This window comes from Vibrio sp. TRT 2004 (assembly GCF_050113735.1).
Classification (GTDB): Bacteria; Pseudomonadota; Gammaproteobacteria; order Enterobacterales; family Vibrionaceae; genus Vibrio.
Genome location: NZ_JBNJOH010000026.1, coordinates 1 through 57671 on the forward strand (window position 1 = coordinate 1; position 57671 = coordinate 57671).

Below are 57671 nucleotides of genomic sequence, written 5' to 3' on the forward strand. Positions count from 1 at the left end.
ACATACTACCAATCATTGAGATAATCCTTTTCTACCAAACGCTCCATGTTGCTCATAACGCTTATTAGACGACAAATCGTCGTCTTTCATATTTCGACGTTGCAGTCATTTTCATATTAACTCAACTGACAATCAATAAGTTATGACACATGAAGGGAAGTTAGATTGCAATATGTCGCCTAGTAACGGGAATGATGAGTTATCAACTCAATCGAATAAGTTTTAGTAGAGTAAACGCACGCCCTCTGAATTGTGTAGAATATTTAGTCTAAGTGATTTTGGGGCACACCTGAGTTACGAAGTGCCATTCGTAACGGTTCTGGACAAAACCTTGTTACGAACTTCAGAAAGCCAAAAGGCTTCGGATAACAGGCTCGTAGCTTTTAGCAATGATATATAAGGGAAGAATTGCTCATTCTTTGACCAACGCTGATAACCTAAGACAGCGATTACCGCTGAAAACAAAGCTAGTACTACCAATATGATAAGCTTTAGTTATGGGTAAGCAAACTGATTAACCATTTGATCTAAAGCGATCGAACCAGCTAATAGCGCTAATGCAGTTCTTCTCCAAGTTAAATACATCCTTTCATTCCCCCATTTGGTCATCGAAATAGTAACACTCAGTGCATAAAGATGAGTAAGACATAATAAACAAAGTCGCGATTAATCACATTAAGCTACTTTTATATTGCCGTGCTATAAAATGAGGATGTAAAAAGTCTCTACCTAAGTAGAGACTTTATTAGCAGATGACACTTTTTACTGCGAAAGAGTAAAAGTGGCAGATTAAGTGTATTAATAACTTGAGGTGCTTAACGAAGGCGCCGTAAAGTCACTGTCTTTACTATAAAAAGTGGCGTATTTTTGCCCTCCAGAATCACCACTGTACAATCGCAATGAGATCTGTTGTTTACCCTGCTCTAATGCAGATTTCACTAATCCAGTCACGTCAATCGCTACCGTCTGATCCGTAGTATTTACTGCAACCGTAATCGGCGTGCTATTTCCTCTCGAGAGTGAATTAAAGGTCACATTACTTTCAGTCCAATTGGAGTCAATTTCTGCAATATTGAACGTCATGGCTTGGCCAATTGATTTCACCTCAAGTAAAACTTCAGCACGATTTAACGCATCCGCTCTTAAATACCCAATCGGGAACTTAAGCACACTTTCACGTGTTAAACTTGATGAATTGGGATCCAGCTTTACGATCAAGCGTGAATCATAACCAAAATTCCCATCAGCAGAAGTGCCACCTTGAACAAATGCATCTTCAACAGCATTAATCTGCTCTTCTATCGGGTTATAATCGATGTTAATCACAGGGCCGGCAGCTGCATTTTCTTTACTGTTAAACGTCACCCAGTTATTTGAACCATTATTGGCAACTTCAAGTTTCAGGCTAATCGCATTTAAGCCTTGTTGGACAGCAGTTCGTACAGCATCCGTGATATCCCATTGGAATACACCATTGTTATTCGTTGCCGTAGCCACTTGCACGCCGGTAGCAGGTGCAGTATTCGCAGTTATTGCAGACTCATCCCACGAGTTATCATTCACCAAATAGGCAACAACGGGCTGAGCTTCGCCGACATTAAAAACAGATAACTCAAGCTTAGCGGTGTTTAATGCAGAGGCATTTACCTGATCGATTGGAAATTGAAGGTAAGCATGACGTCGATATGCGGAATTAGAATCTGCTTTAACCGCGATTTTTTCAGAGGTACCGTAGTTGTCATCAGAGTAGCCTCCGTAACGCACAAAGGTATCTGATGCGGCTTGCAACACGAGATCGGGAGTGAGCTGAATGTCACCCATAGCCAAGGAGTCCGATGAAACATTGGTTTGCTGGTAATTCGGCGCACTCAATTGGGATGATGCTCCACCGTGCGTATTGTATAAGCTCACCGTTGCGGTGGTATACGCCTGATCCGGATCAGCAAAATACAGTGTTGGTTGCTGCGAACTGCCCCCCGTGACCACAAACATGCCAGCTTGGTCAGACACCAGCGTCAGCTCTGTATTACTCCATTGACCCGCTTCTCGCAGTACAAGTTGCAAAACGTCATCACGCTTATCATATACCGCCAATGTGTTCCCTTCTTGATAGGTCACAAACCGGTTACGAGGATTTAAGTTTGATACTGAATTAGCACTGACTCCCGGATAGATAGCGTAACTAAAGGTTGCGTTTGCAGGATAAGCACCATGATCAATCCAGCTAGTAAACACCGTGCCCGTAATGTCACGGTCACTTTCTGAGTTGTTTACTCGCGTCCACTTGCCAATACGCTCTTCAACACTGACCTTATAGGTATTGTTGTCGAGCGGCATATAAGCCGTGCCATTATGCAGCAGGTAGGCCAGCTCTTCGCCGCTATAGCTATTTTCACCCAAAGTTAAAGAGTCTGTACTCCCATTACTAAGCCCAATGGTCACATTATCGCGAAACCAATTTTGCTCAAGAGATGTGGTAACCAGACCTGCTTGACTGGAAGTGACCTCTGAGGCCATCGCAACAATAGCGTCGGAGAAAACGAAGTTCGCCTTCTTAACTGTGACCCCAAATTTATTTTGGCTATGTACCATGATGGCGTTGTTTGCAGCCGACATAACACCAGAAAATGCAATACCTTTGCTATTCCAGCCTACGTTCATCGACTGGCCTTCTCTTCCAGTCACGCCGGGGATTTTCAACCAGTCCCACAAAGGAAATATGTTGTAGTACTCATCTCCTGACAAACGGATGGAATGCGATCCCATAGACATCAAAGCGCCTAGTAAGTTTTCACCATTGCCCTGTTCAATCGCCATGGTTCGATTAGAATGAGTGAGTGCAGAATATTGATAAGCCTGTTCATTTTTAAGCAAATAATCGCCATTCCAATACCCTTTCACGCCCCGGTACGGCATTTGAGCTGCAGATACTTGTCCACTGGTCACTTTATTAACCAGTTCAAAGTGTTCAGCTCTATCAGGATTGAGTCGTTGTAATGCATCCGTAGAGAACCCGCGACCAAGGTTGTTTTCTCTTGAAACACCACCTCGTCCACCCGTTAGATAGTCATGATAGCGACCACGGAATGTGGGATACATGCCTTGATCCATAAAACCTTCTAACGAGTTTTGGCTATTGGTGCTCATCGAGTAATAACCGCGCGTAAACGCTTCAACCTGAAGTGTCCGCATGACCAAAACCCAACCATAAGAGTTAGTATTAAGCATCGGACCATGAGCAAAGAAACTCTTATCTGCATTGATCCCAATATCATTACGACCAACTTCATTCAGTGCTTCATTACTGTAATAGCTCAACCTTTCTGAGTTGTCTCTTACCACGCCGCTATACATGTTCGCTATGGCAATATCAATCGCATTGGCTCCTCGACCATAACTCCAGTGGCTTCGAGCATTCAGGTATTTCGCGTCAACTAACGCTTGGTAATCTACCGCATTGACCGGGATTTGATTCGCTCTGACATACACCACCAATTCACCTACCTTGTGGGGAATACCAATGTAATTGAACCACCAGCCTGTATGAGTATATTGAGCTTCTGCAAAGTGTTTCATTCCCGCTGAAATGGTTGTAAGCAGTGTCGGAGATGTACTTTCGTTACATTGAGTATTGGTGTAACAACGCGCTAAAGCCAGTAAGCGATCTAAATGTTCGGTCACAGGAAAAGCTGCTGCGGTTGAGGATACATAGTCAATATCCGACCATTGACCGGTCTCTGGATTAAACTCTCCGCCTTCCGATATCGGAGCAATCCAATTGCCTACGTCAGTCACACTAGGCTTTGTAGCATCGATATACGCTGCCATTTGCTGCGCTACACCATCGCGAATATCTGCGTCACTCTGAACCGAGGCAGTAACGGCAGACGTTGTATCTACAGGCATCGCGATTGCTATCGGCGTCGCTAAAAGCCCCATACTCATCGTAAGAGCGCTTAACTTAAGTACTGTCATTTTTTTCATGTTTGTCACCAATTCCTTCTATCAAGTAAGGATTAAATGGTTGAACACTATTCTCGAACACGAACCCTAAATAGCCCCCTACCTGTTACCTGCGAGAATCTAAATGCTGACTACAAAAACCCCCTTTCCCATAATCAACAGCATCAGTATGTAACATTAATACATAAATGCATTTAATAATTGTACTCTTACGACATAACTCACACTTCTATTTATAAAATCACAAATGTACTTTCATTACACACTAAAAAGAAGCTACGGTAATGAAACTCCAGATAAGTTTATAAATAAGGATTTGAATTTATGCGAGACACCAAGATTGATGCATTGATTGAAAATGAAATGAATTCAAAAACATTAGGGCTTTCAAAAATGAGTACGTTTGAAATCCTACAAACCATCAATACACACGATAAAACGGTCGCTAGAGCCATTGAAAAACAACTTCCTGCTGTAGAAAAAGCCGTGGATGCGATTTGCATGCAACTACTCAACGGTGGTCGGATATTTTATGTCGGCGCCGGAACGAGTGGTCGTCTGGCCGTTCTGGATAGTGCTGAATGTCCCCCTACCTTCGGTACCGATCCAGAACTGGTTCAGTCGATCATCGCTGGCGGGTTAGATGCCATGCTAGCCGCTGTCGAAGATGTGGAAGACAGCGATACCTTATCGATCAGCGCATTAGAATATCGAAACCTCAAGCCTGTCGACGTGGTCATCGGTATTTCTGCCAGTGGACGAACCCCGTTTGCACTTTCAGCGCTGAAATACGCCAATGAAATGGGTTGCTTAACTATTGCCATTTGTACTCGTGGCACATCCCCAATGGAACAAGAAGCTAAAATTGCAATCGCACCTGACGTTGGCCCTGAAGTGCTAAGCGGCTCTTCGAGAATGAAAAGTGGTACTGCACAAAAAATGCTGCTGGGCATGATCAGTACCACCGTTATGACCCGTTTAGGCAAAGTTTATAACAACCAGATGATCGATCTTGTTGCTAACAACGAAAAGCTGATTTATCGCGCAGAGAATATGGTCGCCTCCATCTGCCAAATCCCAGTGGAGAAAGCCAAACAATTTCTCGAAAAGGCTCAATATAAACCTCGAATTGCAGCGCTTATGTGCCTAGGAAAAGTCTCCTATGAGCAAGCACTTAAGTGCATTGAGAACGAATTCCAAACACTAGAAGAACAACTTATTACCGCTAAACAGCGCCACACCAGTAACTAAAATAACATTAGAAAGAGAGAACACTATGGGTATCAACCTAACTCGAGTTGACAATCGTTTGCTCCACGGTCAAGTTGCAGTGGCATGGAGCCATCACTCCGGTGCCAATCTGATCGTCATCGCCAATGATGATGTTGCACAAGATTCAGTACAACAAAACCTGATGACTATGTCAGCAGGAAACATGGGCGTACGATTTTTCTCCATTCAAAAAACCATCGATGTCATCCACAACGCCTCACCAGAGCAGCATATTATTCTTATCGTAAGAACGCCTCAAGACGTGGTTCGCTTAGTTGAAGGTGGGGTGCCACTCAATGACATCAACATTGGCAACATGCACTTCTCCGAGGGAAAAAAACAGATTCATGTCACCGTATCGGTTGATGACAACGACATGCAAGCGTTCAAGCGCCTTAAAGAACTCGGAGTACGTTTTGCCATCCAGCGTATGCCTGAAGAAGACAAGCTGGATATTTTTGAACTCTACGACGCATATAAGGGATAGATATGTTTGAAATACTATTAATCGGACTGTGGGCGGCCTTTGCAGGCGTCGACTTTTATAGCGGGCAGTTTTATTTTGGACGCCCTATCGTAACCGGCCCTGTTGTTGGTTTGATCTTAGGTGATTACCAAACGGGCCTTGCAGTAGGTGCGGCACTTGAGCTTGCATGGCTTGGCTTAGTGCCCATTGCTGGTGCGCAGCCACCCAATGTCACCATCGGTGCTGTGGTAGGTACAGCATTCGCAATTCAAGGCGGTTTTGCTCCAGAAGTCGTGGTGGGTATTGCACTACCGTTCGCTATCTTGATGCAACAACTGATCGTACTTCAATTTACCGTGTTCTCAGGCTTAATGCACAAAGCTGACGACTTAGCACAACAAGGTGATGATAAAGGGATCGCCCGTATCAATCATTTAGGCATGCTCTCTTTAGGGTGTCTTTATTTTATCACCGCTGTACTGCCTGTTTACTTTGGCGAAGAAGTTGCTAACACCATTATTACCTACGTTCCTGAAGGCATCATCACTGGTCTTAAAATAGCGGGGGGTTTAATGCCAGCACTTGGCTTTGCGATGCTACTTAAGATCATGTTTAAAAAGGCATTCATCCCCTACTTTGTTGCCGGGTTTGCAGCCATGACATATTTGAATCTTCCGGTACTTGCTATCGCTATTTTCGCTACATGTATCGCCGTCATTGACTACATGACGCGACAACGAATAGAAGAAAATAAGCCAGCTGTTACATCAAACCAAAACCAAGGCGGAGGTATTTAAGATGTCAGAACAACTAACTCAACAAGCATCTGTTGCCGAACAAAATAAGACAAGCTCAAATGCACTGCCCAAGAGTGTGGTTAGGAAAATATTGTGGCGACAACTCTTTATTCAGGCTTCATTTAACTACGAGCGGATGCAAGCGTGTGGCTTTCTCTGGGCGATTTCGCCGGGTTTAAAGCATATCCACAAGCAAAAAGAACGTTTAGGCGAGTCAATGCGGGCTCACATGGACTTCTTTAACTCACACACTTATTTGGTGACGTTTATTCTGGGCCTTGTCCTTGCAATGGAGCAGAGTAAACAAAAAGTAGAAACCATTCGTGCGTTTAAAGTGGCGGCAATGGGCCCCATTGCAGGAATTGGCGATGCAATGTTTAACCTTACGCTAAAACCAATTAGTGCAGCCATTGCGGCTTCTTTAGCACTGGATAATGTGGCATTAGCGCCCATTTTCTATCTGTTGCTACTGAACGTCACCCGACTAAGCATACAAATTCCGTTGTTCAAGTATGGATACGAGTCCGGCTTGAAAGCACTGGACAAGCTGAAAGACCACACCGTTGCGATGGCTCGCTCTGCAACCATCGTCGGTATTATGGTAATTGGTGCTATGTCTGCCCAGTTTGTAAAACTAAAGACTACAGCCACCATTGGTTATGCGGACACGACCTTTAATATCCAAACCGACTTACTGGATAAAATTGTCCCGAACATTCTACCAGTACTGTTCGTACTCCTGACTTACCGCCTACTTATGAAAGGCCTCTCTCCAACGAAGATCATATTCCTGATGATTTTGTTCGGTATCGGTGGTCATTACATCGGCATTTTATAACGGCTCTTGTGGCCTCTAATGCGGGCTTTGCCCGCATTCTTAACCTAATTCATTCATAGGACGAAATATGATAGCTGTAATTCTCGTTGGTCACGGTCATTTTGGCTCAGGTTTAGGCCAAGCAATTCACCAAATTATTGGTGCCCAACCTAATTTCTCAACCATTGATTTTGTTGAAGGCATTTCTGTTCCTGAACTCGAAACCCTGATGCTGAAAGAAGTCGACAAACTAGACACCACAGACGGCGTAGTTTTCTTCACCGACTTATTAGGTGGCAGCCCATTCCGAGTGGCCTCACAAATCGCCCTGCAGAGAGATGATGTCGAAGTGATTTCAGGCACCAACTTACAACTGTGTGTCGAGATGTTGTTAGAACGAGAAGATTTAGATCTAATTGAATTTGCCAAGACAGCAGTAGTCAGTGGGCATAACGGACTGACACGATTAGCCGACGCACTAGAAGCCTCACGCCAAGATAATTCATCAGAAGATGGTATCTAACGACTGAGGTTGGACGCATGGAATTCATTTCACTCTTACTCAGTAACGCCACCAGCTATAGCATATTACTTCAGCTTGCGATGGGATTGGTGCTTGGGCTAGCAATGGGGTTAACCGGTGTGGGCGGTGGAATTCTTATCATCCCACTTCTTCAGTTCGTATTTCATATGGAACCAGTGCTTGCGGTCGGAACCGCAAGCCTGATCGCATCATTAGTAAAAGTGAATGCGAGTTTTTGCCATATCAAAGCCGCCAATGTTGACTGGCGCAGTGTTAAAGGCATTCTGCTTGGGGCGATTCCTATTGGAATGTTAAGTGCTTCAACGGTCGTGTATTTGCATCAACATGAAGACTATAACCAACTGATTTCCACCATCACACAAGTTCTCATTGTGTTGATGATGTTTTATGCCCTTTTTTCACTCATGCGCAAATATATGAAAAGCCAACACCCTCAGCAGCAAACAATGGCGTTATCCGCTACATCAAATTGGTCTTATCGTCGCGCTTCAAGTTTGGGGGCTTTTTGTGGGCTTATCATAGGAACGACTGGCATTGGTGGTGGCGTATTGCTTCTTCCAGTACTTAATTCTTACTTAGGTATTGGGATAAAAAAAGCCGTTGGCTCGTCTATTGTTATTGCATTGGCTTTATCGGCCAGTACCTCTTTCATTTACGCGAAAGGAGGCCAAAGTGATATCCCTACTGCGTTTACCTTGGTTGTTGGGTCTTTGCTTGGTGTTCCACTTTCAACATTGTTGCTTAAACAACTCTCTGAAACCAAGTTGTATTTAACGACGTTAAGCGTGATATGTGTAAGCATATTGATTATGATGTTAAGAAACATTCTTTAAACTTCAACATATATTTCAGGCGTCTATATGTCAGATCTTATTCCTAGGTTGGAAACACTATCGGTACATGGTAGTGAAGCAGAAAAGAAAATTTCTGGATTTCTTCTGAACGATAAAAAAAACAACATCTCTACACTTAGCGCCATCGCTCTAGGGAAACAGTGTGGTGTGAGTAATGCGTCTGTCATCCGCTTCGCACAACATCTTGGATACAAAGGATACTCCGAATTCAAGCTGGAATATTTAGCGATTCAAAAACACGATGTAGGAGAAATTCTATACAGCGACGTCCGCTTAGATGACTCCCCTTCTGAGGTGATCCAAAAAGCAGGATATCTATTTAGCAAGAATGTTGAAAACTCCATTAAAGTTGTTGAACCTGAAGTGTTAGACCAGCTTGCAAATGCTATCGTCAACGCTGAAAAAATTGCGCTATTTGGCGTCGGCTCATCCGGTGTCGTGGCATCTGATGCTTGTCAAAAGCTCATTCGAATTAATAAAAACGTACTTTTTAACTCAGACACGCATGTTCAACGTGCCTACGCGAGTATGTTGACGGAAAACGATCTTGCTCTGGCTTTTACCACCCGAGGGCAAACTAAAGAAGTCCTTCAGTCACTCGAAATTGCTCAACAATCAGGTTGCACGGTGTCTGCGATTACTCGTTATGGAAAAACACCGACAACCAAAATGGCGGATCTTGTGCTGCCATTTGCTTACCAAGAGCGCCACCACGAATTAGGCATGATCACTCCTCAATTATCTCAAATGATGCTGTTTGATATTTTGTTCTTTAGAGTCACCGCCTTGATGGGTGACAGTGCAACCTCTTCCTTAAAACGTATCCGTAACACCTTTTCAAATCTCAATCAAAATAATTAAAAAAACGGAAGGTGATTAGCCTTCCGTTTCTTTACTATTTAGCTGATTTTAAGCCTTTGATGTTCCATGGCACCAACACTTCTAGGTTATCGGGGCTACCGCCAGTCGTTCAAAGCAATATGTTAGATACTCTACCGATACCAAACCATTCGCTTTGACCATCTCAACTAAATTATACAAGATGCAACTACTGCACTTTTTGTAAATAACCACGCCTTCAGTCCAACCACAAATGGACGAATAGCTCGCTGAGAAGTTGCTTGAAATTGAAGCTATGAAAAAAGTGAACGCCATCTTCTCGAAAACTTATTGTCCGATACCTTACCTTATTGATGCTCACCGTGGTGGCTCATCACTAGAGTTTTTGTGATAAGAAAAAGTAAGCCGAATACCAAAGTGAGCACGGCGCGGAAAATCTAATGTAAAACACTATGGGGCAATTTCGTGTCACATGCCCCGCCAACACACATCTGGACAAAAATGCGTTAGGGAAAAGCGAGCATTAGCAATTCATGAATAACCAGTGGTATGGCAAAGTTTGCTAAGCGTTTGCCGAGCTTCAATCAACTTAGTCAGTAATAACATGCATCCTGCCGACTGAGTATTCTGTAGGGTGCACCTCTCGATATAAATCCTTTTTCTCCCCTACGGTCATCAATCTAAAAAGATCATTATGCTCTTGTGAGGGGGGGGGTAATACTTGAATCGTTCCATAAAGCTTTGATGAAAGCAGTTAAGTAGTTTTGTATTCGCTATAGCAAAGTTTTTTGGAAAGCGACTCGAGGCTCAACTTTTCTAGTGTTTCTTTGAAAGGCGAAGCTTGTAAGGCAGTAATGACGATGTCGCTCTCCTTCTCTGAAAGAAGGCTAGTATGCCTGAACAGAACGTAATCCAATGCAACATGTAGGTACAAGGTCGAGAAATCGGGTTTTAGCAAATCATGAGCGTCACTTAGCTGCTCGATAATTGCTTGAATACATCTTTGTATCCCGTTTTTTCCTCTTTCCGCGAGCACATTTTGCTCAGCGTCGAAACGGCTCAACGCAGCGCAGCGAAATGACACTTCCATTAGAGTTTTACTTAACCCTAATAACGACATACGTTTGGGATCGTTAGCCTTGGTCATTGAGAGTGTCTCTATTGGGTGAGTTTGTAATAAGAACTCGCAAATCGTCAAACTCTCGCTAAGTGCAACCCCATCAGCGGTTTCTAGAACTGGTATGGTACTAAACGGGTTGATTGTGACCAATACCTGTGGGGTTTGCCATGGATCGACCCATTCAAGATCTAATGGTGCATGGCACATATATGCGGTAGCTAACACCACCCTAGAGAATGGAGAAGTATCATTTAAATACAATTTCATGAGCGATTCCTTTGCTACGAACTTATTTGAGCAGCATTCAACATCTGCTGTTTAGGTGATGTAAATGCAATGCAGAGTATGGATAAAATGAGTGCACTCGCACTTATCATAAACAGGGCGTTATAACTGGTGAGCTGCGGAGCGTAGTGAGCCATGACAAAACCCACAACACCTTGAGATATTGCAAAAGCCATTGTCATTGCCCCCCAAGATTTCGTATGGAGCTGCGGCCCAACGATTTCTAAGGTATAAGTGGATACCAGTGTAACGGTGCCAGGTGTGAACATACCAACCAGTAGAGATGAAGCAAAAAGTGCCATTTCACTGGTGCTTAATAGTGGGAGTGCTACCCCTAATGCTTTGCAACAAAAAGCGGCTAATAGTGCTTTTTTAAGCCCAAATTTGTCTCCAAGTACACCGGTAACTATTGGCCCTGTAGCTGCTCCTATCCCAAAGACTGCCCAATAAAACCCGCCGCTTGAAAAGCTCATTTCCAGCTCCCGAACAATATAGTCAACCCAAAAGAGCGTATGAGGTAAATAACCAATAGCGTTAAAGGTATAGGCTAAAAGTACGCAGCCTATGCTGACACGCTCGTTTCTAGATAAAGCATCAAAAGTAGATGGGCTTTTAGTACAATGCTTTGGTTTTATCTCAGTAGACCATGCGTTCCAAGTAAGAACAGTTGCAAGAAACGCTATCACTCCCATACCTAACCACGCACTTTCGACACTTTGGTAGATAAGTAAAGGTATGATGGTTCCTGAAATCATGGCACCAAGACCAATCCCCGAAAAAACAACACCACTGATTCGTGCTTTTATCTCTTGTGGGTGAAGGCTTGCGATCACAGGTGGCGCGAGCACCATAAGAACAGCTCCTGATACACCAGCAATGGTTCTCAGTGTTAAAAACCATTCAAAGGGGGCTGACTTCAATGCGCAGCCAAGATAGCTAAAGCTGCTCAGTAAGAGAGAGGCCCGTATAAGTGTTCCGGTAGAGCAATATCGCTGTAAAAAGCTTGAAGCTGGTGCACCGAAGATATAGCCAATCAGCGTTGCTGCCCCCAGAATAGAGGCATCTTCGCTTGAGAACCATCCGCTCTGTATGAGCACTGGCATCAATGCTATGTAGGCAAATCGGCCTATACCATTCCCAACTAATGTCGCCGCTAGTCCTGCGAGGGTAAAGCGGTTTAGTAGTTTAACTTGTGACATGTTGTCTACCTTCCGCTGGGGTGCAAGATAACTGTTTGAACAAGGTATTTACCGCTCGACCCGCATCGACAATTGCCGTGGAGTTAACACCAGGCCTAGGTACGATGAAGGTGTAAAACTTATTACCTTCTGTCGGAATACCCAATGCCCAGATGTTGCTTTGCTCTATGCCATTAGCATCTATTACATTCATGTTCTGTGTTACATCAATACCGCCTGGATGGTAATTACCATTGAAATAAAGCCTTGTATATTTTTTCGCTAAAAGATTTTGCCAGAGTTTAGTCCCGTCATCTTTTGGACTATGCATTGAGATCTTTGCATGAATTTTTATGTCGGCTTGTTCTTCTAGCTCAGGCCATACCGTAGATTTGAGAGTGATTGAATTAGTACTCGAACAAGTCATTACCTCGGGCGAGGGGCCAAGATTTAACTTGAGGACACCACTTTTTAGTAAGGCGACCATCTCTTCAATTCTTTCTTTTGGTGGACCTACCGCGATTCGATTCATCAAAGGAATAAACACAGAGTCAACCCAGCGATGCGACTCTTCGGTAAGGCCTTTAAAGTCGATAACATCCCGAATAATGTCTCTTAAGTCACGTAATACATCACTAGCAGATTTTATTGGGCTACTAATGTTTCCTTTTTTTGCTTCTTTAATATCTGCTTCAAGATAATCAATCAGCCAAGCAATAAATACTTCTGGAGACTTTAGAGCGTAGTTTGGGACTGGATCTGCAAGTTTATCCCAGCTAAACCTATCTTCAATTGGAATTGTTTTCGCAACTAAAGTTTCCTGCTCGTTCGGATAAGAATATAGGAACTGGTTACAGAATTTTTGTGCAGCGATTAGCCCTTTCTTTTGGCTTAGGTAGCTTTCGTAGTAGGCATATTCCATGTCTTTGATAAGCAAAGGGAGTATATCAATGACAAAATTGATGGCTCCCTGTTTTCTAAACCTTGCGACCTTTGAAAGTGTTAGAAACTTTGCATGATATTGTTCAGATGTGCCTTTTTGGTTTTCAGCCCTACCCGACAAAGGCAGGCCAGTACGAGAATATGCGATGATCCGGGGCTCGTTTCCAGAAGGAGAGTATTCAAGGCAACCCTTTTGAGTACGGATGAACTTACCGCCTCGCCCAATAGACAGTTCAGCCAGAATGTCGCACGCCGTTAGGCCAAGACCTTGGAGCGCAACAGTTTGATCCGAAGAGATATATTTGAGCTTTTCTTTAATTGGGTATGGATTGGTAATTTCTAGCGCGCTATCGGGTTTGATGTAATTGACTTTAGTATGTCCTGTAGTTAAGTAAAGGTATTCAACATTGGTGACAATATTTCGGTCATCTCGTAAACTCCAGGACTGATTATCTAACTTATCGATATCAATCACTTCACAAGGTAAATAGTCTATCGTGATGTGAGGCGCCGCAATATCAACAAGATAGTGAAATACCCAGTTCAGATATTCTCCAAATAGCGAGCGCGAATAGTATTCGTTGGGTAATACTGTTTTAGGGCTCAGTTCATCCTTTGGCCTCTCACACAACCATTGATAAAAAGTAGGCCCTGAAATAACATTCCTAGCTTCACTAACACTCTCGTCGGCGAACATAGTGATTTGAGAGCTCACTGTATTTACGAGTAAATGGTTCGGTTGCTTTACATCATGACATCCAGAGCCTGGCAGGTTTGGGTCAAAGATTTTTATATTTAATGCTTGATGTGGAGTATCTATTGAGAGGGCGATTATACGCTCTAACACGCTTAGTCCACGTGGGCCAATACCAATAATGCCAACTGTACGGTTTTTCATAGCGAACCTTTATAGTTTTTAATTGATTTGTTAGCGCTTTCCATTAACCATTGCGCAACATTTCTATCATTAAGTTAACACTTTACGATAAGTGATCCAATTTAATTATCACGCCAATCTAAAGTATTTGATGATGATTTATATTCTTTGTAAGTATTGGATTTATTATTTACATCTTCGATAGGCTTTGTTGCGTAAAAGAATAATCCACTTCATCTATTATTCTTCAAGCGGTAACAAGCCCTTAAAGCCTTATCGCTTGGTAGATAACTGGAATCATCGAAAGTTTTGTTATGAATTTTGGCTCCGATTTTTCGTAAATTCACTATTACGCGACAAAGCTTCTTCAAGCTTTTCTTAATTATGGGAAGGAGGATGTAATAAAAAATGATCGTTACAAGTACCGCAGGATGTTCAGCGACAAAATATCCTTTGTTGAAAATCTACTGGCAACCTTACTAGTACCGTTTGTTTAATAACTTTGCGTCCCGCAAAACCAATGCGCGCTTTAGGTTCATCCATGTTGGCATCACCCATAATGACTAAGCTTACCGAGAAACCGCCAAAGGTTTGATCGGTTGACACTGAAATATAAGACATAAATTAAATCTTCCACTATCATCTTCTTAAAAACCAAACGGTAAATAATTTAACTCATTGATTAAATTACTATTACATTGAAAGCTATATAAGGTTAATTACTAGGAGTCGTACGGTTAAAGCGCATCAATAAGTAGAGTGGAAGGCAAGTGATTTTTGGCAAGTCGACTTTACCCCGTGAAACATCACAGGAATTCACAGCGAATAGCAGCAAAATAATGGATAAGTTTTAGTAGGGTAAACGCACATTAACAGCACGTGATGGAGTAAAAGGCCTAGCTCATAAAGGGGCATTTTCGTGTTACGTCACCCCGTAGCAAGGATCTGAACAAAAGCTTGTCAGCGCTTTTGCTAATTTAGAGGAATTGACGAGTAAACCAACTCAATGCGTTGCTTTAATGTACATCAAATGAATACCTGTCGGTGTTATCTTGGTTAACCATTCCATTACAGCCCTTCAATAAAATTTGAGGATTTAGAAAGGAATACCTAATATCCCAAATTGATATTCTATCCCCATAAATACAAACACAAAAAAAATACTCAGGAAACTAAACCTCAAGCATTCTGTATTCAACCGATACAACCAATAAACACTTCCAAGCTCTTTTTTTATACCGTTACGCCAGTATTGAATTTCTTCCTTTGAATGACGATGAAACCAACTAAATGCCTGCTGGCTCGAGCGGATCCATGAAAACGATGGGAAATGAGCCCATCCCTGTATTTTTTTTGGAGCATAGATATCAAGTTTATCGATCAAATAGTCTCTTCTGTTTCTAAGAAGAAATATAATTATTGGTAATGTTATTAAGTTGCCAAGTACAGATACAATCATAACCACAATACTTATTACCATCCCTCCCCAGAAAGGAAGCCAAAGCAAAGCTGAAACACCATTAATCATAATAGGCTCTCAATATAATCTACGGTTGAACTCATAGATTCAACAGTATCATCATACAAGTCAAAAACAGCGTATTCGGCCATACCTATCCCAGTTAACTTGTTGAGGGCTTTGATCATGGCGTAAGTTTCCCCAACTTTTGCATAGTAATTACGAAGAGTGAGTGAGGATTCAAGTAACTTTTTCACGCGATACATAGCGGTTTCAGACAGTAAATGTCTGTGGTAACCATACTTCTGTTTTCACTTTTTGTTCGACCCATAGAGTTTCTGGCCGCCAACCGCCAGATTGCGTGGATGCCCCTTTCCCCAGAAGGCAGCTCCCTCACGCGATGGGATTATAGGTATCGCTTTCTTAACCTTAATCGCCCTGTGGCACTCCCTTGTATCGTATATGCAATCTCGCGAAATTTCCTTAATGGCTAGGTGCTGAATAGTGTCTCGTGAAGAGGTTTTAAAGCAAACCTCGACATCCTTTGCTCGGCGATTTATACAGGTATATTGGGGACAAACCAATGGAACATTCGCCAATCTAAAAACGGAGTCGATTAAGCCTTGTTAAGATTCAATATCAATTTTTGCATTTAATTCATATCTCTTTTTTAATCTGGTTAACGTTTCAATAAATACAAAACCAACAAACAAGCACAATATAATCAATATGTGTTTGTACGGGAACAAATCGCCAATTGAAAAATGAATGTAACAAACAATAACGACAGACAGCAACATTGATGCTATTTTCAATCGCTTATATTGATACGTGTAATACACTGGAAGATACATAAAAACAAAATAAAAAAGGATATAGCCAATGTCTTGATCTTTTATTGTGTTGTATTGACCGTAGATGCCATATGAAGCATCATAAAACAACATACATACAATAACTGCCACCATAGCAACAATTAATTTATAAATCACAGGTATGTATCCCTTTCCATTTTAGTTATCGGTTTTGATAAATTATTAACGTCATAATTAGTTATCACCTCATTAAATAAAGTCTTAGGGTAAAGCTTACCCGTAGGGAGTACTTTATATGTAAATTTCTTTTCGGCAAACAGCACACCTCTCAATACAAAATAATTATCCCATGAATTGGTCTTGTCTAACTCTCCTGTTATTAGTGATTTGATTGCAGCACTAAATTCCCCCTCAGCAAACACCCCGCCCAAAAACTGTACTGACTGTTTATTTTTTAACAATCTATACGTATCTATTGCAAATGGGATTTGTCCTACAGCATCTGACCAATATGGAACACCATCAATTAGAGATAAAAGGTATCCATTAGCGCCATCATCTACATACTTCCAGTCACCAGAGCCTCGTTTTCGATAAGCGAATGAACTTCTATCAATCAATGAAAACTCGTAAATATCATTCCATGTGAATAGTTTATAAGCGGCTTTAACGTAATTATTATTATTTACATATAGCAACTTTCTGTAATTATCAGCTAACGGCTCAAACCATTGTATTTTTCGCTCATACAAACTTAACGCTGGTAAAATTTCAAAACTTTCTCCTTCCGAACATTCCAATATAAACAGTATTTCGCCAGAACTCCTTGTTACAACTAAAATACTGGGTATTAAAAGGTTGGCTGAATCGTCATTTTTTGAATCAGTCAACTCAATGTCGTAAACCAATTCAGTTTTATTTTCTCTTGTTTCAAACTGGTATGCCACTCCATTTATGATAATATTTTCTTTTATCATAATCATCTCACATACACTTTAACTGTTTGATTTGATTTTAGCTTACCAGAATAACCAACACTAGAACAACCTTGATTTATAACGTGTCCATCCATTGTTTCAATGCGATATTTCACTATTGTTGAAAAAATAACTCGCCTATCAAATGATAATATTCCTTGATATTTTGATTCGATCTTATTTATTCCAATAGGTACGCCAGCACCAAAAGTAACACCCACCCCCATATTGATTGCCCTATATTAACGCCTGAACCCATATCAATTGAGCCAGACATTTGAGCACCAAGGCTCACAGCGTCACCACTCGAAAGCACAAAACAATTGCCACATCCGGTATCAACCGGATCGTCTTTCATCGCTATCAGCTTACCACCAATCTTAATATTTCGCGGGCTGCCCTGCATGATTGGACCTACTCCACGACAGTTTTCATCCCCACAAGTACAGGTAGCTTGGTCTCCCAAGAGACTCACATCCAAATTGTTAATTTTTACGCCAGCACTGCCTGTTAAGACTTTTCCGCCTGTACTGGTTGGCGTTCCAACGGTGACGGCATTATTAAACATGATGCTTACCAACTTGAAGAAACGTTCGACATGCTCGCAAGCATAAGCAATTGATCTGTTATCAACAAACTCAACGGACAAACCCTAGGCAAAAGGTCACATAATCGACAATTGAGGAAAATTCGACTATTTACCCAATGAGAGCGACTGAATCGCTTCTGCAACAGATGAAAACTGAATTTTTGTAAGACACATTTCCGCTTTCGAAAATTCATGCTCTTGAACCAATTTGGTAACTTCCGGCAAAGTTAGCGGAGCTCCTTGAGCTTCGAACACATAACCATCACCTTCTACGCTGAGCACGAAGCACTGTCCACTACTATCTATCAGAAGGTCTGAAGCATCCCAGATTAACCCCTCCAACTCAGCGACTAAATACGGCTCAGAGTCCAAATATATTAGTTCCGAATCACCCTCTAACTTGAACAAACAAGGCCAAATAACCATTTTTTATCCCTTAAACATAACCAATGATATGAATTCCCTCTCCTCTCCCTGACACTCCGCGTGCCATACTGACTCAGTACACCGCGAAGAACTGGAGGTTATCACGCCCAACATTCAAACTATTAGCGTCGCTCTCTGAGCGTAAAGCTCATTAATCTTCTTTCCATATAAAAGTGCTTTAGGGGTCATAACCAAAAGTACGCGAAGTAGCTAAGGTTAATGCCCCGTTTTGTTAGTGCGAGTCACGTCTATTGCCACCAATGATGATGTTCAACTTTATCACCAATTTTGCTGTTAACGAATAGAACGGACGCTGGTCGTCATTAACCAAAATGCTGTTAATAGTTGTGTGGCAAAGCATCCGACGAACAACCACTCAATACCAATCAATGATGTTATATAGCCAGAACCAGCAAGGCCAAACGGCATTAGAAGTTTGAAGAGCGAGCCCGTTATACCGTTTACTCGGCCGAGAACGCTGATATCAAAGGCTTCTTGGCGGTAACTCCAAACACAGATGCTGCTATATAAACCCACAGCGGATACCCAAAAGAACCCAGCAATAAGCGCTGTTTGATTCTCCATTACCAGTGGAATAACAAACCCGATCGATTCAAGTACAATCGAGATAATGAGAAGCCATCCCAGCCCCCATTTTTTACGTAGTTTATCGGCACTGAATGCACCAATGAGACCACCAAGACCAGAAGCAACGATCAGATAACTCACTCCTACAGCATTCAACCCTAAATCTGCCTTGGCATAATAGATAGCTTGAATCCAAAATACCGCGCCTGTTGTGTTAATGACCATTACAGCAAGAGTGATCAGCCACATATTCTGTTCATTACGTAGTGCTTGCCAACCTTCTTTTATGGCGCTGAAAGTGCTTTGTTGGTATTTGTTGATGGGTGTTTTTACCTCGAGTCTTTTGACCTGCCAAAAAGCCAGTAACATCAAAAGTGCTACGCCGATGAAGACGTTATGAATGGCCGCCAATAACATGATGGCTCCCGAGAGTACAGGCCCTACGGTTTCCATAAAACTGCCCAAGGAGCTCATTCGAGCTGTTGCTACATTCTGAGTGTCATGTGAAAGCGCGCTTTTCTGAATCGACATCCGCGCATTATGGTAGCCGTAGTTAAATGCCATCATTAAGAACGCGCACGGGAACAGAACCCATAATGGATCTTCAAGGAACTCAACTGCGAAGAAGGACGTGAGCACCGTTACCGCTTGACCGAGTAACATCGCCAGCGACCACTGCTTTTTATCACAGCGATCGACCCACACGCCAATAAAAAGAGCCAGTAATAGATTGGGTAGAAACTCAACGGCTCTCATCCAACCCATCCACTCGGAAGATTGGGTCAGTTCATACACCAACAACGGTAATGCAAGTGCGTAGATTTGGCTCGCAAAGCTTACAAACAGAGCACTGCTAAACAGTGTAACAAAGGTTTTATTCTTCCAGATGGAGCCATGAGACTCAGCTAACGTATTCATCTAAATGTCCTTTTTATTTTCGGTAACGCGGCTATTATTTGAAAATAAAAGATGAAGAAAAATAGAAATATAATTTTAGGATTTCACCTTTATGCGTTATTGGTTAGCTTTAGTATTTTTGCGAGACTTTGGGTTTGAGATAGGTCGATGGACACCGATTTCATTAAATGACGTAACGAAAGCGTTGAACTGCACACGTCGCAATGCTCAGTTGGTCATCAAAAGGCTGGTGGAAGAGTCGGTCATTGATTGGAAGTCGGGTGTTGGAAGAGGTAATTTGCCTCAGCTTCTCCTTAAAGAGCCGGTACACACAACATTAAGCGTACAAGCTAAGTTTTGGATGAATGAGGGAAAAACCGAACAGGCGTTGAAGCTAATCAGAAGCAAAGATCGTGATCAGTTTATTGCCGATTACGTTAGTCAATATCAACAGCAAGATAACGATCAGGACATTCTCCAAATCCCTTTTTATCGAGCGACACATAGTTTGATCCCCTATGAAATATCAAGGCGTACTGAGCAACATATCGCGAATTACCTCTATGCCAATCTGCTACGTTTCAATAAGGACACTGGCCAGTTGGAGGGGGATCTAGCGCAAACTTGGGAGCATACAGGAGATACGCTGAGAGTCCGACTGCGTAAATCACTTAAGTTCTGGGACGGCTCAGCACTTACTGCATTTGATGTGAAGGAATCCTTTGAGTGGATCATCTCGTCAAACTCGGTGAGTCGAGGTCTGTTCAAGCTCATTGATGAGTTTTCTGTGGTCGACGAGTACACCTTACGAATTCGTTCCAAACGTTTGTCTCACTATCTGCCAAAGTTGATGGCGAATAGTGCGTTGTCGGTTTCCAAATTGAATAGCGACGGCTCGATAGTCGGAAGTGGAGCGTTTCGATTAGCAGAGCAAACCAACTACCGAACGCTACTGACTGCTTCCACTCATTATCATGGTTATCGACCTTGGTTAGATGGCGTAGAAATCTGGAACATGGGCTTATCTGCAAAGGACTTCCAAATGAATTGCGATATTGTGCATGGCAGTTCAGCTGCGGATATTTCCGATGCATTCACACAGGTACAACAGTGGGAAGAGGGCTGTATCTACGTCTGTTTAAACAGTGCAAACAACGCATGGATGAGGTTAACAAAACATCGTCGATACATCCAAAAGTTGCTGCAATCTTTACCAATGAACGGTGTGAGAGACACTGTAATTTATCGCCGAGCCTCAGGCATGACAAGCCTTGAGCCCTTTAAATTAGGCAAAAAAGTGGACTTATCTTCCGTAAATCAGGTGCCGCTTGAGGTGTTAACTTATCAGTTGCCTGGGCATATTGAAGCTGCTGAAAACATCACTGAGCTGCTGTGTCAGCATGGTTTAGATTCAAACCTTACCGTGCTGCCATACCCTGAATTTGACCAAGTAGAGCGACAATCGAAAGCGGATATTATTGTTTCTGGTGAGGTGTTTGGTGAACATAAAGAGAGTTCTTGGCTTGGATGGCTGTTGTGCACAAACACCTTGACGGCGAGCCTGAATAAGCAATCAAAGCCTTGGTTCGAACAACAAGTATTTGATAATTTGGCTCAATCAGATGAAAGTAAGCGTGTTCAAGGTTATCAGCGAATTGAACGCGAGTTGATTCGAAAAGCGATTTATATGCCCCTGTTTCAATGCGCACAAGACATGAGAATCTCTGATAAAGTGAATGCGATGGATCTTCTTACTAATGGCTGGATCGACTTCAATCAGGTTGTTTTTAGGGGCGAACAACGCAACGACCTTACCTAACGCACTTCTTTTGGATAGCCAAAGTTAACCCATTGAGAGGGAAAGTAAAAACGAGAATAGTAGGTAGAATTACGATTTCGAAAAATGTACATCGTGACACCTTGTCGTATCAGTGCCTATTAGCTCTTTCTAATATTAGATGTAAATAATTGAATTTATTGGAGAATATCGAGTGAGATTGGAGCGTACTGCGGGAATCGAACCCGCATCATCAGCTTGGAAGGCTGAGGTAATAGCCATTATACGAAGTACGCTTTGCGTCGAAGACCTAGTTAATATGCCACATCTGACTGAAAAGAAAACCTTTTTTTTGGAGTTTGCGTTCAAGTGGACAGTTAAGCATCAATGTGAGTGGTTTTTCCGCGAATTCTCTCTCTGACGGCAACAAATTAGCCGCCAGATTCAGCCGTTATTCGGGAAGAAATCTCATTGTGAATACTAGGGATAGCAGATCGCGGTGACTCTATCCTTCCCTTCTAACTTTGATTGATACATCAGGTGGTCAGCGTCTGATAGCGTGATGTCACCGTTATTAGACAAATAATGTGCACAGCCTAAACTGACTGAAACTTTGATGCTTGGGTTATCGAGAATAGATAAGTGTCGAATTCTGGCACATAGGCTTTCTGCAATATCCACGACTTTGCCAAACTCCACACCACACATGACTATTGCAAACTCTTCCCCGCCTATACGACCAATCAAATGTTGCTCAGGGACGATATCGGCGGCGGCATGCGCCACACTTTTAATCACTTCATCACCAGTTTGGTGACCGTAGGTATCATTGATGCTCTTAAAATCATCAATGTCAAAGATCATTACTGAAATTGCCGCTTCACTGGAAAGACGTTGCTTTAACTCTGCAACAAAGTGGCGTCGATTACTTAGCCCTGTCAGTTGGTCTGTTTCAGAAAGTACTTTAAGCTCTCGGTTGGCCTGCTCCAGCGCCTTAGTTTTAACTTTAACCGTAATATTAAGTGTTACGATATAGCCAAAAGTAACTAAACCAATCGCAAGTGCAGATAGCGGTATTAGGTAATCAGGATACACAGTATTGATGTACATCCAGCGATTGAAGATCTTCTGTTTATCTTCAACATCAAATGAGTTGATACCTCGTGAAATTCGTTGTTGTAGTGCTATATTCCCTTCAGCCACCGCCGCCCTTAACTCGCCAGAATAGAGATGGCGAACCCCAATAAATTTCGGGGCTTTTTGAGATGTGTGGATATAGAAGTTGGCCACTTGTAGGTCTGCAACAAACGCATCAAGATCACCCGCAAACGCAGATTCGATCATCTGTTTGTTATTGGCAAAGCTAACCAGATTGAGATTCGGAAAATGCAGTTTGGTGAACTCTTCCTCATAACCGCCCGCAACAACCCCTACCTTATTGTCGTGCTTAGAGAGCATGAATTCATCTAGACTAGAGCCTATATGCTCTTGACTGATAAAAAGCTGAGTGTCGATAGACATAATGCCAGCGGTAAAGTCTAGGTAGCTGTCTCGTCCTTCGGACCATAGCAAACCCGCATGTACATCTGCACGGCCATCTTTTACGGCTTCGAGTGATGATTGCCAATCCAACAAAAGAAACTCAACGTCTATATTGTTCTTATGACCAAACTCCTGCCAATACTCAATCAATATACCGTCAGGCTGACCTTCTTGATTAATAAATGAGAAGGGTTTCCATGCTTTTGAGTTAGCCACAACAAGCTTTTGCGGCGATTCAGCTTGCCCCCAAGAAGTAAAACTCACTAGAACCAATACACTAATAAAAAATCGAAGCACTTCCACCCTTATCATTAAGCTGACTGTTACGACTATTAAGCTATAGACCATATATCGAGGTTGGTATAGATAGTACTTCGATCAATTTCATCAATTATGATTATTGTTAAGTAATTCGCGTCAAATCTCACTAATTCAACAAATTAGCTTATTTTAAACTGTCCCATCTCATTGTTGAGTTCGTTCACTTGAGTCCGAACCTGACTCGATATATCAGAAGAAGAATTGGATATCTTCGCGACGTCCTCAACGGATAAGATGACCTCTTCCATTAAGCTCTGTATTTCGTCGGTCGCTAACGACTGTTGCTGAGCGGAACTCAATAACTCTTTCATCTGTTGGTTAAGCACTTCAATTTGATCCGTGGTTGAGTTGAGTGTCCCATACGCCAGTTCGGTATGTTCCGCACCTTCGCGAGCTAAATCCTTACTTTTGTCAATTTCGTTGACAACGGCTCTCGTCGAAGTTTGGATCGCGTTAACGATGTTGTTGATTTCTGTAGTCGATTCTGTGGTGCGCATAGCGAGTAATCGAACTTCGTCGGCAACCACAGCAAAACCTCGACCATATTCCCCTGCCCTTGCAGCTTCAATCGCCGCATTTAGCGCGAGCAAATTCGTTTGTTCCGCTAAACCTTCAATCACCTCGGTAACCCGGCCAATCGCTTCACTTTCTTTGCTGAGCTCATCCACCTGGTCACTCGCTTTTTCTATTGTTGTGTGCAGCAAACCTACAGTATGTTTATTGAGATCCAACGCTTGTGAACCACGTTCGATCTGTTGTTTCGATTCAAGCAAATTAGTCACTGACTGCTCTGCTTGTATTGCAGTGTCGTTGGCAGACTGGCTCACTTCACTCACTTGCTGGCCAACTAGTGCCATAGTCGCCTTCTGACGTTCGACCTGAGAAACCGTCGCTTCGTTGGCGTCGAGCAACGACTTCATACTATCGCTGACAGTGTTCGCTTTAGTCGTGACACCTTTTACTATACTGGCGAGCTCATCATTCATTCGATTGATCGAATGCATCAAACTGGCCAGCTCGTCGCTACCTTCAATTTCTAGCGAGGCTTGAGATACATCACCATCAGCGATGGACTCGGCACGTTTGGGCACAATCGATACACGACGACCGATGTTTTTGCCCATGAGGTGGGCAGTCGTTACCGATACGATCACGACCAGAGCAATCGAGCCAACCAGCAAACGAATGACATTCGTGACTGAGCTAAAGATCCCTTGCCCACTCGCATCAGCTTGAGCTTGCTGCTGGTTGATCACCGCCTCGAGGCTAGCATCAAGTTGCTGTACAGCAGGAACCAGTTCGTTTGCCATCTTCTGATTTGCGATGTTCCAATCGTTCGATTTACGAAGATTCACTACCTGATCCGCTAAGGGAAAATAGAGCTGTTGCATCTCTTTGAACAGTGACCATAGTCCTTGGTCACTGCTTGATAGCAAATCGGTCTTAGACTCGATTTCATCTACAGATTTGGCGTGGATGTTTAGAAATTCTTGGTACTTGTCGAGATGGTCTTGGCTACCGTATTGAAGAAAATCTCGCATTGATGAAAGGGCGTTTGCTAACGAGGTATAGCTATCTGCATAGAGCCTGAATAGACGCTTACGCTCTCCACCCTCTTTATTCCCTGCTTCGTCATTGATTAAACCTTGCAGTTGATCAAGTGCGACCTCTGCGATAGGGGCGGCTTCAAAGATAAATAGTGAGTGAGCAGGAAGGTTTTCATCGCTATGGCTGAGCTCGGCGATTTCATTCAATGATTTGGTTACCACTGTCCATTGTGACAAAACTCTTTGGTAGCTCTCTGCAACTAACAGCGTTTCTAATTGGGGGAGCGCTTCATCAACCTTGAGTAACGCTTGGGCTAAGTTGTCTCTCTGCTCAGCCCCCGTCATTTCATCCCCTCCAAGCAGCATGTACGCTCGTAGAGAAGAGACTGTAGCTTGAATAGATTGCTGAATGGAACGACCGGCATCTACGGTCGGCAGATCACTCTCTAGTAACGAACGAGTCTGCGTATCGACAGTATTAATGCTGCGGAAGATTAAAAATGCGGAAACGATAAAAAGTACTGCAAGTGACAGAAAACTTAGCTGTAACTTCCCTGATATCGTGAGTTTCATCCATTAACTCCTATAGTAAGTTCAATGCTTACTATAGCGTCTTGCTCAATGTTGTTAAATAAATGTGTATCAATAAATTAAACTTTTGTATGAGCCAGTCGGTAAGTGCAAAAAAAAGTCCCCGCTAAGCGAGGACTTGGAAACACGATATAACAGGGCTATTAAATATTTGCCGCTGCTACGTAATTCGTTAGCTCATCATTAGAGACTGTCGTAATGTACTGGTCATCTAGGTAGAAGGCTACGCTATCTTGCGACTTTTCACCACGAAGTACTTGTTGAGTACCATCAATGTATGAAATATCCATCTGCATTGTGTTTTCGTCGATTTGCTGCATCGTTGCTTTTTCGATGTTTGCGTTGTTCGACAAAGGAACATCTTTAAGTGAGCTGTCTAAATGGCCATTCACTTTGATGTAGTTTTTGGTCGGAGTGTCTACTACCGCTGGTGATTTACCAGAAATTGGGTTGGTACCTGTCCAAAACTCAATCGCGTTGAAGACGAATAGATCGACAGTACCGGCGATACCATAGATAGGTGAAAGAAGCAGGAACATACCTTCACGACCGTAGCGGTTATCTACCACTTCTAGGTTGAATTTTGACACAAGACCTGTGGTCGCCATTTGTCCCATACAACCAGTAAGAGAAGAAACACCTAAGCCTACTACAATAGCCATTTTTAATACGTTAGTTTTCATGTATACCACCACTTAATCAAGAAGGCGCGCATCGTACTCTTGTTATCGGCTAAATCAATCCATCACAATAGACATTTGACACAAAATTTACTATGTTAACCTTTTGTTTTAAATAGGTTATTTCCTACAACACAATCTATATATAGTGTTTTGGCAATACCCAATCCGCCCTCTATAGTGATCGCGCTGCTCAGATTTAGGCTCGATAACATTTTGTTTCAGAATCCAGTACAAATAATCTGCAAAATCGGGGGTTAGCCTCATCTACCACTGTTCGAATAGTAATCAGACAGTTTTATATATTCGCCCAAACCGCAAAATATCCGACCAAAATAGTCAATTATATCTTTATAGAAAATCCAGATTTTTCACCAAAAGCAGTGAATAAGTTCAAAATCAGCCTAACTGGTTAGTAAAAATCAGAATTGTTTGCTAGATCAACTTTTCCGTCAAAGATGTTGCGTGCTTATTTATTAAATGAATAATAGGCAACGTTACACAAATGTAACAAAACACAACACAATATAAGTATTATTTATAAAAACACCCATTTCACAGGCAGGAAAAGCATGACAAAGCGTATTTCGCTAGCCATATTGGCGAGTATATTTGCAGGTAGCGCTGCAGCATCCAACTTGGATGACAAGATCAACGAAGTCGTTGCACCTATCGTTAACCCTTTTGTAGGAATGATCTTCTCGACTATTCCGTTCCCTTTTAGTGACGTACAGGTGCCGTGGATTGTTCTTTGGTTAGTTGTTGCAGCAACTTTCTTCACAGTCTACTTAGGCTTCATTAACGTGCGTGGTTTTAAACACGCTATCGAACTGGTATCTGGTAAGTTCTCAGATCCAAAATCAAAACAAGATGGTGAGGTTTCTCACTTCCAAGCACTGACAACAGCTCTTTCGGGCACTGTAGGTTTAGGTAACATCGCTGGTGTTGCTGTGGCGGTGTCTATCGGTGGCGCTGGTGCGACATTCTGGATGATCCTTGCAGGCCTACTTGGTATGTCGAGTAAGTTTGTAGAGTGTGCACTTGGTGTTAAATACCGTAACACAAACCCAGACGGTTCTGTTTCTGGTGGTCCAATGTACTACCTAAGCAAAGGTCTGGCTAAACGTGGCAATGCCGCATTCGGTCGTACTCTTGCCGTTCTGTTCTCTGTGTTCGCTATCGGCGGTTCACTTGGTGGCGGTAACATGTTCCAAGCAAACCAAGCGTTCAAACAGGTTGTAAGTGTTACTGGTGGCGATGCTTCATTCTTTGCAGATAAAGGTTGGTTGTTTGGCCTGATCCTAGCAGTGATCGTTGGTATCGTAATCATCGGTGGTATTAAGTCTATCGCTAAAGTGACTGAGAAGGTTGTTCCATTCATGGCAACTATCTACGTTGGTGCCGCAATCATCATTATCTTGATGAACTTTGATCGCATCGATGACGCATTCTCAGCAATCTTTAACGGCGCATTCACTGGTGAAGGTGTTGCTGGTGGTGTAATCGGTGTTCTAATTCAAGGCTTCAAACGTGCGGCGTTCTCGAACGAAGCGGGTGTTGGTTCGGCGGCTATCGCTCACTCAGCGGTAAAAACAAAAGAACCAATGTCAGAAGGCTTTGTGTCGTTACTAGAACCTTTCATTGATACGGTTGTTATCTGTACTATGACTGCACTAGTTATCATCATCACAGGTTACCTAGACACTGATACAGGTCTAGCGGGTGTTGAACTAACGTCTGCCGCATTTGGTAGCGCAATTAGCTGGTTCCCTTACCTACTTGCTGTAGCAGTAATCCTATTTGCTTTCTCTACGATGATCTCTTGGTCATACTACGGTCTAAAAGCTTGGACTTACTTGTTCGGTGAGAGCAAAACTGCAGAAATCATCTTCAAAGTTAAGTTCTGTATCTTTGTTGTCATTGGTGCGGCAATGAACCTTGGTCCAGTTATCGACTTCTCAGATGCTATGATCTTTGCAATGGCTCTAGTGAACATTGTTGGTCTTTACATCCTAGTACCAGAAGTGAAACGTGACCTAGCGGATTACCTAGAACGTTTCAACGCAGGTAAAGTGTACAAAGCACAGCAACCAAAACAAAACCTAGCAGAGCAACCAGAATAATCTGACATTTCGCTCTAACTCGTTAAACAGCAGGCTTCGGTCTGCTGTTTTCGTTTAGATACACGGCTAACAAACAGATATTTTGTATCTAAACTTGCAAACCAATCCTCTAGATCAAGCTCAATCACAAGTATAAATAACTAACTATTCATCCCGTCTTTGTTAATAAACGCGATTTTTCGCCACAACTCACGCAAGTGTAAGCTCAGCTTTACTACACAATAATCATTCTCAACACGCAACTTTTAACATCTTTGTTACACTTACCTTAAAGTGTGATGATTGAAATTGATCGCTGTTTTCATCTTTGTTTACAGGTGAAAAATACGCAGGTGGCGAATTCATCAGCAGGTTGTTTTAGTCACTAACTTAGAGATGTATGAAACTTAAGTATCTATCTGGGCTTTGATGTGCCGAAACATGGTCACTGAGTCAGACACCGTTGCTCCAAGTGCGATCCACTAATGAGTAACATAAAGGAGATAGTAATGAATGTTCAGACACTACCCATGTTACGCTTCATCGATCACGAAGGTAACGCGGTCAACCAACTTCCCGCATGGGCAGACTTAGCGACCCTAACCGATTTTTATAAAGATATGCTGCTCACCCGAACTTATGACAATAAAGCGGTGGCGCTGCAACGGACGGGGAAACTGGGGACTTACCCTTCCCATCTGGGTTCTGAGGCTTATGGTGTGGCAATTGGCCATGCGATGCATCCAAGAGATGTCTTTATTCCCTATTATCGCGATATGCCCGCAATGTGGGCACGAGGCATCGCGATGGAAAAGAACCTTCAATATTGGGGAGGCGATGAACGAGGCAGTGACTTTCATGTTGCGCCCCAAAGTGATACCCCAGAACCATGCCATGACTTACCTTTCTGCGTACCTATTGCGACTCAATGCACCCACGCTGTTGGTGTTGCGGCAGCGCTGAAAATAGACAATCAACACCACGCAGCCCTCGTCACCTGTGGCGATGGCGCGACTTCGAAAGGTGATTTTCTTGAAAGCATCAATTGCGCCGGTGCTTGGAACCTGCCACTTGTGTTCGTCGTGAACAATAATCAATGGGCGATATCGGTACCCCGTGCGCTGCAATGTGCCGCTGATTTTCTCTCAGATAAAGCGCAAGGAGCTGGGATCCGTGGAATTACCGTCGATGGGAACGATGTTGTTGCTGTGCATGACACGGTTCTAGCGGCGTTAGATCGCGCTCGCAAAGGTAAAGGGCCGACACTAATCGAAGCCGTCAGTTACCGACTTAGTGATCATACCACCGCCGATGATGCGACGCGTTACCGGAGCGGTGACGAACTGAACCAAGCCTGGCTATATGAACCCGTTAAACGTCTCAAGACCTATCTGATCAACCACGGCGCATGGAACGATAACCTTGAACAGGAGTGGCTCGTCTCGTGCAAACAACAAGTCGAATTAGCAGTCGAACATTACCTATCTCTGCCACCTCAAGCGCCTGAAACTGCGTTTGATTTTCTTTATGAGCAAGCCCCCGTCGAACTGAATCAACAACGCGATGAGCTAATAAATAAAGCAATGCGCATGCAAGGAGGTAAACATGGCTGAACTCACTCTAGTCGAAGCAGTTAACCTTGCACTGCACTATGAAATGAGTCACGACTCTAGCGTAGTGGTTCTGGGCGAAGACGTCGGCGATAACGGCGGTGTATTCCGTGCCACCGTTGGCTTAAAAGAAAAATTCGGTCTTCGTCGTGTGATTGATTCCCCGCTTGCTGAAGCGCTTATTGGAGGTGTCGCAGTTGGCATGGCGAGTCAGGGCTTGCGGCCCGTTGCAGAATTCCAGTTCCAAGGGTTTGTCTTTCCTGCGTTGGAGCACCTTATGTGTCACGCGGCTCGCATGAGAAATCGAACACGTGGTCGCCTAACCTGTCCCGCCGTATTTAGGGCACCGTTTGGCGGTGGTATTCACGCTCCGGAACATCACTCTGAAAGTGTTGAAGCCCTGTTTGCTCACACTGCTGGGTTTAAAGTTGTCATCCCTTCTTCCCCACAACGCGCATATGGATTGTTATTAGCGGCGATTAGAAGCAACGATCCCGTTATGTTTTTCGAGCCAAAACGCATCTATCGCACTGTCAAATCTGATGTGATTGATAATGGAGAAGCGCTTCCCCTAGATACTTGCTTTACTCTGCGTAGAGGCAGAGACATTACTTTAGTGACATGGGGCGCTTGCGTTGTTGAGTCATTGCAAGCGGCGCAAACCTTATCCTCGCAAGGAATTGAAGCGGAAGTCATTGATCTCGCCTCCATCAAACCTATTGATATGGATACCATACTATCATCGTTAGAAAAAACTGGCCGATTGCTCGTTGTGCATGAGGCCAGCAAAACGTGTGGCGTTGGAGCGGAGATTCTTGCTCGCACCGCGGAAAAAGCAATGTGTCTACTAAAAGCACCACCTAAACGTGTCACGGGATTCGATACCATAATGCCTTACTACCGTAACGAAGACTATTTTATGATTCATGAGCAAGACATCGTCTTAGCTGCACGTGAGCTTGTGGAGGGTTGGAAATGAAAACGTTTTTATTACCAGATCTGGGCGAAGGTCTAGCAGAATCCGAAATAGTCGAATGGCACATTAATGTTGGCGATTCGGTCGAGCTAGATCAAGTGCTGCTTACCGTTGAAACAGCAAAGGCGGTGGTGGAAGTACCGGCCCCCTACTCAGGCGTTGTGGTCAGTCGCCATGGTGAAGCGGGTGATGTGATAAACATCGGTGCACTGTTGCTCGAAATTGAAGAGCAACCTGAGTTAGTTGGCACCGTTGCGTCAAAACAGAAGCAACAAGACGCGGCCACTGTGGTTGGTAATGTATCGCAAACTACACACCATGTAGACGTTGACGATTTTTGGATCGGCAGCACTCACAGCCCTTCCACAGACGGACTGGTTACGGCGCTACCTTCAACACGCCTGCTGGCTAAAAAGCTCGGCGTAGACTTAAACACCGTTAGCGGTACCGGGCCGAACGGAATAATCACCGACAATGACATTTATGCCGAAGCGCGTAAGCAGAGTCCTGGCACTGAAGTGTTAAAAGGTGCACGTAGAACCATGGTGTCAACCATGTCTGAGTCGCATCACAGTGTCGCGGCAGTGACGATTACCGAAGAAGCGTCTCTGGCAAATTGGACAGCAGCGGAGGATATATCAGGGCGATTGATTCGTGCCGTTGTCTATGCCTGTCAGGAAGAACCGGCTCTGAATGCGTGGTTCGACGCAGAAACCATGACCCGCTGTGTCCATAGCCGAGTCAATATCGGTATTGCGGTTGACAGCAGTCACGGGCTCTACGTCCCCGTGTTGAAACACGCTGAGAGTTATGACGATAACGACATCCGAACATGGTTAAACGAAACCGTCCAAGGAATTAGAGAACGTAAAATTGGCCGAGACAGTTTACAGCATGCAACCATCACCCTCTCTAATTTTGGTGCCATTGCTGGCATTTTCGCCACGCCCGTTGTCTCACCACCTCAGGTCGCGATTGTTGGTGCTGGGCGTATCATCGAACGAGTGGTGATAAAAGATGGCGTTCCAGTTGCGGTTAAAGTCATGCCGCTATCGATTACTTTTGACCACCGTGCATGTACAGGCGGCGAAGCAGCAAGATTCACCAAGAAACTGGTCGAGCATCTTCAACGTTAACGGTTAGCCAACGTCGCATCTATCATGAGCGACGTTGGCTTGTTAAGCATTACACTTTGAAGTTACTCACCAGTCCATCCAACTGTCGAGATAGTCCCATTAGCTGGTCACTACTTACATTCAATTGCTGTGCAACTTGCGCCGTTTCAACAGTAAACTGATTGATCTCTTCGACATTGCGATTAATTTCACCCACCACGCTGGATTGCTGCTCTGTGGCCGTTGCAACTTGGATATTCTGATCACTGATATGAGTAATATGTTGCTCGATTCTGTTCAGTGACTGATTAGCATTGACGGCACTTTCTACCACCAATACACTTTTTTCTTTGCCATTAACCATTGCATTAACGGCTCGGTTTGACTCTCCTTGCAAACGGTTAATGACCCCTTGGATCTCTTCCGTCGAGTCAGCAGACAGGCTGGCAAGTTTACGCACTTCATCAGCCACTACGGCAAAGCCTCGACCTTGCTCTCCCGCGCGTGCAGCTTCAATCGCAGCATTGAGCGCTAACAGGTTTGTCTGCTCCGAGATACCACGAATGGTATCAAGTATCGAACTAATATCATCAACTTGGCTCGCTAATGAAGTCACAATTTCGCTGGCTTGCTCTAGTTCTTGAGTCAACTGGTTAATCTGGGTTCCTGCATCATCGACGATTTGAGAGCCCGATTGGGCTTGGCTGGTTGCGTCTTTGGCAACTTCGGCTGCCTGCGCGGCGTTGGTAGCAATCTCACTCACCGTGGCACCGAGTTGATGAATCGCTGTCGCGACCTGTGTGGTACGGTCTCTTTGGTTAGTACAATGGTTCTGCGTTAACTCTGCATGTTGGGAGACTTGTTGAGCGGTTAGTGCTAGCTGTTTGGAGGTTGTCGCCACCTCTTTAATCGAATCATGAACACGGCTTACAAAGGTGTTAAAGCTATCTGCAATGGAGGATAGCTCATCGATTCCCGCCAGTGCTAAGCGGCTGTCTAATGCCATTTGCTGTGCAGCAAGTGAAATAGAGTCTTGCAGATAAGCGACGCGTCGTTTGAGACTGATGACCGTTACCAGCGCGGTTACAACAGACAAAAATAAGCCAATCGCAATAATGACAAACAACTGCTGTTTGCCTGCAAGATAGTCGCTATTGCTCTGCTGGTGCTGTTGCTGTGCCTGTTCAAGTAAGGTATCAAGAATGGCGTTTGCATGATTTTTTAACACACCATACGTCTTAGCATATTGTTGTTTATAAATCTGTCGTGCACTTTCCAAGTCATTGTTTTCTAGAACCGCCAACATAGGATTCAGTTCTTGAGCGACCATGCGCTCAAATTCCTTGAGTAACTTGGTGACCTCTTGCTTGAGTTCAGTGGTTGCCTGCGCTTGTACAGCATTTTCGATTGCCTGACGCATCTCAGGAATATCCTCTTCTCGGGTCTCTTTTACCCGAGTGAGCACCCCTTTTTGATCACGTAAGGAGGTGTCTTGCAGCAGCATCATATCGATACCGACTCGCATTCGAGGGATTCTTGAGGCGACTTCGGCCATTGAGCGCATCGGCGCAGACGTGTTTGAATACAGTTTCTCAGACTGTTGATTGAGATTACTGATACTCTTGTATCCCGCAACACCAACAGCAATTAATGCGATGCATGGCAGTAGCACCGCAAAAATTAAGCGACTTTGTAAGGTGAATTTATTGGCAATCATTGTCATTCCTTGAATCAAATTTATTATTATTTGGTTTACTTATAAACTTGATAATAGCGACAACAATCTTGCTCAGATACCTTTCTTAATGACCCTTTTGTTCATTAATGATGTTAATGAACTTTATGAACAAATCACTCTATTTATCTATGAGTTAGACAGAAATCCTATCTGTCATTTCGTCCGACTTGTCCTATTAATTCTGGGAGTAATGTAAACAAATCCCCCACCAGCCCATAGTCGGCAATTTCGAAAATAGGCGCATCAGGGTCGCTGTTAATCGCAACAATCACCTTGGAGTCTTTCATACCTGCTAAATGCTGTATCGCCCCCGAAATGCCCACTGCGATATAGAGACGCGGTGCGACAATTTTGCCCGTCTGACCGACCTGTAAATCGTTGGTAACAAAACCCGCATCAACAGCCGCTCGTGAGGCTCCTATCGCCCCACCAAGCTTATCAGCCAAAGCTTCTACCATGGCAAAATTTTCCTTGCTGCCGACACCACGCCCACCAGAAACCACCACATCCGCATTGGATAATTCTGGGCGTTCACTTTGAATGTTGTCTCGGCTGATAAGCTCTGTTCCCTGACAATCTATCGTTAGGTCTAGATGCACAATTTTGACCGTGTTTGCCCCCTGAAGGGATATTTTTTCAAACGCAGTGCTTCTCACCGTCATGACTTTTAGATCATCATGGCTTTGTACTCGCGCTAACGCATTACCTGCGTATATCGGGCGCACTATCGTATCGCCACTTTCAATAGCAACCACGTCAGACATCATTCCAACCCCGAGCAGAGCCGCGATCCGAGGCATTATGTCTTTGCCAAAGCTCGACGACGAACAGAGCAAATAGCCATATTCAGAGGCACGACTCATCACCAATTGTGCGAGATTTTCACTTAGCTGAGATTGATACACTGGGCTATCTGCCACTAACAACTCGTCGATTCCTTCACAACCACTGAGTTGATTGCAAATCTCATCATAAGGGTTCCCCGCCACCAATACGCTGAGTTTTGCACCGGAAGAAAATCCTTTTAATTGCATCGCAGCAGTCAGCACAGATAATGTCGCCGCCGAGATCGTCTTATGATCATGCTCTGCGATAACTAAAATATTGGCTTCGATCATCACACACTCCTTATTCAATCACCTTGGCTTCATTTCTAAGTTTGTCGACCAAATCGGCGACGGTCGCAACCATGATTCCAGCTTCACGCTTAGGAGGAGCAAAAACCTCCAGCACAGTCTGAGTCGGCGAACAGTCAACATTCAAACTTTCAACGTTGACGATCTCTAATGGTTTACGCTTCGCCTTCATGATATTGGGTAGCGATGCATAACGTGGCTCGTTGAGTCTTAAGTCGGTACTTATGACGGCAGGCAGGGTTAACTTAAGCGTTTCCAGTCCACCATCCACTTCACGAGTGACCGTCAGCTCATCATGAACAAGATCGATTTTGGATGCGAACGTCGCCTGAGGACACGCCATAAGACCGGCTAACATTTGCGCCACTTGGTTGTTGTCAGTATCAATAGACTGCTTGCCAACAATAACCAGCGGGGTCTGCTCTTTTTCTGCAAGCCGTTTGAGAATTCTTGCTACCGCGAGTGGCTGAAGCATCTTCTCACTGCTGACATGTATCGCTCTATCCGCGCCTAATGCGAGCGCACTGCGCAACTGCTCTTGGCAATCATCAGTACCGATAGAGGTGACTATCACTTCACTTACCTTACCCACTTCTTTCATTCGAATCGCTTCTTCAACGGCGATCTCGCAGAAAGGATTCATTGCCATTTTAACGTTGTCGGTTTCTACACCCGATCCGTCAGCTTTGATACGTACCTTCGTGTACGGGTCAATTACGCGTTTAATCGCTACCAGAACTTTCATCGCAATCTCCGAAAAGCAAAGTGATAAATTGAGCTTAGTAAAGTTTACGTTTACGTCAACTGTAACTATATTTATTGCATGATGTTGAATCGCCGTGAAGGTTATGCAAGATGGAAAGAGAGAGTATGGACTTTGATGTCGTGATTGTCGGCGCTGGCCCCGCGGGACTTTCTGCCGCCTGTAGGCTGGCGCAATTAGCCTTACAACATCAACAAACGCTGTCAATTTGTGTGGTAGAAAAAGGCGCTGAAGTCGGAGCGCATATACTTTCTGGTGCGGTATTCGAGACCAGAGCGCTCGACGAACTCTTCCCAGACTGGCAGGTACAAGGTGCGCCTGTGACGACTCGCGTCTCCTCGGATCAATTTATCTACTGTACCAGCAAGGCAAACCATATCTCAGTACCACATTGGTTGACCCCACTTTCTTTGCGCAATGACCACAACAACTATGTGATTAGCCTAAGCAAGCTTTGCCGCTGGCTAGCGACTCAAGCAGAGAAGCTTGGGGTTGAGATTTTTCCGGGCTTCCCTGCGAGAGAAGTTTGCTACGACGAACAAGGGAATGTAACTGGCATTATCACGTCAGATATGGGACTCAACAAACAGCGAGAGCAAAAAAGCACTTTTCAAGCGGGGATTCAACTTAACGCCAAACAGACCATCTTTGCCGAAGGCGCGAGAGGCAGCTTAGGAAAAGAACTGATTAGCCACTTTAAGCTTGATAGAGAGAGTCAGCCACAACACTACGCGCTCGGTATCAAAGAGCTGTGGCGTCTAAAGGCCGATGACTCTCGTTTTAGTGCGGGCAAGGTAATTCACTCGACTGGGTGGCCATTGAGCGAGTCAGATTCAAGCGGAGGCGGCTTTCTCTATCATCTCGAGGATCATTTAATCGCCGTCGGTCTTATCACTGACCTCAACTATACCAACCCCTTTCTAAGTCCTTTTGATGAATTTCAACGCATCAAACACCATCCTCAGTTTGCTCAGTTCTTACAAGGAGCGGAGCGCATTGCCTATGGTGCAAGAGCCATTGCCAAAGGTGGGTTACTCTCTTTGCCCAAACAACAGTTCTGTGGTGGGCTACTGATTGGCTGTGAAGCAGGCACCCTTAACGCTGCCAAAATCAAAGGATGTCATACCGCCATGAAATCAGGCTTACTTGCCGCTGAAGCCGTGTTCGAAGCGATAGAACAGCAGCAGCAAGAAGCAAATTACGCACAACGGTTTACTGAGTCCTGGTTGTATGAGGAGTTGAACCAGAACCGTAACTTCCCTGGTGCCATTCATCGTTATGGAACATTATTTGGTGGCGCACTGACGCTGTTTGAGCAAAACATCTGGCAACGTCTAACGGGCACAGCACTGAGTTGGGATATTGGCGACCCACAAGCTGACTATGTCACCTTATACGAACGCTCTCGTTGTCATCCTATTCACTACGAGAAACCCGACGGTCAGTTAAGCTTTGATAAGCCCTCTTCTGTGTATCTCTCTGCAACCTTTCATGAAGAAGATCAGCCTTGCCATCTACTGCTGTCGGATCAACACATTCCAATAACCCATCATATGACCTTGTTCGATGAACCGAGTCAACGCTATTGCCCTGCGGGGGTCTACGAAATCGTCAATGTTGAAGGCCAGAGAAGGCTACAAATCAACGCAGCCAACTGCGTTCACTGCAAAACCTGCGACATCAAGGATCCATCGCAAAACATTACGTGGGTTCCGCCCGAAAGTGGTGGTCCCAACTACACAGAGATGTGAATCGATTCCCTCACTTCCGTGTGTTGACTAACGTTCGTGGCTGGCAAAGTCCATTGTCACTTTATCGTGGAAGATGCCGATTCGATTGAGGACATTGGTTAGGTTTTGTACCTCCAGCGGGGTAAGATCGTTAACAGCCAGTACATCGTTTACTCTGCGCAAATCACTGTATTCAACGATCTGGTTCATAAAACGTAGGTGCCAAATATGGTCGAAGATGTAGACCATTTCTCGATAGGTTTTTGAATCAATCTCCTGCGCATTGAGCAAACCTTGTAATCTAATACGTGTATTGCACTCTCTGATGTCGTGCTTCAAAGCGTAGAGTCGACAGAAGATCTCCATCGGTCTTAGACACTCTTTGAGATTGATCGACATACATCCCTGCTTGCTCTCTGGATCATCATTGTAGGCAGGCAAAGGCACTTTATGCGAGAGGCAGTTTTGCGCATAGATGGGTAAAAACTCCGGATGTAAGACCAACAGCTGTTGAATATGTGACTGAATATCATCGACTAATGATGCGTCGCCATACGTGGCCCGAATATCGAAAAAGACGTTCAACTCTAAAATGGTTTCTGGGGAGGCTTGCTCCACCCAACGGGTAAAGTTGTCCTGCCACTCTCTCTTACTCAGACACCACTGATGATTTGATGCCATGATCAATCCATCGCAGTAGCTATATCCTGCCTGATTGAGCATCGCACAAACACTTTCACCCAAATGGAGGAAATAACGTCGTATCGCTTTCAGATCCTCATCGTCTGGTGTCTCAAACACGATGGCATTGTCCTGATCTGAAAACAGTGTCATATCGTGACGAGCATTGCTGCCAAACGAAACAAACGAGAATGGCACTGGCGGCGGCCCGATATCTTTAATTGTCAGTTCGACAAAACGACAAATAGCGGCATCGTAGGTACAACCTATCAAGCTACGCAAATGATCGGAGCGTGTGCCTGCGGCAATCATTTCACGAATCAGGTCTGTTAGCCTGTTCAAAGATTCAACCACATGGCTATGACTGTCACTACTCTCTATATCAGTAATGATACTGCTGCTCGTTTTACGATAATCACAACTCGGGTTTACCGAGCCGAAACTCGCCCCATACACTTTACGCACAATCGGGCGGAACGAAACAACATGACCAAGTTTTTCTGATAGGAAGATGCGTGAGGTACTCAAAATGATATCGATAGTACGGCCACTCTTCGTCACGATTTGGGCGTCGAACTCGGCAGGCTCACTGTGATGATTGAACAGTTGTAGCAAGTGATTTAACACACGACGATTTTGTGGATGGTCGGAAAACAGCTCTTGCCAAATAGTGCGTGATTTGAGTTCCGTATCGGTATAACCCAATAGTTGGTGCAACCGAGTATTAGAAAATATTATCTTGCCATCAGCCTCAAGGATGTAGCCCTCATTTGACGACTCTACCAGCGCTTTATACCGGTTTTTTGCTTCGTGAAGTGCAATTTCGGCACGCTTTTTCTTCTTCTCAATCGCCTTTGACTGACCAATAACGTACAAGAGAATCACCACCAATCCGAGCGTAATGCCAACAAAAACTCGGTATAAGGTGCTCTCTAATTTATCTATCTCCTGCTCGACGTCTTGAAAATAGACGCCAGTGCCAATAATCCACTGCCACTCTTCAACGCCTTCGACGTAGGTCATCTTAGGCGCGGTGATCGACGCGTCATCCTTCCACTGCCATTGGTATTCGAGATAACCCTGCTGAGACGCTTTGACCAGTTTGACGATTTCGACAAAAATGGGGAAACCTGTACTGTTTTCACTTTCGTAGTAGTTGGTCAGGTCTTGGTTGGTTAAGTCACTCCTATAGGGGTGCATGACCATGTTGGGTTGCATATCTGTAATAAAGAAATAATCTTTATTTTCAGGCCCATAGCGCATCGCACGAATTTCCATCGCCGCCTTTTTCTGCGCTTCCTCGAGGCTGAGTACTCCACGCTGCTCTAAGCCAACATAGCTGTCGACGATACTCACCGCGGTTGACGTCAGCTCTTTTAGCATCTGGCGCTTTTGGTTGAGCATCGACTCTTCCACCAAAGGTAGAATGACATAGATAATTGCCGTGACAAACAGCGTAATCGCAACCACGGTAGGAACAACGATCCTTAGACTAAAGTTACTCAGCGTCGATTGATGTTCGCTCTGATGTGTACTCAAACCCACAAAGTAGTCGGCAAGTTCAGTCTCGTCCAATACCTCCGACAGATCTTGGTCATGACTTGTGTCGTGATACTTTGCGGTAAACGAGTCGTTGGTAAAATCTGCGCGAGTGGGTAAATAGCCGTGGTAATCGTCGCGAATATGCGTTTCTAAAACGTTTTTAATCTGTTGAAGGGTATATCTGTCGCCAAACTCAGAAATTGCCTCTGTCAGCGCTTCTTTGCAGTGACGAAATCGTCTATGTGAATAGGGATCGAATTCTACCCCATCCGCCATGGTGTCACTGTGCTCTTCGCCATTGTAGTCAAAGAAGCCGTCAATCCAACGATGAATCTCTTCGGCTCTGACACCGTGCAGCTTCTCTGTACGGTCAGCATGTTCAGATATTTTCATTTGGTTTCAATTAACCCAATTTCATATTAATAAATTGTTAAAAAGTGCGGCCTGCGTTGCATTTTTACTAACATCCAATTTCCCAGCTTATGACTTCGCCCGCTTAATTAACCCAAATCAATATTTGTCCCATACCCCTTTCTTAGTATGGCTGCCATGTTTGATTGAATTTTTGACAAGCTAGCTCACTTGCTAACTTGTCTTCATTAGCGAAGTAAAACCATGTTTCCCTCTTTATCAAACATAAAGGTGCTTGGTAGCGTCTGGGATGTCGTCTCGTATTGATCGAAGGTCAGTATACCAAGTGAAAGCGGAACTCTAATTGACATGGTTCAACTTCGAAACATAACAAAGGAAGACTGAATGTCTAACAAAAATAAAACCTTTTACAGGGATATGCGTCGCAAGGCGCAGGAATTTGAAAGCCGAGAAGAATTTCTAAACCATGATTTGACTATCATGAGCTTTCGTCGCTGGGGTATCCATTTACCTTCTCGCGACTACAGCATCGAGATAGAAGACTGGGTACCTGCACTCGCAGCGACGATAGGTAAAGTGGTAATGGTTACAGCTATGGTTGCCGCTTTTGCCGCTCAGTTTGGATTGTCACCTGAGTTCGTCGCGGAAAACGTACGCTATGAACTGCTCATCGCTGGCGCTCTGTTTGTTATCCTTTTTTCCGCCATTCTTAACCCCAATGCTAACTTAGCCGGTACTCATGGCCCAATGATACCGCTCATTCCGCTTATTGCTGCGGCTGGAGGACACCCTCTCGCACTCGGTCTCATGGTATGTGCATTTGGTTTGATTCTTGCCTTTACCAAAGGCGGTTCAAAGCTGATGACGCTAACTGGTGTCGGTGTCCGAGGTGGGCTATTGATCTATCTTGGTGCTGTCGGCTTGATCGGTCAGATCAATAAAACGGAAGCATGGGCCGCAAGTACTGACCAAGGCTATATTTCATTTGCTGTGATTGGTGTAACGGTGATGGTCTACGCCTACCTCGCTAAAATCAACAAACGTTGGCTGGCCATTCCACTCTGTTCTGCTTTAGCGGGCATCGTCGCTTATGTTATGGGTGCTGAGTTTGCTTTTACTACCGAACCAGGATTACCACATTTCAGCCCATTCTACTGGTGGGGTGAGAATACGGGTTGGCAATTGGGTTGGCCGAACTTAGAGCATTTTATTGCCGTCACACCATTTGCACTTTTAGCGGTTGCAATGTGGTCACCAGACTACCTTGGCCACCGTGTATTCCAAGAGCTTAACTACCCGAAAGAAGCAAAAGGCGTGCTGATGGACGTCGATGACACTATGGTCGGTGCATCTATCCGTCAAGGTGTCGGTGCTCTATTGGGTGGTGGTAACCTTGCCTCTTCTTGGGGTACATATATGATCCCAGCCGCCATTGCAAAGCGTCCAATTCCTGGAGGGGCGCTACTTACCGGCTTAATGTGTATTGCCGCATCCATCATTGGTTATCCGATGGATCTAGCGATGTGGGAACCCGTGTTGCGCGTTGCTCTGATCGTTGGTGTGTTTCTACCACTTCTCGAAGCAGGCATGCAGATGATCCACAAACATAAAGATTCATTAAGTGCTGGTATTTGTATCTTCGCTTGTGCCTTTGTTAACCCAGTGTTTGGTTGGGCAACCACAATGCTGCTGGATAACATGGGGCTGATTGGTGACCATGAACGTGCCAAGACTCTATCGGCAAAAGACAAGTACTTGATCCCTGGCGCCGCCTTCATCGTCTGTGTCGGCTCTCTTGCTGTCGTTGGTCAGTTACCAGGGATTCCTGCGCTGATCGGCCACTAATCATCGTCAAAAGGCATAGATGGGTGCCCGTCTATGCCTTTTTCTGCAATCTCAATCAGTTTCTCGTCACGCGACTGTTTCTTGTTCCTCAATTTGAGCGCTTATCGTACCGTGTTGCACAACGATTAAGCACTAACGCTTCAAACCCATAACTCAACAAACCATCCAAGCCACGTCTCATCAATTTAACTCAGTATCCACACACGTCAGAAACAAAAATTCAACACTTTTGAAAAATAATCAAATTAAGTTGAAAAAGAGATTCCAATCACACTTCATTCGGTTATAATTCGCGCCCATTATGCCTTGTGTTGATAAACGCAAACTTAATTTGAATAAATCGTCTGTTAACCGATCCTCATTGTGAGGACAACTGAGAAGAAAAATGAGCAAGATTGATAAAGCTATGCGCATCCTGCTAGCGGGATTCTGTATCAACCTTTGTCTTGGCATCCTGTATGCTTGGAGTGTATTCAACAAAGCACTAGTCACTGAATCTGGTTGGACCGCGGCTGAAGCATCAGCACCATACGCGACAGCAACCATCACTTTCTCTATCTGTCTTCTTGTTGCTGGCATCTTGCAAGACCGTATGGGTCCACGTCTTATTCTAATCCTTGGTACTGTGCTAACAGGCCTAGGTATGATCGCGTCTGGCTTTGTCGACTCACCACTGATGCTAAACATCACTTTCGGTGTTATCACTGGCGCTGGTATCGGCTTTGGTTATGCTTGTCTGTCTCCTTCTGCGATGAAGTGGTTCCACGCGTCGAAGAAAGGTATGGTTAACGGCATCATTGCTGCAGGTTTTGGTCTAGCGGCAATTTACCTTGCTCCAGTAACCTCTGCACTCATTAACAGCATGGGCATCCAAACCAGCTTTATGGTTTTGGGCGTTGGTATTCTTGCTATCGCAGTACCTCTTGCAGCAACAATCAACAACCCACCTGCGGGCTACACACCAACAGAACCAAAAGTAAAACAAGGTCAAGCACCTAAAGCCGTTAAGAAATCTGATGACCTAACTTGGAAAGCAATGCTGAAAACACCACAGTTTTACTCACTGTGGATCATGTATGCATTTGCTGCGTCAGTAGGCCTAATGATCATCGGTAACATTACAACGATTGCTAGTGTTCAGGCTAACCTACCAAATGCGGTATACCTTGCCTCTATCCTAGCGATATTTAACTCTGGCGGTCGTGTTGCTGCTGGTATGCTGGCTGACAAAATTGGTGGCGTACGTACTCTGCTGCTTGCTTTCGTACTACAAGGCATCAATATGGTTCTGTTCGCAACGTTCAAAACAGAGTTTACACTGATCATTGGTACGGCAATCGCGGCAATTGGCTACGGTACGCTGCTAGCGGTATTCCCTACGCTTACCGCTGAGTTCTACGGTCTGAAAAACTACGGCACTAACTATGGCGTACTTTACACAGCATGGGGTATTGGTGGTGCAATCGGTGCAGCAGTCGTTGGTTTCTCAATGACTAACGGCACAGGCTACACGCTAGCTTACACTATCTCAGCAGCAATGATGGCCGTTTGTATTGTGCTTTCATTCATCACTAAGCCACTCTCAGAAGCGAAGATCGCTGAGCTAAAACACGCTTAATAGATTGAATTGCTGATAGAAAGGCTTAACCTTAGGGTTAAGCCTTTTTTGTATGTATTGATCATGTCTGAGATTGTTGAACTCGAACCCGATTATTATCTTAGTAACTTCAGAAAACTGACGCTCCATGCCATAGAGTGGTATCCAGATCTGCTCTCTAAGACCGAACACGCTTGGATTACCGCTTTCGAACAACTTGAAAAGGATGCTCAGTGCCTACTGGTCAGGCTGTTGTCACGCAAAGGTGAATGGTTCCGCTCAGATAAACTTCAATATCTAGAAATAAACAGTATTCCCGCCGCGCTAGACGCACTTCACCAACAAGGATTTATTACCCTTAACCCCAAACTCGATGAAGCTGAACTCGCTCGCCAGTTATTGACCAAAGCAGAGATAGTTGCGCTATTTAGTGTCTCTAGCCGAACCCTGCGCAAAGAACAAATGCTCAATGAACTCAGTAGCGATGATTTTACTCGTTTCGAACAACTTCCTTTTACGGTCATCAAACTTTTACAACCTGCGGTTATTGATCTGCTACTGGCGCTGTTCTTTGCCAATACCCGCCAAGACTTAAGCCAGTTTGTCCTTGATGACCTCGGCCTACATCGATTTGAAAACTATTCGCTCAGTAAAACGCGTCGCTTCTTTTCTGATCGCCACCAGCTCGATCATTTGCTCGCACTTTCCCAGCTTCACCAATGCTATTCTGAATCCAACAATAGAGATTTAGAGCATCTAACTAAGCTGCTGCAACAGATTCCAGACCCTATTGCGCACTCATACATCGAACGTAAACGTCAGCATCTGATCAACGATTTGGCGCGCGATTGTGAACGCATAGGGCAACTCACCGACGCAATTTTCTGGTTTAAACGGTCTGGACTTCCTCCTTCGAGAGAGCGGCAAGCGAGAATCTATGACAAGCTCGATCAAACGCAGGCAATGAGTGACGTTGTCACGGAAATATTGTCTAGCCCTTATGACATCTGTGAGTTAGAGATCGGACACAAGTTAGCGCAGCGCATCAAACGTAAACGAGGCGAGCGAGTTACGCGTCCCCAAAAGCCACAAGTGATTGAACATCACTTACAGCTTGATCTCAGCACACAAGGTGTAGAACTCGCCGTCAAATCGCATTTCGAGCAGCTTGGCTATCACGTCTTCTATGCAGAAAATGCCGTCTTAACGGGTTTGTTTGGTCTCGCTTTTTGGGAAGTCATCTTCGCGCCTATTGAGGGTGCGTTTATCAATCCATACCAAGATCGGCCGCTAGACCTCTATCACGCAGATTTCGTCACCAAACGACATTCACAAATCGAAGCGGTATTGGAGCAAATAGCACAGTTTGGTCTTAGCCATCTAAGAGAGTGCTATCAGCTTAAACACGGGGTGAGTAACCCTTTTGTCTATTGGCATAGCTTTGATTTACCCTTGTTAAATAAATGCATCGAGTCAATGCCCAATGAGATGGTTGTCGGACTGTTTAACGTTCTCCTCTCCGACCTCAAAATATACCGAAGCGGCATGCCCGACCTAATTTTGTTTAAAGACGGTCATTTCGAATGGGTCGAAGTGAAAGGTCCTGGGGACAAACTACAAGATAATCAGTGGCGATGGTTCTATCAATTTACCCGGTTAAATGTCCCCTTCTCTGTTGCCTACGTAACCGTTATTTAACTCAAAGTCTCCTCTGTTACCTGCTAACATCGATATTGTTTCAATTAATTGACGATGTTGAACCATGTTTTATTTGCTAAGTTGATGGGCTTCTGCTGCAATTAAGCCAATATTGAATGAACACAATTATCCAGATGAATTTACGTACATTTTTCATGTTTGCTGTTGTTTTAAGTTTCGCGGGCTGTGCGACATACGCCGGACTTAATTATGACCACCTATTTGGACAGGCGAGTGTTCAAGAGCGTCGCAGCGATTTAAACAGTATAGAAAGTGATTTCTTCTTATCTGAAGTCAAACCGATCATTGATAACCGCTGCGTGGTTTGTCATGCCTGTTATGACGCACCCTGCCAACTGAAACTCTCTTCAGTTGATGGTATCGACAGGGGCTCAAGTAAAGAACTAATTTATCAAGGCACTCGCCTTACCGCCGCAACGCCTCATCGTCTTTTCGAAGATGCGCAAACGACACAGCAGTGGCGAGAGTTTGGTTTTCATCCAGTGCTTAATGAGCGTGTGCAAAACCCGACCGCAAACCTAGAAGCGGGCTTAATTGCGCGCATGCTCGCTCAAAAAGAGGCACATCCCCTGCCAGACCAGAAACAACTAGAGGGTTTCGACTTTGCAATCGACCGCAGTCAGGTCTGCCCTACCATTGAAGAATACGATCAGTACCTAACAGACTATCCGACTTGGGGCATGCCTTATGGGATGCCAAACCTTAGTTCACATGAGTACGCGACGTTAACCAGTTGGCTGCAAAATGGCGCGATCATGAACAAATCGATACCACTGACTGACCAGCAAGCTCAATTAGTGAATGAATACGAGACATTGCTCAACAAGAGCCCACGTAAGGTGCAACTGACTGCTCGTTACATCTATGAGCACCTGTTTTTGTCGCATCTCTATTTTTCTGACCTCAATGAAGAAACACCACGTTTCTTCACCTTGGTTCGCTCATCGACACCACCGGGCCAGCCCGTCCAACGAATTGCTACGCGTCGTCCTTACGATGATCCTGGCGTTCAACGAGTGTATTACCGCCTAATTCCTGAGCAAGGCACCATCGTTGATAAAACCCACATGCCATTCGCCTTGAACGAACAACGGATGAGAGATTGGAAAGAGTGGTTCATCGACGCCAACTACAAGGTTACTCAACTACCAAGTTACGATGTAGAAGTTGCTGCGAACCCTATGAGCGCATTTATCGATCTGCCAGTGAAAGCACGTTTTAAATTTATGCTCGATAATTCCCAAAACACCATCAATGCCTTTATTAAAGGGCCGGTGTGTCGTGGACAACTCGCGCTCAACGTTATCAATGACAGATTTTGGGTGTTCTTCCTTGACCCAGACAAAGCCGATCTGCCGGAAGTGAATGAATTTTACCGCTCTCAAGCAGACAACTTAAAACTGCCCGGAGAGTTAGAAAGTAATACTTTGCCCGTGACCAACTGGGTCTCCTATTCACGTCAGCAAGCGCGTTACCTTGAGGCTAAATCTGAGTTTATCAACCAATGGTTTGAAGGCGGTAAATACCTAACTACCGACATTATCTGGACGGGGAACGGCACTAACCCTAATGCAGCACTCACAGTATTCCGCCATTTTGATAGCGCATCCGTGGTTCAAGGTATGGTTGGTGAACCACCAAAAACAGCATGGATACTGGATTATTCCCTGCTCGAACGTATTCACTATCTGTTGGTCGCTGGGTTTGACGTATATGGCAACTTTGGCCACCAATTGATGACACGTATGTTTATGGATTTCTTGCGCCTTGAAGGGGAAAGTAACTTTATCGCACTCTTGCCAAAAGCGATGCGTCACCAAGAACACTCAAGCTGGTACCAAGACCAAAGCACCCAACTTAGTGACTTCTTACAGCGTAATGTTAAACCGTTCGATCAACCAACTCAGGTTCCATACCACACGGATGATCCCAAAGCAGAGCTTTATGACATTCTTCGCACTCAGCTCTCCCCTGTGCTCAGTAATCGTTACGATATAGAGCAAACCGGTTTTAGCGCTAAGAATGAAGCACTACTGAAAAGCATCAATGATATCAAAGGAGCAGGGTTACTCGTTATACCGCAAATTGTAATGATGATGATTGAATCCAATCACGGAGAAGAACAACTCTTCACTCTGCTCCATAACAATGCGCATACGAATATTTCCAGTCTGTTTGATGAAGAGAGCAATCGTGATCCAGCAAATGATGACTTAACTTTGGTGCGTGGAGTGATCGGTAGCTATCCCGCTGCGTATCTATCCCTTAAAGAAGAACAAATCCCTCAACTGGTGCAAATGTTGAAAAATATCCGCACCGAACAGGACTATGTTAAGTTGTTGGATACGTTCGCAATTCGACGCAGCTCGACCCAGTTTTGGCCTTTTAGCGACCGGGTTCATGCTTGGTATAAGGAAAATCAGCCTATCGAATTTGGTCTTCTTGACTACAATAGATTTGAGAATAGGTAGAACCGTTCAACTGCGCAGACAACGCATACGGAGGTAACTATGGGTATTAACGATAGCATCAGAGCCTTGGAGCAACAGATTTATGTCGCCTGTTCCGAAGGAGACTACGACACCGTCAAAATGCTAGAGCATCAATTAGACAGCCTGAGAAACAAGGCAGAACATCCGTTTGATGACGATCCATACGCTCCAGAAGGGAAGCTTTTTCCTGAAGATGACTGGTACTAAACGAGATAAACGCCTCACAAATCGTGAGGCGTTTTTTTATCGACTCTTATACGCGTCCTTATCGATACTGTGTTTTTTCATTCGCAGGTAAAGCTTTTTGCGCGGGACTTGCAGATACGCAGCTGACTCACTGATTCGACCCGAGTGCAGAAACAACGCATCTTCGATAACTCGTTTTTCAAAATCATCAACCAATTCGTCCAAAGGCAATTGGGCTTCGGCAGAAGTATTGTGACTATCCTTGCCAGCCAGTTTAATTATTCCAACCGAGTAGAGCTCAGCCACATTTCGCAGCTCTCTAACGTTTCCCGGCCATTCATGTGCTAGCAGTAGATCCATATATTTTGCTTCTACTTCGGGTAAGTGTTTTGCCAATTTCCGGCAACTGGACTTAAGGTAATGGTGGAACAACACTTCGATGTCATCCGGGCGCTTTCTTAGTGGTGGGACTTCAATCTCCACTTGATTGAGAACGTAATAAAGCTCTGCCACTAGTTTATTCGCCACGACAAGTTGTTGAGGGTTTTGCTCAAATATCGCGATGACACGTCCGTGCTGCCCCTTTCTCTCTTTATCAATCATATGCTGTGCAAACACGCGTTGGCACTGCTCTGAAAATCGTTCAGGACTATCAACGATTAAGGTTCCAGAAACAAACGAATAGAGCTTGGCACTCAATTCCTCACAGGCCATAGCATCGTTTGCCGATAACAATTCGAGTTCACCACCCGATTGCGACATATCATGTATCAGGTTCGCGACTAAGTGTCTGCCGACACCCATCTCGCCATAGACCACAACATGATTACGTAACCTAGAAAACTGAGAGACACTGTAGCGGATATGATTCAACTGCGCAGACTTGCCCAACAAAGATCGTTTGATGGTCGATTCCATCTCTCTCTTTTGGTCGATATAGACTTTTCGTTGCTTGAGATGCTGACGTACCGTTGCGACGAGTTTGGCAGGGTCGATCGGCTTTTCAACAAACTCACACGCCCCTTCTTTAACCGCTTCGACAGCCATTGGGATATCACCATGTCCAGTGACAACAATAACGGGTAGCCACTTATCAAACTGCTTAATCTGGCTTAACAACTCGAGCCCATGCATCTGTGGCATATACATATCGAGTAACACAACGCCCAACCAATCAGGTGATAAATAACCCATCGCTTGAGTAGGGTCTGCGACGGTTTTTGCTGCAATGCCTGCAATGCTCATCAAGTGCTGGTAAGCGTCGAGTACATCCTGATCATCATCGACCAACAGTAAAGAATAGTTAAACTCTTGCATGTGATAACTCCAAAACAACCAAGGCCCCTTTGTCTAAACGGGATGCCAAATAGATCCGCCCTGAATATTTCTCAACCAAAGATCGACTAATACTGAGCCCCAAGCCTAAGCCCACCTCTTTGGTGGTGGTAAACGGTGTGAATAGCTTGTCTATAATGAAAGGCTTAAAGCCACAACCACTATCGGATATCGCTATCACATGGTGAGATGTATTCGAGAATAGCTTTTCAATTCGAATTTCTTGGCCATGCCGATTTGACTCAGCAATGGCGTCACAACCATTGACCAGTATGTTTACCATGACCTGCTCAAGGGCTAATGCATTGCCATAGACATACAGTGGTTCGGTGATCAAATTGCATATGTTCGTTGCTTGCCGCTTGGCTTTAGGGCCAACCATTGAGATGGCTTGCATGACGATATCAGTAAGCAGTAAATTGTGCGTGACTTGATCAGTGTCCGACTTTTTGGCAAAGGTTCGCAGGCTTTTTATAATTTCACTCATTCTTGCTGACAACTGAGCCACTTGCTCAATGGAACGACTAGTCGAGGTTAAATTACCGGAATCAGTTGAAAGTTTGGCGCTATAGAGGTAGGTCGATATTGCATTCAGTGGCTGGTTTAGCTCGTGAGCTAAACATGTCATCGTCTGACCGACAACCGCCATTTTCGCCGCTTGGATCAACTCATCTTGGGCTTGTTTTAAAGTGAGTTCCGCCTTTTCTCGCTCAACAATCTCTTCAGACAAAAGGCGGTTTTTCTCGACCAAATCTGCCGTTCTGTCATTGACCATCTTCTGAAGTTCTATCGCCGTTAACTCTTGTTGTGTCACATCCGTGATTGTCACAATGACTTTATGTAATTGACCATGAGAGAAAAGGTGAAAATCGAAATGAAGATAACACTCTCTCTCGCCATCTAATGGCAAGGTAAGCGCATCATTTCCAGTGGTAAAAAGTGCCTGACCCGTGACAAATACTTTTGCTAATTGCTTGCGGTTTTGATTACGAAACGACTGCCACAGTAGCTTGTGCTCGACTGTCCCTTGCATCGCCAGTAGTTTTTGGGCGCTAAAATTTGCAGATTCAACATACCCTGCGAGATCACACGTCAATAGACTGGCAGATGTATTATTGATCAAACCAACCGCATTCGTTCTTTGTAACTCTTCGACACTTGCCCCGTAGTCAATCAGCTTTTGACTTAGTTGGCCGATTTCATCGGCACCGTCAACCACAATCCGATGACTAAAATTGCCTTTGATGATCGCATCAATACTTGAGCTCAGTGCGTTCAAACGTGCGACCACACGGCGATTTATAAAGTAGTAGGTGACAAACAAAGACAAAAGGATAGAGATGCCAAAGCACACCAATAACACAATGTTTCCATCGGAGACCAAGTTAGCCGTTCGCGCTTTCACATCAATAAAGCTGGCGTCGGCATATTTAATAATCTGACCAATCTGCTGATGAATCGCACCGAGCAACTTTTCGATCTCGCTTTTAATTTCGATGATACGTGCGTTTAGTATCACCCCTTCCGACAGCAACAACGAAAACACATCATCACTTACATATAGCACCTGCAACTCTTGCAACAATTGCTGATAGGAAATGCTGGAAGGCAGAGTTAACAAGGGTTCACTCGTGGCGATTAACTCCGCGATGTTGAATTGAATAACGGTTGAGGCATTTTTAATCTGTTCTAAGTTTTGCGCCTGCAACGACTCTGTGGTTAGCACGAAGATATTCGATTCAAGATCCAACACACTTTGTATCACCCGTAGTTGTTCGAGAGTGGCTTTATGCTTTTCTGAACTACCTCCTCGAGTCAACTGCCAGTAAAACTCTTGCCGAAATGACACCAACTCAGCATGGATATCTTGATGTAACCAGTTGATTTGCTCCTCTAACTTGGCGACTTTACGCCTTTGCTGAACTCGATCGAACACAAAATGAGTGTATTGTTCTAATGTCTGCTCTAACTGCGCATATAAACTCAACAGTTGGTCACTGTCATTGTTCTCAAGTTTGAGTGGTTGAAAATTGGACAACTTCAGCTGAATAGAGTTAAGTAACTTATCGAGTTCATTTCTCTGGCGGTTTAATTCAATCTTGTTGGTTGATGTAGAAAGCAGTTGAACTCGGGAACGAATTTCGCTACTGCGACTCTCCAACAAGTAACTCGTGTTGTACTTAGGAACACTGGTGTCGAGTAGACGACTCACCTGCTGGTCGAGCCGATACCAAGTTACCCATGCTAATACACAGACGAAGGTAAGCAGCAAAGTCGTAAAGGTAAACGCCACCACCAATCTAGAACCGATCGTTTTACATATTTTCATTGGCGATCTCTACTTGCAACTCGTGAAACATCTCTTCAACTCGCTGCAGCCCCTCCTCATATAAAGTGGCGAAACGATAGCTAAACTCCACCAGCAAGGCTTGTTCTTCGCCATCTTCTAAGGTAGAGGCATCACGTTGCGAACTGATGAGGTTGGCTAACTCATTCACTTCTTGCTCCGTGACTGGAATGGTAAAAAGCTGGTTTAGTAGCTGATGAGCAACCTCAAGCCTTGCGGCATCATTACTGTGGATTTGCACATATTGAGATAGACCTAACCAGATATCTTGTAATTCTGGTAAGCGTTTGGTGATTGCTTCATCAAAAAGAATATTGAGCAACTTCTCGCGCTTCATCACCTTCTTGAAGTCGAGCGGAGGGTTAGTGCCAAGATAGAGAGCAGGGTCGTAGATGGATCGTTTGGTTAAACTCGATTGAAGGATTCGCTGCTGTACATCATCTGACAATGCCAGTTCAACAAATCGAATCGCTTCAGCGGTCTTCGTCGCGTTTTTGGCAATCCCGATATAAGTAGGCATCAACGTAAAGTCAGGGTCATAGGTGAATCCTACATAGGCGAACTGCCTCTGTTGCGATATAGCATTGCTGTCTATGGTCGGTCCAATACCAAACTGCCCTTTCGAGACATAGTCACTTACGCCAAAACTGCGTGATGAAATAGTCCCTAAATTGGCGCCTATGTTTAGTATTGTCGCCCAGCCTTGCTGCCAACCATGGCGGGCAAGTATGCTCTCCAGCATCAACTGTGTGGTGGCTGAGCGACTCGGTGTACTCATGGTGATATGCCCAAAATAAGCAAAGGACGAGAGATCTGAAAATCGAGTGGGGATTGGCAATTTATTCGCCGCTAGATACTCTCGGTTCCATACAATTCCCGCTCCAGAGTAACCAATACTGAGCACTTTGTTTTTAATCGGAAATAAAAATGGCTCTAGCCACTGTGGAGGGTTTTGCTCCAGCGCTAGCGATGCAAGTTGATCCCTTTTATCGAGCGCCTCGAACAGGAATGGTGATGAGCTCAAAACAACATCAACACCTTGTATATAGCTCCTGTTAAGCAACTGCATTGCAGACTGGCTACGGCGATGAATAAGCTCAATATCCGCGTCTGGATTCTGTTGTTTGTATTTCGCAATTAACTCGTTCACCGGCTCACTTGAGAAGGTCGTTAAAATCGAAAACTGTTCCTTACCCGCGAGCACGATCGAACTAAATCCGATCAAACCGATGACCAATGTCGCCATTTCTATTGAACAAAACCGCCAGCCCTTCATGTTATCCCTCTCGATTTATGTGCTGAATGTCTAATTTCCTTCACAAAGCCATCATTTTCGCTGTCGCTCTGTGAGTCACCGATGACGCATTTCCGCGTCTGACCTAGGAACATTCAATCACTAATGAAACGAATTTCACTGGCTAGAGTGACATTTTTATCCCAGCCAAATGTATTAGTTGAGTCACTTTTAGCTCAAATTCGCCATTTTGCGTTTTGTTCACTTATCTCCCATCATCCTCAAAACAGACGATCACTTGCTCATTTTGCATACCAAGTACGCTATCGTCGCGAAACGCTCCTCGGGCGATTTTAAGAGGGAAGGAAGATGAAAAAGACTAAAATCATTGCAACGCTCGGACCCGAGATGCCGGATCAAAACCAGATTGAAGAGATGTTGTGTGCCGGTGTTGATGTCGTCAGGCTTGACTACCCTCAACTTCTCAAATGTCCTGCTGCCAAAGTCATGTACCGAGTTGGGCGCTGAGCGATAACGTCAAATTACTCGAAAAGGTAGGCACTACGAATAAGCCGCTTAGTGCAAATTGCGCCAACTTAATTTACCACTTGATGGCGTTTGTGCACCGCCATCCTTTACCCATGTTGCTCGTCACTATTTGTGGGACTGGCCTGTCAGAAGACAGGCCTTTTTTTAGTTAGCACGGAGGCACACATTTATTCATCACTCAATATCAGTTAAAATATGCAAAATCTAAAAATGCTGCTTTCTACGTTATATTTATCGAAACCTTGTAACAAGTAGCCACATCCCGACTTAAACTAGGTCCACATAGAGGATTTTATGCTACCTGACATCGAAATCTGCCGCACTACTCCGTTACTTCCTATAAGCAAAGTTGCACAGCGAGCTGGACTGAAAGCCGATGAGTACCAAAGCCAAGGTGAACATAAGGCAAAAGTCAGTTTATCTAGCCTAAAACGCCTTGTATCTAAGAAGACGGGTAAGCTGATTGTCGTCACCGCTATCACCCCAACGCCACTTGGCGAAGGTAAGACTGTCACGACCATTGGACTTGCTCAAGGCTTGGCTCAACTTAATCATTCAGCAATGGCGTGTATCAGGCAGCCTTCTATGGGGCCTGTTTTTGGCGTCAAGGGCGGGGCTGCGGGAGGCGGCTATTCGCAAGTAGCTCCCATGGAAGAGTTGAATCTCCACCTCACAGGAGATATTCACGCGGTCACGGCGGCGCATAACTTAGCCGCGGCTGCCATCGATGCTCGCATTTATCATGAGCAAAGACTGGGATACGAAGATTTCGAACAACGCAGTGGTTTGAAAGCATTAAGAATCGATCCTCAAAATGTGGTTTGGAAAAGGGTCATGGATCACAACGACCGAGCGTTACGCATGGTAACTGTGGGTCAAAATGAAGCTGGGAAAAACATTAATGGATTTGAGCGCTGCGATGGATTTGATATTTCAGCAGCCTCAGAGTTAATGGCCATTCTCGCCCTAGCCAGTGATTTAAAAGATCTTCGTTCACGTATTGGTCGAATCGTCGTCGCCTATGACTTGTCTGGTCAACCGGTGACGACAGAAGATCTACAAGTAGCGGGCGCAATGGCGGTGAGTATGAAAGAAGCCATCGAACCCACCTTGATGCAAACTCTAGAGGGGGTTCCAACTCTCATTCATGCAGGGCCATTTGCTAACATCGCCCACGGTAACTCGTCAATCATTGCGGATAATATCGCTACAAAGCTGGCACAATTTACGGTCACTGAAGGTGGTTTTGGCTCGGATATGGGCTTTGAAAAAGCCTGTAACATTAAAGCGCAGGTTGCCAACAAATCTCCTGATTGCGCCGTTATCGTCACGACGCTTCGCGGCCTTAAAGCTAACTCAGGTCAGTATGATCTAAAACCAGGCCAAGCGATTCCGCAGAGCCTTTACAGTGACGATCAAGACGCGCTCCTTGCTGGTTTCGAAAACTTGAAATGGCATATTAATAATGTCAATAAATACGGTATTCCGGCCGTGGTTGCCATTAATCGCTTTCCTCAGGATAGTGACTCCGAATTGCTAACGCTAAAAGCCATGGTGGAAGCCTTGCCAAATGACGTACAAGTTGCCGTCAGCGAAGGTTTTAGCAAAGGTGGATCGGGCACGCTAGAGTTAGCCCACAAAGTGATCCACCAGTGCGAGAAGCCATCCCACTTCTCTCCTTTATACCGTTTTGAACAAACCACTGAAGAGAAACTTATGGCCGTCGCCGAAGCTGGCTATGGTGCAACGAGGCTAATACTGAGTGACGTCGCCAAGCAGCAGTTGGCTCAGCTCAAAGCACACGGATTCGATGACCTTGCCGTTTGTTTGGCAAAAACACCACTTTCGATCTCGACGGATTCAAGTGTTAAAGGCGCCCCCGATAATTTTGATGTCATCGTAAGGGAACTGAAACTGTGCGCAGGTGCGGGCTTTATTTATGCCCTATGTGGCAACGTGATGACGATGCCAGGCCTTCCAGAAAAACCAGCATTCATGAATCTCGACCTTGATGAAAATGGTCACATTATTGGATTAAGCTAAACTGGCGTAGTCCCTGCCCACTTCACACTCTAAGGCTAAGTTATTCAATCTTAGCCTTTTTTCTTTAATCTATTAGCCTCACTCCATGAAGTTCGCTTGAAGATCATGTACCATTAACTCATCACTCTCAAAGATTGGACGTATTCATGGAAGCAGAACTACTGGAAATTAAGAACTTCCTTTCTCAATACCCTCCATTTGATGAGCTCGAAGATGATGTCCTCAGCTACGTCACTCAGCATATCGAAATCTCTTACTATCGAGAGGATACCCCCATCATTCACTTTGGTGATGAAATCCATGATCTTTACATGGTACGCAGTGGGGTGGTTGAAATATATCGACGCAAAGGTGAGCTCTACAACCGAATTGATGAAGGCGCAGTATTCGGTCAGATGGGACTACTGACCAACAATAAGGTTCGCTTCCCAGCGAAAGCCATCAAAGACACCCTACTCTACTGTATTCCAGAAGCGGTCTTTCAACACTTGTATGAGCAGCACGAAGCCTTTGCAGACTTTGTCGAAGTAGAAGATAACGCACGCCTGAGGCAGACCGTCTCAAACAGTAAAGAGCAAAACGATCTTACTACATCAAAGGTAAGAAACTTGCTAAACAGCATCGCACCAACGATTCACAAGACGGAATCAATCCAGAATGCAGCGATAAAAATGGCAGAAGACAATGTCTCTTCGCTGCTAATTATTGATCCCGAAGTAGCTGAGGATGATGATGACGACAACAGCCCTTTAGTTGGAATCATTACTGATAGAGACTTATGTACCCGCGTGTTAGCTCAAGGGCTCAACCCCAACGACGACGTTGCTAGCGTAATGACGACTGAAGTCATCTCACTTGATCACAACGCCTATGTCTACGAAGCGATGCTGACGATGTTGCGATACAACGTTCATCATCTTCCTGTCCTCAAGGACAAGCAGCCCATTGGCGTCATCGAAGCAACGGATATTGTTCGTTACGAATCGCAAAATTCACTTCTGTTGGTCAGCAGTATATTCCAGCAACAATCGATTGATGAACTCTCGGTATTATCTGAGCAAGTGAAAGACAGCTTTGTTCGCCTCGTCAATGAAGACGCAAACTCTCACATGGTTGGCAGTGCGATGTCCGTAATTGGACGTAGCTTTAAACAGCGTATTATCGAACTTGTAGAGCAAGAATTAGGTGAACCACCGATACCCTATTGCTTTGTGGCTCTAGGCTCAATGGGGCGCGATGAGCAACTGCTCGTCACTGACCAAGATAACGCTATCATCCTCGATAACACCTTCGTCAAAGAGAAACATGACGACTACTTTGCGCAACTGGCAAACCGTGTATGTGAAGGATTGGATAAATGTGGCTACAGTTACTGTACTGGCGATATCATGGCAACGAATCCAGACTGGCGTATGACTCGAACCGAATGGGAAGAGTGCTTTGCGGATTGGATAGATGACCCCAACCCTAAAGCGTTACTCAACGCTTCGATTTTCTTTGACCTTGATGGTGTATATGGGCGTCTAAAATGGGCGGAACAGCTCAGCGGTTTTATTGTACGTAGAGCACGTAGAAACAATCGTTTCCTTGCCTGTTTAGCCCGCAATGCAATGAATCGAACTCCTCCGCTGGGCTTCTTTAAGAGTTTTGTGATGGAAAAAGATGGTCAACACAAAAATTCAATCAACCTTAAACGACGTGGCACCGCGCCGTTAGCGGATCTTATTCGCGTCCATGCCCTCGCCGTCGGCTCGCGGTCAAAGAATTCGTTTGAACGCCTGGATGACATCCATGAGGCGGGTATTTTACCTAAAGGCAAAGCGAGAGACCTCCGTGATGCACTTGAGTTTATCTCCATCGTTCGTATTCGCCATCAAGCGCTGGACGTCGAAAATGAAATCGAGCCAGACAACAACATTGAACCAGAAAACTTATCGGATTTTGAGCGCCGTAACCTCAAGGACGCATTCCAAATTCTAAGCAATGCTCAGAACTTCCTTAAGTTCCGTTATCAAGCCAGTAATAACTTTAAGTGAGGTGACGATGCTTAACAAAATCATATCTCCCCCTTCGATCGACTGGCCGGCAAAGTTTGCTCAAAAATTGCGCACGACAACAACCGTTGCTTTACAACAGTACTATACGGCTGGGGTTCCGTTGCCCAATACACCATTGGAAGAAATTACATTTCTGGCGATGGACTTTGAAACCACAGGCTTAAACTCCGACCAAGATGACATTATTACCATCGGAACCGTTCCCTTTAACTTGAATCGCATTTTTATAAATCAAGCGAAGCATTGGACGGTTAAACCTCGTAAGCAGTTAGCGCAAGAATCGGTCGTCATCCATGGAATCACCCACTCTGACGTTCTTGATGCACCTGATCTATCTG

General features: G+C 44.5%; 42 protein-coding genes, 1 tRNA gene and 2 pseudogenes (1 of these 45 running past the window's edge). 22 read left to right on the top strand and 23 right to left on the bottom strand.

Features of this window, described 5'->3' with window-relative positions:
* Nucleotides 1-495: 495 nt before the first annotated feature.
* Nucleotides 496-609, bottom strand: a complete 114-nt coding sequence (locus ACQEXR_RS11795; RefSeq protein WP_427020388.1) for a DUF202 domain-containing protein — start codon at nt 607-609, stop codon at nt 496-498.
* 189 nt (nt 610-798) lie between these two features.
* Nucleotides 799-3984: a DUF7594 domain-containing protein gene (locus ACQEXR_RS11800; protein ID WP_427020389.1), complete on the bottom strand. Its 3186-nt coding sequence runs from the start codon at nt 3982-3984 to the stop codon at nt 799-801.
* 303 nt (nt 3985-4287) lie between these two features.
* Here ACQEXR_RS11800 and murQ point away from each other — a divergent pair, with 303 nt between their 5' ends.
* The 7 genes from murQ to ACQEXR_RS11835 all read left to right on the top strand — a co-directional run bounded on the left by murQ (nt 4288) and on the right by ACQEXR_RS11835 (nt 9574).
* On the top strand, nt 4288-5214 hold the full coding sequence (gene murQ / locus ACQEXR_RS11805; protein WP_427020390.1) for an N-acetylmuramic acid 6-phosphate etherase: 927 nt from the start codon (nt 4288-4290) through the stop codon (nt 5212-5214).
* A 25-nt stretch (nt 5215-5239) separates the two neighbouring features.
* Nucleotides 5240-5722: a PTS N-acetylgalactosamine transporter subunit IIB gene (gene agaV / locus ACQEXR_RS11810; RefSeq protein ID WP_426953076.1), complete on the top strand. Its 483-nt coding sequence runs from the start codon at nt 5240-5242 to the stop codon at nt 5720-5722.
* 2 nt (nt 5723-5724) lie between these two features.
* Nucleotides 5725-6498 (top strand): PTS N-acetylgalactosamine transporter subunit IIC, encoded by a 774-nt coding sequence (agaW, locus tag ACQEXR_RS11815; RefSeq protein WP_426953077.1) that lies wholly within the window; start codon nt 5725-5727, stop codon nt 6496-6498.
* Between the two features lies 1 nt (nt 6499).
* A complete protein-coding gene (locus tag ACQEXR_RS11820) occupies nt 6500-7336 on the top strand; it encodes a PTS system mannose/fructose/sorbose family transporter subunit IID (RefSeq protein WP_426953078.1) in 837 nt (278 codons plus the stop codon).
* Nucleotides 7337-7403: 67 nt separating this feature from the next.
* Nucleotides 7404-7838 carry a PTS galactosamine/N-acetylgalactosamine transporter subunit IIA gene (gene agaF, locus ACQEXR_RS11825; RefSeq protein WP_426953079.1) on the top strand — a complete coding sequence of 145 codons (435 nt, stop codon included), beginning with the start codon at nt 7404-7406 and terminating at the stop codon, nt 7836-7838.
* Nucleotides 7839-7855: 17 nt separating this feature from the next.
* Nucleotides 7856-8692: a sulfite exporter TauE/SafE family protein gene (locus ACQEXR_RS11830; RefSeq protein ID WP_427020391.1), complete on the top strand. Its 837-nt coding sequence runs from the start codon at nt 7856-7858 to the stop codon at nt 8690-8692.
* 27 nt (nt 8693-8719) lie between these two features.
* Nucleotides 8720-9574, top strand: coding sequence for a MurR/RpiR family transcriptional regulator (locus ACQEXR_RS11835; RefSeq protein WP_427020392.1), 855 nt, complete (start codon nt 8720-8722; stop codon nt 9572-9574).
* 733 nt (nt 9575-10307) lie between these two features.
* Here the strand turns inward: ACQEXR_RS11835 and ACQEXR_RS11840 are convergent.
* From ACQEXR_RS11840 to ACQEXR_RS11885, 10 genes and pseudogenes are all read right to left on the bottom strand, one after another.
* Complete coding sequence (locus ACQEXR_RS11840; protein WP_206637491.1) at nt 10308-10940, bottom strand: glutathione S-transferase N-terminal domain-containing protein; 633 nt, start codon at nt 10938-10940, stop codon at nt 10308-10310.
* Between the two features lie 14 nt (nt 10941-10954).
* Complete coding sequence (locus ACQEXR_RS11845; protein WP_331428233.1) at nt 10955-12157, bottom strand: YbfB/YjiJ family MFS transporter; 1203 nt, start codon at nt 12155-12157, stop codon at nt 10955-10957.
* Complete coding sequence (locus ACQEXR_RS11850) at nt 12144-13976, bottom strand: FAD/NAD(P)-binding protein (protein ID WP_427020393.1); 1833 nt, start codon at nt 13974-13976, stop codon at nt 12144-12146. Before ACQEXR_RS11850 ends, ACQEXR_RS11845 begins: the two co-directional genes overlap by 14 nt.
* Before the next feature lie 423 nt (nt 13977-14399).
* Nucleotides 14400-14576, bottom strand: a pseudogene (locus ACQEXR_RS11855) (acetyl-CoA carboxylase, carboxyltransferase subunit beta); the annotation flags it as partial.
* A 475-nt stretch (nt 14577-15051) separates the two neighbouring features.
* On the bottom strand, nt 15052-15483 hold the full coding sequence (locus ACQEXR_RS11860) for a hypothetical protein (RefSeq protein WP_427020394.1): 432 nt from the start codon (nt 15481-15483) through the stop codon (nt 15052-15054).
* A pseudogene (locus ACQEXR_RS11865) lies at nt 15480-16040 on the bottom strand (transposase); the annotation flags it as partial. The pseudogene ACQEXR_RS11865 and the gene ACQEXR_RS11860, both read right to left, overlap by 4 nt.
* Before the next feature lie 362 nt (nt 16041-16402).
* Entirely contained in the window at nt 16403-17206 is an 804-nt protein-coding gene (locus tag ACQEXR_RS11870) for a hypothetical protein (RefSeq protein ID WP_427020395.1), read from the bottom strand.
* Nucleotides 17207-17387: 181 nt separating this feature from the next.
* Entirely contained in the window at nt 17388-17774 is a 387-nt protein-coding gene (locus ACQEXR_RS11875; protein ID WP_427020396.1) for a PAAR domain-containing protein, read from the bottom strand.
* 126 nt (nt 17775-17900) lie between these two features.
* Nucleotides 17901-18221, bottom strand: a complete 321-nt coding sequence (locus tag ACQEXR_RS11880) for a DUF4144 family protein (protein WP_138973661.1) — start codon at nt 18219-18221, stop codon at nt 17901-17903.
* Between the two features lie 294 nt (nt 18222-18515).
* Entirely contained in the window at nt 18516-19727 is a 1212-nt protein-coding gene (locus ACQEXR_RS11885; RefSeq protein WP_427020397.1) for an MFS transporter, read from the bottom strand.
* Nucleotides 19728-19818: 91 nt separating this feature from the next.
* On the opposite strand from ACQEXR_RS11885, the gene ACQEXR_RS11890 reads away from it, so the two are divergent.
* Nucleotides 19819-21525 carry an ABC transporter substrate-binding protein gene (locus ACQEXR_RS11890; RefSeq protein WP_427020398.1) on the top strand — a complete coding sequence of 569 codons (1707 nt, stop codon included), beginning with the start codon at nt 19819-19821 and terminating at the stop codon, nt 21523-21525.
* 179 nt (nt 21526-21704) lie between these two features.
* Here ACQEXR_RS11890 and ACQEXR_RS11895 read toward each other — a convergent pair.
* The 4 genes from ACQEXR_RS11895 to ACQEXR_RS11910 all read right to left on the bottom strand — a co-directional run bounded on the left by ACQEXR_RS11895 (nt 21705) and on the right by ACQEXR_RS11910 (nt 26167).
* Nucleotides 21705-21779: transfer RNA gene (locus ACQEXR_RS11895), tRNA-Gly, on the bottom strand.
* A gap of 184 nt (nt 21780-21963) precedes the next feature.
* Nucleotides 21964-23322: a transporter substrate-binding domain-containing diguanylate cyclase gene (locus ACQEXR_RS11900; RefSeq protein ID WP_427020399.1), complete on the bottom strand. Its 1359-nt coding sequence runs from the start codon at nt 23320-23322 to the stop codon at nt 21964-21966.
* 143 nt (nt 23323-23465) lie between these two features.
* Nucleotides 23466-25466 carry a HAMP domain-containing methyl-accepting chemotaxis protein gene (locus ACQEXR_RS11905; RefSeq protein ID WP_427020400.1) on the bottom strand — a complete coding sequence of 667 codons (2001 nt, stop codon included), beginning with the start codon at nt 25464-25466 and terminating at the stop codon, nt 23466-23468.
* Nucleotides 25467-25627: 161 nt separating this feature from the next.
* Nucleotides 25628-26167 (bottom strand): DUF3332 domain-containing protein, encoded by a 540-nt coding sequence (locus ACQEXR_RS11910; protein ID WP_426952989.1) that lies wholly within the window; start codon nt 26165-26167, stop codon nt 25628-25630.
* Nucleotides 26168-26736: 569 nt separating this feature from the next.
* Between ACQEXR_RS11910 and ACQEXR_RS11915 the strand changes: the two genes are divergently transcribed.
* The 4 genes from ACQEXR_RS11915 to ACQEXR_RS11930 all read left to right on the top strand — a co-directional run bounded on the left by ACQEXR_RS11915 (nt 26737) and on the right by ACQEXR_RS11930 (nt 31988).
* On the top strand, nt 26737-28287 hold the full coding sequence (locus ACQEXR_RS11915; protein WP_427020401.1) for an alanine/glycine:cation symporter family protein: 1551 nt from the start codon (nt 26737-26739) through the stop codon (nt 28285-28287).
* A 488-nt stretch (nt 28288-28775) separates the two neighbouring features.
* Entirely contained in the window at nt 28776-29879 is a 1104-nt protein-coding gene (gene pdhA / locus ACQEXR_RS11920) for a pyruvate dehydrogenase (acetyl-transferring) E1 component subunit alpha (protein ID WP_427020402.1), read from the top strand.
* Nucleotides 29872-30855, top strand: coding sequence for an alpha-ketoacid dehydrogenase subunit beta (locus tag ACQEXR_RS11925; RefSeq protein ID WP_426952992.1), 984 nt, complete (start codon nt 29872-29874; stop codon nt 30853-30855). Before pdhA ends, ACQEXR_RS11925 begins: the two co-directional genes overlap by 8 nt.
* A complete protein-coding gene (locus tag ACQEXR_RS11930; protein WP_427020403.1) occupies nt 30852-31988 on the top strand; it encodes a dihydrolipoamide acetyltransferase family protein in 1137 nt (378 codons plus the stop codon). Before ACQEXR_RS11925 ends, ACQEXR_RS11930 begins: the two co-directional genes overlap by 4 nt.
* Nucleotides 31989-32037: 49 nt before the next feature.
* Here the strand turns inward: ACQEXR_RS11930 and ACQEXR_RS11935 are convergent, their stop codons facing one another.
* The 3 genes from ACQEXR_RS11935 to ACQEXR_RS11945 form a co-directional block, all read right to left on the bottom strand.
* Nucleotides 32038-33684, bottom strand: coding sequence for a methyl-accepting chemotaxis protein (locus ACQEXR_RS11935; RefSeq protein ID WP_427020404.1), 1647 nt, complete (start codon nt 33682-33684; stop codon nt 32038-32040).
* A gap of 167 nt (nt 33685-33851) precedes the next feature.
* On the bottom strand, nt 33852-34823 hold the full coding sequence (locus ACQEXR_RS11940) for an electron transfer flavoprotein subunit alpha/FixB family protein (protein ID WP_427020405.1): 972 nt from the start codon (nt 34821-34823) through the stop codon (nt 33852-33854).
* Nucleotides 34824-34833: 10 nt separating this feature from the next.
* Nucleotides 34834-35586 carry an electron transfer flavoprotein subunit beta/FixA family protein gene (locus ACQEXR_RS11945; protein ID WP_426952996.1) on the bottom strand — a complete coding sequence of 251 codons (753 nt, stop codon included), beginning with the start codon at nt 35584-35586 and terminating at the stop codon, nt 34834-34836.
* A gap of 110 nt (nt 35587-35696) precedes the next feature.
* Here ACQEXR_RS11945 and ACQEXR_RS11950 point away from each other — a divergent pair, with 110 nt between their 5' ends.
* Nucleotides 35697-37355, top strand: coding sequence for an electron transfer flavoprotein-ubiquinone oxidoreductase (locus tag ACQEXR_RS11950; protein ID WP_427020406.1), 1659 nt, complete (start codon nt 35697-35699; stop codon nt 37353-37355).
* A 27-nt stretch (nt 37356-37382) separates the two neighbouring features.
* Here ACQEXR_RS11950 and ACQEXR_RS11955 read toward each other — a convergent pair whose 3' ends face one another.
* A complete protein-coding gene (locus tag ACQEXR_RS11955) occupies nt 37383-39950 on the bottom strand; it encodes a DUF294 nucleotidyltransferase-like domain-containing protein (protein ID WP_426952998.1) in 2568 nt (855 codons plus the stop codon).
* Between the two features lie 363 nt (nt 39951-40313).
* On the opposite strand from ACQEXR_RS11955, the gene ACQEXR_RS11960 reads away from it, so the two are divergent.
* From ACQEXR_RS11960 to ACQEXR_RS11980, 5 genes are all read left to right on the top strand, one after another.
* Nucleotides 40314-41774: a DUF3360 family protein gene (locus ACQEXR_RS11960; protein WP_427020407.1), complete on the top strand. Its 1461-nt coding sequence runs from the start codon at nt 40314-40316 to the stop codon at nt 41772-41774.
* A gap of 385 nt (nt 41775-42159) precedes the next feature.
* A complete protein-coding gene (locus ACQEXR_RS11965; RefSeq protein ID WP_138973646.1) occupies nt 42160-43392 on the top strand; it encodes an L-lactate MFS transporter in 1233 nt (410 codons plus the stop codon).
* Nucleotides 43393-43455: 63 nt separating this feature from the next.
* Complete coding sequence (locus tag ACQEXR_RS11970; protein WP_427020408.1) at nt 43456-45069, top strand: VRR-NUC domain-containing protein; 1614 nt, start codon at nt 43456-43458, stop codon at nt 45067-45069.
* Between the two features lie 134 nt (nt 45070-45203).
* Nucleotides 45204-47561: a fatty acid cis/trans isomerase gene (locus ACQEXR_RS11975; protein WP_427020415.1), complete on the top strand. Its 2358-nt coding sequence runs from the start codon at nt 45204-45206 to the stop codon at nt 47559-47561.
* Nucleotides 47562-47600: 39 nt separating this feature from the next.
* On the top strand, nt 47601-47789 hold the full coding sequence (locus ACQEXR_RS11980) for a hypothetical protein (protein WP_006879632.1): 189 nt from the start codon (nt 47601-47603) through the stop codon (nt 47787-47789).
* A gap of 36 nt (nt 47790-47825) precedes the next feature.
* Here the strand turns inward: ACQEXR_RS11980 and ACQEXR_RS11985 are convergent, their stop codons facing one another.
* Genes ACQEXR_RS11985 through ACQEXR_RS11995 form a run of 3 tightly spaced genes read right to left on the bottom strand, consistent with a single transcriptional unit; the run spans nt 47826 to nt 52696 of the window.
* The gene (locus tag ACQEXR_RS11985) at nt 47826-49085 is read right to left on the bottom strand and encodes a sigma-54-dependent transcriptional regulator (RefSeq protein WP_427020409.1); all 1260 of its coding nucleotides are present in this window, start codon (nt 49083-49085) and stop codon (nt 47826-47828) included.
* Entirely contained in the window at nt 49072-51432 is a 2361-nt protein-coding gene (locus ACQEXR_RS11990; RefSeq protein WP_427020410.1) for an ATP-binding protein, read from the bottom strand. Before ACQEXR_RS11990 ends, ACQEXR_RS11985 begins: the two co-directional genes overlap by 14 nt.
* The gene (locus ACQEXR_RS11995) at nt 51419-52696 is read right to left on the bottom strand and encodes an ABC transporter substrate-binding protein (RefSeq protein WP_427020411.1); all 1278 of its coding nucleotides are present in this window, start codon (nt 52694-52696) and stop codon (nt 51419-51421) included. The genes ACQEXR_RS11990 and ACQEXR_RS11995 overlap by 14 nt, the downstream gene beginning before the upstream one ends.
* 357 nt (nt 52697-53053) lie before the next feature.
* On the opposite strand from ACQEXR_RS11995, the gene ACQEXR_RS12000 reads away from it, so the two are divergent.
* The 4 genes from ACQEXR_RS12000 to ACQEXR_RS12015 form a co-directional block, all read left to right on the top strand.
* Nucleotides 53054-53212: a pyruvate kinase gene (locus ACQEXR_RS12000; RefSeq protein WP_138973642.1), complete on the top strand. Its 159-nt coding sequence runs from the start codon at nt 53054-53056 to the stop codon at nt 53210-53212.
* 315 nt (nt 53213-53527) lie between these two features.
* Nucleotides 53528-55276, top strand: a complete 1749-nt coding sequence (locus ACQEXR_RS12005; RefSeq protein WP_427020412.1) for a formate--tetrahydrofolate ligase — start codon at nt 53528-53530, stop codon at nt 55274-55276.
* Nucleotides 55277-55422: 146 nt separating this feature from the next.
* On the top strand, nt 55423-57312 hold the full coding sequence (locus ACQEXR_RS12010; RefSeq protein WP_427020413.1) for a DUF294 nucleotidyltransferase-like domain-containing protein: 1890 nt from the start codon (nt 55423-55425) through the stop codon (nt 57310-57312).
* A gap of 7 nt (nt 57313-57319) precedes the next feature.
* Nucleotides 57320-57671, top strand: the 5' portion of a protein-coding gene (locus tag ACQEXR_RS12015) for a 3'-5' exonuclease (RefSeq protein WP_427020414.1). It continues 368 nt past the right edge of the window; only the first 352 of its 720 coding nucleotides appear in the window; its start codon is at nt 57320-57322; the stop codon falls past the right edge of the window.

Bases quoted from the DNA above. Each gene is read 5' to 3' on its own strand.
- ACQEXR_RS11795 (WP_427020388.1), bottom strand. From the start codon at position 609: ATGACCAAATGGGGGAATGAAAGGATGTATTTAACTTGGAGAAGAACT.
- ACQEXR_RS11800 (WP_427020389.1), bottom strand. From the start codon at position 3,984: ATGAAAAAAATGACAGTACTTAAGTTAAGCGCTCTTACGATGAGTATG.
- murQ (WP_427020390.1), top strand. From the start codon at position 4,288: ATGCGAGACACCAAGATTGATGCATTGATTGAAAATGAAATGAATTCA.
- agaV (WP_426953076.1), top strand. From the start codon at position 5,240: ATGGGTATCAACCTAACTCGAGTTGACAATCGTTTGCTCCACGGTCAA.
- agaW (WP_426953077.1), top strand. From the start codon at position 5,725: ATGTTTGAAATACTATTAATCGGACTGTGGGCGGCCTTTGCAGGCGTC.
- ACQEXR_RS11820 (WP_426953078.1), top strand. From the start codon at position 6,500: ATGTCAGAACAACTAACTCAACAAGCATCTGTTGCCGAACAAAATAAG.
- agaF (WP_426953079.1), top strand. From the start codon at position 7,404: ATGATAGCTGTAATTCTCGTTGGTCACGGTCATTTTGGCTCAGGTTTA.
- ACQEXR_RS11830 (WP_427020391.1), top strand. From the start codon at position 7,856: ATGGAATTCATTTCACTCTTACTCAGTAACGCCACCAGCTATAGCATA.
- ACQEXR_RS11835 (WP_427020392.1), top strand. From the start codon at position 8,720: ATGTCAGATCTTATTCCTAGGTTGGAAACACTATCGGTACATGGTAGT.
- ACQEXR_RS11840 (WP_206637491.1), bottom strand. From the start codon at position 10,940: ATGAAATTGTATTTAAATGATACTTCTCCATTCTCTAGGGTGGTGTTA.
- ACQEXR_RS11845 (WP_331428233.1), bottom strand. From the start codon at position 12,157: ATGTCACAAGTTAAACTACTAAACCGCTTTACCCTCGCAGGACTAGCG.
- ACQEXR_RS11850 (WP_427020393.1), bottom strand. From the start codon at position 13,976: ATGAAAAACCGTACAGTTGGCATTATTGGTATTGGCCCACGTGGACTA.
- ACQEXR_RS11860 (WP_427020394.1), bottom strand. From the start codon at position 15,483: ATGATTAATGGTGTTTCAGCTTTGCTTTGGCTTCCTTTCTGGGGAGGG.
- ACQEXR_RS11870 (WP_427020395.1), bottom strand. From the start codon at position 17,206: ATGATAAAAGAAAATATTATCATAAATGGAGTGGCATACCAGTTTGAA.
- ACQEXR_RS11875 (WP_427020396.1), bottom strand. From the start codon at position 17,774: ATGTTTAATAATGCCGTCACCGTTGGAACGCCAACCAGTACAGGCGGA.
- ACQEXR_RS11880 (WP_138973661.1), bottom strand. From the start codon at position 18,221: ATGGTTATTTGGCCTTGTTTGTTCAAGTTAGAGGGTGATTCGGAACTA.
- ACQEXR_RS11885 (WP_427020397.1), bottom strand. From the start codon at position 19,727: ATGAATACGTTAGCTGAGTCTCATGGCTCCATCTGGAAGAATAAAACC.
- ACQEXR_RS11890 (WP_427020398.1), top strand. From the start codon at position 19,819: ATGCGTTATTGGTTAGCTTTAGTATTTTTGCGAGACTTTGGGTTTGAG.
- ACQEXR_RS11905 (WP_427020400.1), bottom strand. From the start codon at position 25,466: ATGAAACTCACGATATCAGGGAAGTTACAGCTAAGTTTTCTGTCACTT.
- ACQEXR_RS11910 (WP_426952989.1), bottom strand. From the start codon at position 26,167: ATGAAAACTAACGTATTAAAAATGGCTATTGTAGTAGGCTTAGGTGTT.
- ACQEXR_RS11915 (WP_427020401.1), top strand. From the start codon at position 26,737: ATGACAAAGCGTATTTCGCTAGCCATATTGGCGAGTATATTTGCAGGT.
- pdhA (WP_427020402.1), top strand. From the start codon at position 28,776: ATGAATGTTCAGACACTACCCATGTTACGCTTCATCGATCACGAAGGT.
- ACQEXR_RS11925 (WP_426952992.1), top strand. From the start codon at position 29,872: ATGGCTGAACTCACTCTAGTCGAAGCAGTTAACCTTGCACTGCACTAT.
- ACQEXR_RS11930 (WP_427020403.1), top strand. From the start codon at position 30,852: ATGAAAACGTTTTTATTACCAGATCTGGGCGAAGGTCTAGCAGAATCC.
- ACQEXR_RS11935 (WP_427020404.1), bottom strand. From the start codon at position 33,684: ATGATTGCCAATAAATTCACCTTACAAAGTCGCTTAATTTTTGCGGTG.
- ACQEXR_RS11940 (WP_427020405.1), bottom strand. From the start codon at position 34,823: ATGATCGAAGCCAATATTTTAGTTATCGCAGAGCATGATCATAAGACG.
- ACQEXR_RS11945 (WP_426952996.1), bottom strand. From the start codon at position 35,586: ATGAAAGTTCTGGTAGCGATTAAACGCGTAATTGACCCGTACACGAAG.
- ACQEXR_RS11950 (WP_427020406.1), top strand. From the start codon at position 35,697: ATGGAAAGAGAGAGTATGGACTTTGATGTCGTGATTGTCGGCGCTGGC.
- ACQEXR_RS11955 (WP_426952998.1), bottom strand. From the start codon at position 39,950: ATGAAAATATCTGAACATGCTGACCGTACAGAGAAGCTGCACGGTGTC.
- ACQEXR_RS11960 (WP_427020407.1), top strand. From the start codon at position 40,314: ATGTCTAACAAAAATAAAACCTTTTACAGGGATATGCGTCGCAAGGCG.
- ACQEXR_RS11965 (WP_138973646.1), top strand. From the start codon at position 42,160: ATGAGCAAGATTGATAAAGCTATGCGCATCCTGCTAGCGGGATTCTGT.
- ACQEXR_RS11970 (WP_427020408.1), top strand. From the start codon at position 43,456: ATGTCTGAGATTGTTGAACTCGAACCCGATTATTATCTTAGTAACTTC.
- ACQEXR_RS11975 (WP_427020415.1), top strand. From the start codon at position 45,204: ATGAATTTACGTACATTTTTCATGTTTGCTGTTGTTTTAAGTTTCGCG.
- ACQEXR_RS11980 (WP_006879632.1), top strand. From the start codon at position 47,601: ATGGGTATTAACGATAGCATCAGAGCCTTGGAGCAACAGATTTATGTC.
- ACQEXR_RS11985 (WP_427020409.1), bottom strand. From the start codon at position 49,085: ATGCAAGAGTTTAACTATTCTTTACTGTTGGTCGATGATGATCAGGAT.
- ACQEXR_RS11990 (WP_427020410.1), bottom strand. From the start codon at position 51,432: ATGAAAATATGTAAAACGATCGGTTCTAGATTGGTGGTGGCGTTTACC.
- ACQEXR_RS11995 (WP_427020411.1), bottom strand. From the start codon at position 52,696: ATGGCGACATTGGTCATCGGTTTGATCGGATTTAGTTCGATCGTGCTC.
- ACQEXR_RS12000 (WP_138973642.1), top strand. From the start codon at position 53,054: ATGAAAAAGACTAAAATCATTGCAACGCTCGGACCCGAGATGCCGGAT.
- ACQEXR_RS12005 (WP_427020412.1), top strand. From the start codon at position 53,528: ATGCTACCTGACATCGAAATCTGCCGCACTACTCCGTTACTTCCTATA.
- ACQEXR_RS12010 (WP_427020413.1), top strand. From the start codon at position 55,423: ATGGAAGCAGAACTACTGGAAATTAAGAACTTCCTTTCTCAATACCCT.